Annotated in this window: 59 protein-coding genes and 1 tRNA gene (1 of these 60 cut by a window edge); 33 read left to right on the plus strand and 27 right to left on the minus strand. The window is 64.0% G+C overall.

Translation table 11 applies throughout. From position 1 onward, the window contains the following. The 4 genes from EAE28_RS23875 to EAE28_RS20130 form a co-directional block, all read left to right on the plus strand. The coding region (locus tag EAE28_RS23875) for a hypothetical protein (RefSeq protein ID WP_220443972.1) at window positions 1-216 on the plus strand (216 nt) is incomplete at its 5' end. Window positions 217-266: 50 nt separating this feature from the next. Continuing rightward, window positions 267-701, plus strand: coding sequence for a hypothetical protein (locus EAE28_RS20120; protein WP_127109628.1), 435 nt, complete (start codon window positions 267-269; stop codon window positions 699-701). Between the two features lie 146 nt (window positions 702-847). Next, window positions 848-1,396 carry a VOC family protein gene (locus EAE28_RS20125; RefSeq protein WP_127109822.1) on the plus strand — a complete coding sequence of 183 codons (549 nt, stop codon included), beginning with the start codon at window positions 848-850 and terminating at the stop codon, window positions 1,394-1,396. Between the two features lie 150 nt (window positions 1,397-1,546). Beyond that, on the plus strand, window positions 1,547-1,981 hold the full coding sequence (locus EAE28_RS20130) for a VOC family protein (RefSeq protein ID WP_127109630.1): 435 nt from the start codon (window positions 1,547-1,549) through the stop codon (window positions 1,979-1,981). A 3-nt stretch (window positions 1,982-1,984) separates the two neighbouring features. On the opposite strand, the gene EAE28_RS20135 is transcribed toward EAE28_RS20130, so the two are convergent. Together EAE28_RS20135 and EAE28_RS20140 are read right to left on the minus strand one after the other, a co-directional pair. Beyond that, window positions 1,985-2,671 (minus strand): M48 family metallopeptidase, encoded by a 687-nt coding sequence (locus EAE28_RS20135; protein WP_127109632.1) that lies wholly within the window; start codon window positions 2,669-2,671, stop codon window positions 1,985-1,987. A 37-nt stretch (window positions 2,672-2,708) separates the two neighbouring features. Then, the gene (locus EAE28_RS20140) at window positions 2,709-3,683 is read right to left on the minus strand and encodes a glucokinase (protein WP_127109634.1); all 975 of its coding nucleotides are present in this window, start codon (window positions 3,681-3,683) and stop codon (window positions 2,709-2,711) included. Between the two features lie 142 nt (window positions 3,684-3,825). Here EAE28_RS20140 and EAE28_RS20145 point away from each other — a divergent pair, with 142 nt between their 5' ends. Then, window positions 3,826-4,848 (plus strand): SLAC1 family transporter, encoded by a 1,023-nt coding sequence (locus tag EAE28_RS20145; protein ID WP_246022499.1) that lies wholly within the window; start codon window positions 3,826-3,828, stop codon window positions 4,846-4,848. A 103-nt stretch (window positions 4,849-4,951) separates the two neighbouring features. Here EAE28_RS20145 and EAE28_RS20150 read toward each other — a convergent pair whose 3' ends face one another. The 8 genes from EAE28_RS20150 to EAE28_RS20185 form a co-directional block, all read right to left on the minus strand. Next, window positions 4,952-6,022, minus strand: a complete 1,071-nt coding sequence (locus EAE28_RS20150) for a 2'-deoxycytidine 5'-triphosphate deaminase (RefSeq protein ID WP_127109824.1) — start codon at window positions 6,020-6,022, stop codon at window positions 4,952-4,954. 69 nt (window positions 6,023-6,091) lie between these two features. After that, a tRNA-Pro gene (locus EAE28_RS20155) sits at window positions 6,092-6,169 on the minus strand. A gap of 85 nt (window positions 6,170-6,254) precedes the next feature. Next, window positions 6,255-7,121, minus strand: a complete 867-nt coding sequence (locus EAE28_RS20160) for a MerR family transcriptional regulator (protein ID WP_127109638.1) — start codon at window positions 7,119-7,121, stop codon at window positions 6,255-6,257. Between the two features lie 3 nt (window positions 7,122-7,124). Continuing rightward, a complete protein-coding gene (ihfA, locus tag EAE28_RS20165) occupies window positions 7,125-7,436 on the minus strand; it encodes an integration host factor subunit alpha (RefSeq protein ID WP_127109640.1) in 312 nt (103 codons plus the stop codon). 119 nt (window positions 7,437-7,555) lie between these two features. Beyond that, on the minus strand, window positions 7,556-8,542 hold the full coding sequence (locus EAE28_RS20170) for a beta-ketoacyl-ACP synthase III (RefSeq protein ID WP_127109642.1): 987 nt from the start codon (window positions 8,540-8,542) through the stop codon (window positions 7,556-7,558). Beyond that, window positions 8,539-9,654: a phosphate acyltransferase PlsX gene (gene plsX / locus EAE28_RS20175; RefSeq protein ID WP_127109826.1), complete on the minus strand. Its 1,116-nt coding sequence runs from the start codon at window positions 9,652-9,654 to the stop codon at window positions 8,539-8,541. The genes EAE28_RS20170 and plsX overlap by 4 nt, the downstream gene beginning before the upstream one ends. 23 nt (window positions 9,655-9,677) lie before the next feature. Beyond that, entirely contained in the window at window positions 9,678-9,881 is a 204-nt protein-coding gene (gene rpmF / locus EAE28_RS20180; protein ID WP_127109644.1) for a 50S ribosomal protein L32, read from the minus strand. A 162-nt stretch (window positions 9,882-10,043) separates the two neighbouring features. Further along, window positions 10,044-10,610 carry a YceD family protein gene (locus EAE28_RS20185; RefSeq protein ID WP_246022502.1) on the minus strand — a complete coding sequence of 189 codons (567 nt, stop codon included), beginning with the start codon at window positions 10,608-10,610 and terminating at the stop codon, window positions 10,044-10,046. Window positions 10,611-10,822: 212 nt separating this feature from the next. Here EAE28_RS20185 and EAE28_RS20190 point away from each other — a divergent pair, with 212 nt between their 5' ends. Continuing rightward, entirely contained in the window at window positions 10,823-11,290 is a 468-nt protein-coding gene (locus EAE28_RS20190; RefSeq protein WP_164736716.1) for an outer membrane protein assembly factor BamE, read from the plus strand. A 2-nt stretch (window positions 11,291-11,292) separates the two neighbouring features. Here the strand turns inward: EAE28_RS20190 and msrB are convergent, their stop codons facing one another. Beyond that, the gene (msrB, locus tag EAE28_RS20195) at window positions 11,293-11,688 is read right to left on the minus strand and encodes a peptide-methionine (R)-S-oxide reductase MsrB (RefSeq protein WP_127109647.1); all 396 of its coding nucleotides are present in this window, start codon (window positions 11,686-11,688) and stop codon (window positions 11,293-11,295) included. A 45-nt stretch (window positions 11,689-11,733) separates the two neighbouring features. On the opposite strand from msrB, the gene EAE28_RS20200 reads away from it, so the two are divergent. From EAE28_RS20200 to EAE28_RS20215, 4 genes are all read left to right on the plus strand, one after another. Continuing rightward, the gene (locus EAE28_RS20200) at window positions 11,734-12,504 is read left to right on the plus strand and encodes a GNAT family N-acetyltransferase (RefSeq protein ID WP_127109649.1); all 771 of its coding nucleotides are present in this window, start codon (window positions 11,734-11,736) and stop codon (window positions 12,502-12,504) included. Between the two features lie 159 nt (window positions 12,505-12,663). After that, entirely contained in the window at window positions 12,664-13,431 is a 768-nt protein-coding gene (gene rpsB, locus EAE28_RS20205; RefSeq protein WP_127109651.1) for a 30S ribosomal protein S2, read from the plus strand. Between the two features lie 91 nt (window positions 13,432-13,522). After that, complete coding sequence (gene tsf, locus EAE28_RS20210) at window positions 13,523-14,431, plus strand: translation elongation factor Ts (protein ID WP_127109653.1); 909 nt, start codon at window positions 13,523-13,525, stop codon at window positions 14,429-14,431. Between the two features lie 359 nt (window positions 14,432-14,790). After that, window positions 14,791-15,663 carry a helix-turn-helix transcriptional regulator gene (locus EAE28_RS20215; protein ID WP_127109655.1) on the plus strand — a complete coding sequence of 291 codons (873 nt, stop codon included), beginning with the start codon at window positions 14,791-14,793 and terminating at the stop codon, window positions 15,661-15,663. Window positions 15,664-15,943: 280 nt separating this feature from the next. Here EAE28_RS20215 and rpe read toward each other — a convergent pair whose 3' ends face one another. Next, a complete protein-coding gene (gene rpe, locus EAE28_RS20220; RefSeq protein WP_127109657.1) occupies window positions 15,944-16,645 on the minus strand; it encodes a ribulose-phosphate 3-epimerase in 702 nt (233 codons plus the stop codon). A gap of 88 nt (window positions 16,646-16,733) precedes the next feature. Between rpe and EAE28_RS20225 the strand changes: the two genes are divergently transcribed. Further along, entirely contained in the window at window positions 16,734-19,319 is a 2,586-nt protein-coding gene (locus tag EAE28_RS20225) for a DUF2339 domain-containing protein (RefSeq protein ID WP_127109659.1), read from the plus strand. Between the two features lie 282 nt (window positions 19,320-19,601). Further along, complete coding sequence (locus tag EAE28_RS20230; RefSeq protein WP_127109661.1) at window positions 19,602-19,988, plus strand: hypothetical protein; 387 nt, start codon at window positions 19,602-19,604, stop codon at window positions 19,986-19,988. A 1-nt stretch (window position 19,989) separates the two neighbouring features. Here the strand turns inward: EAE28_RS20230 and betC are convergent, their stop codons facing one another. Beyond that, on the minus strand, window positions 19,990-21,495 hold the full coding sequence (gene betC, locus EAE28_RS20235; RefSeq protein WP_127109663.1) for a choline-sulfatase: 1,506 nt from the start codon (window positions 21,493-21,495) through the stop codon (window positions 19,990-19,992). 155 nt (window positions 21,496-21,650) lie between these two features. Here betC and EAE28_RS20240 point away from each other — a divergent pair, with 155 nt between their 5' ends. Continuing rightward, a complete protein-coding gene (locus EAE28_RS20240; RefSeq protein WP_127109665.1) occupies window positions 21,651-22,487 on the plus strand; it encodes an alkaline phosphatase family protein in 837 nt (278 codons plus the stop codon). A 125-nt stretch (window positions 22,488-22,612) separates the two neighbouring features. Here EAE28_RS20240 and pgi read toward each other — a convergent pair whose 3' ends face one another. Further along, window positions 22,613-24,238, minus strand: coding sequence for a glucose-6-phosphate isomerase (gene pgi, locus EAE28_RS20245; protein WP_425466782.1), 1,626 nt, complete (start codon window positions 24,236-24,238; stop codon window positions 22,613-22,615). Between the two features lie 166 nt (window positions 24,239-24,404). Here pgi and EAE28_RS20250 point away from each other — a divergent pair, with 166 nt between their 5' ends. The 5 genes from EAE28_RS20250 (at window position 24,405) to pgl (ending at window position 28,661) form a co-directional block, all read left to right on the plus strand. After that, a complete protein-coding gene (locus EAE28_RS20250) occupies window positions 24,405-25,034 on the plus strand; it encodes a DNA-3-methyladenine glycosylase family protein (protein ID WP_127109669.1) in 630 nt (209 codons plus the stop codon). 11 nt (window positions 25,035-25,045) lie between these two features. Continuing rightward, window positions 25,046-25,711 (plus strand): alpha/beta hydrolase, encoded by a 666-nt coding sequence (locus tag EAE28_RS20255; RefSeq protein ID WP_127109671.1) that lies wholly within the window; start codon window positions 25,046-25,048, stop codon window positions 25,709-25,711. Between the two features lie 148 nt (window positions 25,712-25,859). Then, window positions 25,860-26,444: an HNH endonuclease gene (locus EAE28_RS20260; RefSeq protein WP_127109673.1), complete on the plus strand. Its 585-nt coding sequence runs from the start codon at window positions 25,860-25,862 to the stop codon at window positions 26,442-26,444. Window positions 26,445-26,541: 97 nt separating this feature from the next. Beyond that, window positions 26,542-27,990: a glucose-6-phosphate dehydrogenase gene (zwf, locus tag EAE28_RS20265; protein WP_127109675.1), complete on the plus strand. Its 1,449-nt coding sequence runs from the start codon at window positions 26,542-26,544 to the stop codon at window positions 27,988-27,990. Continuing rightward, window positions 27,990-28,661 carry a 6-phosphogluconolactonase gene (pgl, locus tag EAE28_RS20270; protein ID WP_127109677.1) on the plus strand — a complete coding sequence of 224 codons (672 nt, stop codon included), beginning with the start codon at window positions 27,990-27,992 and terminating at the stop codon, window positions 28,659-28,661. The genes zwf and pgl overlap by 1 nt, the downstream gene beginning before the upstream one ends. Window positions 28,662-28,679: 18 nt before the next feature. Here pgl and olsA read toward each other — a convergent pair whose 3' ends face one another. From olsA to EAE28_RS20285, 3 genes are all read right to left on the minus strand, one after another. Continuing rightward, window positions 28,680-29,558, minus strand: coding sequence for a lyso-ornithine lipid O-acyltransferase (olsA, locus tag EAE28_RS20275; protein WP_484237549.1), 879 nt, complete (start codon window positions 29,556-29,558; stop codon window positions 28,680-28,682). Next, a complete protein-coding gene (gene olsB / locus EAE28_RS20280; protein ID WP_127109679.1) occupies window positions 29,524-30,333 on the minus strand; it encodes an L-ornithine N(alpha)-acyltransferase in 810 nt (269 codons plus the stop codon). The genes olsA and olsB overlap by 35 nt, the downstream gene beginning before the upstream one ends. 91 nt (window positions 30,334-30,424) lie before the next feature. After that, window positions 30,425-30,598, minus strand: coding sequence for a DUF3553 domain-containing protein (locus EAE28_RS20285; protein ID WP_127109681.1), 174 nt, complete (start codon window positions 30,596-30,598; stop codon window positions 30,425-30,427). A 31-nt stretch (window positions 30,599-30,629) separates the two neighbouring features. Between EAE28_RS20285 and EAE28_RS20290 the strand changes: the two genes are divergently transcribed. Beyond that, the gene (locus EAE28_RS20290) at window positions 30,630-31,196 is read left to right on the plus strand and encodes a histidine phosphotransferase family protein (protein ID WP_127109683.1); all 567 of its coding nucleotides are present in this window, start codon (window positions 30,630-30,632) and stop codon (window positions 31,194-31,196) included. Here the strand turns inward: EAE28_RS20290 and EAE28_RS20295 are convergent, their stop codons facing one another. The 7 genes from EAE28_RS20295 to EAE28_RS20325 all read right to left on the minus strand — a co-directional run bounded on the left by EAE28_RS20295 (window position 31,197) and on the right by EAE28_RS20325 (window position 37,915). Continuing rightward, window positions 31,197-32,453, minus strand: a complete 1,257-nt coding sequence (locus EAE28_RS20295) for a glutamate-5-semialdehyde dehydrogenase (RefSeq protein ID WP_425466783.1) — start codon at window positions 32,451-32,453, stop codon at window positions 31,197-31,199. Between the two features lie 111 nt (window positions 32,454-32,564). Further along, entirely contained in the window at window positions 32,565-33,689 is a 1,125-nt protein-coding gene (gene proB, locus EAE28_RS20300; RefSeq protein ID WP_127109685.1) for a glutamate 5-kinase, read from the minus strand. Beyond that, the gene (obgE, locus tag EAE28_RS20305; RefSeq protein ID WP_127109687.1) at window positions 33,677-34,714 is read right to left on the minus strand and encodes a GTPase ObgE; all 1,038 of its coding nucleotides are present in this window, start codon (window positions 34,712-34,714) and stop codon (window positions 33,677-33,679) included. Before obgE ends, proB begins: the two co-directional genes overlap by 13 nt. Window positions 34,715-34,820: 106 nt before the next feature. Continuing rightward, window positions 34,821-35,378 carry a GNAT family N-acetyltransferase gene (locus tag EAE28_RS20310; RefSeq protein WP_127109689.1) on the minus strand — a complete coding sequence of 186 codons (558 nt, stop codon included), beginning with the start codon at window positions 35,376-35,378 and terminating at the stop codon, window positions 34,821-34,823. A 107-nt stretch (window positions 35,379-35,485) separates the two neighbouring features. After that, the gene (gene rpmA, locus EAE28_RS20315; protein ID WP_127109691.1) at window positions 35,486-35,758 is read right to left on the minus strand and encodes a 50S ribosomal protein L27; all 273 of its coding nucleotides are present in this window, start codon (window positions 35,756-35,758) and stop codon (window positions 35,486-35,488) included. Between the two features lie 5 nt (window positions 35,759-35,763). Next, entirely contained in the window at window positions 35,764-36,423 is a 660-nt protein-coding gene (locus EAE28_RS20320; protein WP_127109693.1) for a 50S ribosomal protein L21, read from the minus strand. 235 nt (window positions 36,424-36,658) lie between these two features. Continuing rightward, complete coding sequence (locus tag EAE28_RS20325; protein ID WP_127109695.1) at window positions 36,659-37,915, minus strand: trypsin-like serine peptidase; 1,257 nt, start codon at window positions 37,913-37,915, stop codon at window positions 36,659-36,661. A 216-nt stretch (window positions 37,916-38,131) separates the two neighbouring features. Here EAE28_RS20325 and EAE28_RS20330 point away from each other — a divergent pair, with 216 nt between their 5' ends. The 9 genes from EAE28_RS20330 to EAE28_RS20370 all read left to right on the plus strand — a co-directional run bounded on the left by EAE28_RS20330 (window position 38,132) and on the right by EAE28_RS20370 (window position 47,398). Next, entirely contained in the window at window positions 38,132-39,661 is a 1,530-nt protein-coding gene (locus EAE28_RS20330; protein WP_127109697.1) for a glycosyltransferase family 2 protein, read from the plus strand. Between the two features lie 9 nt (window positions 39,662-39,670). Continuing rightward, window positions 39,671-40,441 (plus strand): hypothetical protein, encoded by a 771-nt coding sequence (locus EAE28_RS20335; RefSeq protein WP_127109699.1) that lies wholly within the window; start codon window positions 39,671-39,673, stop codon window positions 40,439-40,441. Then, complete coding sequence (locus EAE28_RS20340; RefSeq protein ID WP_127109701.1) at window positions 40,438-41,226, plus strand: sulfotransferase family protein; 789 nt, start codon at window positions 40,438-40,440, stop codon at window positions 41,224-41,226. Before EAE28_RS20335 ends, EAE28_RS20340 begins: the two co-directional genes overlap by 4 nt. Continuing rightward, complete coding sequence (locus tag EAE28_RS20345; protein WP_127109703.1) at window positions 41,223-42,002, plus strand: sulfotransferase family protein; 780 nt, start codon at window positions 41,223-41,225, stop codon at window positions 42,000-42,002. The genes EAE28_RS20340 and EAE28_RS20345 overlap by 4 nt, the downstream gene beginning before the upstream one ends. 2 nt (window positions 42,003-42,004) lie before the next feature. After that, window positions 42,005-44,074: a glycosyltransferase gene (locus EAE28_RS20350; protein ID WP_127109705.1), complete on the plus strand. Its 2,070-nt coding sequence runs from the start codon at window positions 42,005-42,007 to the stop codon at window positions 44,072-44,074. Window positions 44,075-44,077: 3 nt separating this feature from the next. Beyond that, window positions 44,078-44,743 (plus strand): class I SAM-dependent DNA methyltransferase, encoded by a 666-nt coding sequence (locus tag EAE28_RS20355; protein ID WP_246022510.1) that lies wholly within the window; start codon window positions 44,078-44,080, stop codon window positions 44,741-44,743. Further along, window positions 44,740-45,636: a PfkB family carbohydrate kinase gene (locus EAE28_RS20360; RefSeq protein WP_127109707.1), complete on the plus strand. Its 897-nt coding sequence runs from the start codon at window positions 44,740-44,742 to the stop codon at window positions 45,634-45,636. The genes EAE28_RS20355 and EAE28_RS20360 overlap by 4 nt, the downstream gene beginning before the upstream one ends. Next, the gene (locus tag EAE28_RS20365; protein ID WP_127109709.1) at window positions 45,633-46,538 is read left to right on the plus strand and encodes a pseudouridine-5'-phosphate glycosidase; all 906 of its coding nucleotides are present in this window, start codon (window positions 45,633-45,635) and stop codon (window positions 46,536-46,538) included. Before EAE28_RS20360 ends, EAE28_RS20365 begins: the two co-directional genes overlap by 4 nt. Window positions 46,539-46,672: 134 nt before the next feature. Beyond that, complete coding sequence (locus EAE28_RS20370; RefSeq protein WP_127109711.1) at window positions 46,673-47,398, plus strand: DUF502 domain-containing protein; 726 nt, start codon at window positions 46,673-46,675, stop codon at window positions 47,396-47,398. On the opposite strand, the gene EAE28_RS20375 is transcribed toward EAE28_RS20370, so the two are convergent. Continuing rightward, window positions 47,395-48,420, minus strand: a complete 1,026-nt coding sequence (locus EAE28_RS20375; protein WP_127109713.1) for a patatin-like phospholipase family protein — start codon at window positions 48,418-48,420, stop codon at window positions 47,395-47,397. The genes EAE28_RS20370 and EAE28_RS20375 overlap by 4 nt on opposite strands. A 334-nt stretch (window positions 48,421-48,754) precedes the next feature. Between EAE28_RS20375 and EAE28_RS20380 the strand changes: the two genes are divergently transcribed. Beyond that, on the plus strand, window positions 48,755-50,590 hold the full coding sequence (locus EAE28_RS20380) for an extracellular solute-binding protein (RefSeq protein ID WP_246022511.1): 1,836 nt from the start codon (window positions 48,755-48,757) through the stop codon (window positions 50,588-50,590). Then, a complete protein-coding gene (locus tag EAE28_RS24260; RefSeq protein ID WP_127109715.1) occupies window positions 50,587-50,709 on the plus strand; it encodes an entericidin in 123 nt (40 codons plus the stop codon). The genes EAE28_RS20380 and EAE28_RS24260 overlap by 4 nt, the downstream gene beginning before the upstream one ends. 18 nt (window positions 50,710-50,727) lie before the next feature. On the opposite strand, the gene EAE28_RS20390 is transcribed toward EAE28_RS24260, so the two are convergent. Continuing rightward, window positions 50,728-51,351, minus strand: a complete 624-nt coding sequence (locus tag EAE28_RS20390; RefSeq protein WP_127109717.1) for a helix-turn-helix domain-containing protein — start codon at window positions 51,349-51,351, stop codon at window positions 50,728-50,730. 116 nt (window positions 51,352-51,467) lie between these two features. Here EAE28_RS20390 and EAE28_RS20395 point away from each other — a divergent pair, with 116 nt between their 5' ends. The 3 genes from EAE28_RS20395 to EAE28_RS20405 are packed head-to-tail and all read left to right on the plus strand — an operon-like array spanning window position 51,468 to window position 54,813. After that, window positions 51,468-52,982 (plus strand): class I adenylate-forming enzyme family protein, encoded by a 1,515-nt coding sequence (locus EAE28_RS20395; RefSeq protein ID WP_127109719.1) that lies wholly within the window; start codon window positions 51,468-51,470, stop codon window positions 52,980-52,982. After that, complete coding sequence (locus EAE28_RS20400) at window positions 52,979-53,611, plus strand: DsbA family oxidoreductase (RefSeq protein ID WP_127109721.1); 633 nt, start codon at window positions 52,979-52,981, stop codon at window positions 53,609-53,611. The genes EAE28_RS20395 and EAE28_RS20400 overlap by 4 nt, the downstream gene beginning before the upstream one ends. Next, complete coding sequence (locus EAE28_RS20405; protein WP_127109723.1) at window positions 53,608-54,813, plus strand: multidrug effflux MFS transporter; 1,206 nt, start codon at window positions 53,608-53,610, stop codon at window positions 54,811-54,813. The genes EAE28_RS20400 and EAE28_RS20405 overlap by 4 nt, the downstream gene beginning before the upstream one ends. On the opposite strand, the gene EAE28_RS20410 is transcribed toward EAE28_RS20405, so the two are convergent. Continuing rightward, a protein-coding gene (locus EAE28_RS20410; RefSeq protein WP_127109725.1) for an NUDIX domain-containing protein crosses the window boundary here: on the minus strand, window positions 54,810-55,171 show its 3' end. The gene runs 778 nt beyond the window's last position; the window shows 362 of its 1,140 coding nt (coding positions 779-1,140); its start codon lies beyond the right edge, outside the window — the gene reads right to left on this strand; the stop codon is at window positions 54,810-54,812. The genes EAE28_RS20405 and EAE28_RS20410 overlap by 4 nt on opposite strands.

Consider the following 55,171-nt stretch of genomic DNA (forward strand, 5'->3'; position numbering starts at 1 on the left):
CATGTCACCCAGCACGGCGTCAACAACGCCGCTGGCATCGCGCAAGGGTCCACCGATCAGGCGATCATCCATCAGGAGGGCTCGGGCCACACCGGCACGATCTCGCAACAGGGCGGCAACAACGCCTATGGCCTCTTCCAGTTCGGCCAAAACACCAACGCCGCCATCGCCCAAAACGGCGGACAAACCGGCCTGACGCTGCAATTCGGCTGGTAAGACGCCAAACATCAGACGATTTATTTTCAACCCTTGAAAGGACTTATCTCATGCCCCGCATTTCTTCGCTCTCGACCCTCGCCCTGATCGCGGTGACCCTGACCGGCTCCATGGCCAGTGCCACCACGATCATCACCACCTCGAATACCACCCCGCTTGCCATGACCGCGATGGAAAGTGACGGGCTGGGCAGTGCCCGCGCCACGATGCGCCATACCCTGCGCCATCGCTCGGCCACTGGCGGCAACGTGACGATCATCAGCAGCACCGAGCCCGTCATCGTGACGCGAAGCGAGGGTCTGTTCTCGGGCTTCTTTGCGTTCTTCAGCCCGTGGTTCGGGGGCTATCACCGCGATGCGCCGACGCGTCATACCGATGTTGAGCCCCTTGTGGCGCATCGTGGTTCGGCCCTGATGCAAGCGGATACGCACGACGATCGCGCCAACAGCCTGATGAGTACGCTCACGCGGCGTCTGTCGCGCTGACCGCAGACTGAGTTGAAAGCGGGGCCCTTCGGGGCCTCACTTTCATTGCAAGAGCAATGATATTGACAGGCGCGCCCGATTCGTGATTGATGCCCTTACCGTTGCATATGCAATGATATGGAGGAACCCTGATGAATGCGCCCGTCCTGAAGATCGACCAGATGCACCACGTCGCCTATCGCTGCCGCGATGCGAAAGAGACGGTGACCTGGTACACCAAGATGCTGAACATGGATTTCGTGCTGGCGATTGCCGAGGATCAGGTGCCCTCAACCCACGAACCTGACCCTTACATGCACATCTTCCTCGATGCCGGGATGGGCAATATTCTCGCCTTCTTCGAATTGCCGACCAAGCCCGAGATGGGCCGTGATCCCAACACGCCCGCCTGGGTTCAGCACATCGCCTTCAAGGTCAAGGACCGCGCGACGCTGGTCGCGTTCAAGGAGCATCTTGAAGGGCAGGGCGTTGCGGTGCTGGGTGTGACCGACCACGCCATTTTCCATTCGATCTATTTCTTCGACCCCAACGGCCACCGGGTCGAGCTTGCTTGCCCCGATCCTGAGGAAGAGGCGATGCTGGCGCGGCTGGATGCGGTCAAATGGGACATGCTGGAGGAATGGTCACGCACCAAACGCGCGCCGCAGCACGCGGCCTGGATGCACGCCAAGGAATTGGGAAAAGAATCGGTCTGACGTCACGCGGTTGTCGCACAGGGCGTGCAGTCTTCAGGTGATTTCAGTACCTAATTGTCTCGGCTCAAAAGGGGAGTAAGCCATGCGCTTGCTCCCCTTCTTTTCTGTGCGCGGCGGTTGTAGCAAGGTCATCGCGTTAGGGGGCAGAGCATGAGACTTTCGCACATCAGTCTGACAGCGCGCGATGCAGGCGGCCTTGCCGCATTTTATCGACGGGTGTTCGGCTGCACCGAGCTGCGGGCGCGGCGGCGTCTGACAGGTGCGGCGGTCTGGTGCGGGAACGGGTTGCCGGGAGTCGCCATCGACTCGCGATGGCTGGGTCTCCCGGGGGCGGAGGGGGTGTTTCTGGAGATTCTGGAATACAGTGAGTCGCCGCTCCGCGACAGGCCTGCTATCAATGCGCCCGGCTATGGCCATCTGTCCTTTGTGGTAGACGATCTTGCGGCGACCATAGCGGCTATGCTTGAGGCGGGCGGGCAGGCGCAGGGCGAGATCGCCGATTTCGGCAGCGCTGAGGCCCCGTTCCTTATCATTTACATGCGCGACCCCGAGGGCAATGTGATCGAGTTGGAACAGCCCGGCTGACCCCTAGTCAGCCACGCGCCACCGCTCTTCCAACACCTCGATCGCCCGCACCCGATCCGCCGTCTTCGGGTGCGAGGCCAGCCAGACCGGAGGCGCGCCGCGCATGCCCGCCAGGCCCTCAAGCCGCGACAGCAGTGCTTTTTGCGGTTCGGTGCCGATGCCTGCCTTGGTTAACAGGGCGGCGGCGTATTCGTCGGCTTCGTATTCATCCTTGCGGCTGAGCCCGGCAGCCAGCATCGACACCAGCGCGTTGGCGATCCAGATGCCGATCCCCGGCAACAGCCGCCCCAGCACAGCCGCCAGCGCCACGCGCACCGCATTCTGGCCCGAGAAGTCGATCATCCGCCGCCGCGTATGCCCCAGCGCGACATGGCCCAACTCATGCGCGATGACCGAGGCCAGTTCTTCGGCGCTGACCTCTCCGGCCCGGTAACGATCCAGAAAACCGCGGGTCAGAAAGATCCGGCCATCAGGGGCGGCAAGGCCGTTAATTGTTGGAATTTCATAGACATGCACGCTGATCTTTTGCAGCCCCAAGGCCCGCGCCATGCGGTCGGTCAGCGTTTTCAGTCCCGCATCGGCCAGCGGGGTCGACTTGCTGTCCAGTTCACGCGCCGTCCGCCAGGCCGAGAAATGCCAGTAGACCAGACCGTAAGCGAGGGCGAGCAAAAGGGGGGCGAGGCGCAGCATCCCTTCGATATGGACGCCCGCGCCGCGCGTGACAAGGTCAAGCAGTCAGCGCCGCCAGATGCGAGGCACAACCGAGCAGCGCGGCATAGTCATCTTCGACCATCGCGACGGGGAAGGATTTCACCAGCGTGGAAAAGCGCCCCATCTCGGTATAGGCAGCGCCCATGCCCAGATCGGCTAGATGCGGCGACATGGCGCGCGCCACGCTGCCGATCAGGAAGATACCGCCGAACGGCAGATGCACCAGCGCCAGTGTCGCCAGCGTCCGGCCCATGATCGACGCATAAAGCGCGCCGGTCTCACGCGCCTGCGGATCTCCGGCAGCGATCGCCGCCGTCAGTTTGTCGCCCGGCACATCCTGTCCGCTGACCCAGCGGTGCAGTGCTTCCAGCCCGCGGCCGCAGAGCACTTCTTCGACCGTGGCGATACCGTGCAGCGCGGCCAGATGCCGCGCCAGCGCCTCTTCGCGCTCGCCGTGGCGGGGCAGGTGGATATGCCCGCATTCCGAGGCCGCCACCTGCGTGCCGCTGCTGAAATGGTAAACCGGTGCCGCGTTGAACCCGGTGCCGGCGCCGACCACCAGTTGCGTGGCCCCGGCAATGGCCGGGCCGGTCGGCAAGAGCTGCCGCACATGGCGCGGGTCCAGCGATCTGAGCGCATGGCCCTGCGCCTGCAGATCGTTCAGAATCGCCACCCGTCGGGTGCCGCCGACCTCGGCCAGATCCTCGGCGGTGATCGTCCAGTCCAGATTGGTCATCTGCGCCACACCGTCGCGCACCGGCCCGGCGACAGCAACGCAGACCCCCGCACAATCGGTGGTCGCCGTCTCACGCAGGTATTGCTGCAAGATCTCGGTCAGTGAGGCCCGCCCCTTGTTGGGAAACTTGCGGATCGAGCCCTGCCGGGGCACCCCGCTATCGGCGAGCGCGACGCGGGTATTGGTGCCGCCGATATCGGCCACCAGATCGGGGGCAGGGGTATAGGGCCAGGATTTAAGCGGTCTGTCGGGCATAGGGCTCTCGTGCTTACCTGACCTTCATAGCGACAAGTGCGGCGCGGCTCCACGCCCTTTCAACACCGCAGCGCGACTCCCTGTCCTCTTGCGCCGGCATGACAGCGGGCGTTCAGTGGATCACCGCCGCAGGAGGCCCATGATGTCCGACGAACCGCGCCCGATCCCGCAGATCAAACCGCGCCACTTTCCGCCGCCACCGCCGTTGGTGCAAAAGGCCCCCGGGCTTTGGCGTCGCACGCCGCCAGCGATTTTCCCGCCGCTGATGGGGCTTCTCGGGCTGGGTCTGGCCTGGCGGGTGATTGCGCTGCAGCCCGGGCTGATGCCGCTGCAGCCGGTGGGCGAGGCTGTCTTGGGCGCGGTGCTGCTGCTGACGCTGTTTTCGCTGGTGGCGTGGCTCTCCAAACCGCTACGCCGCCCGGGCGTGGTGATCGACGAGATCGCCGTCCTGCCGGGCCGCGCCGGGCTCGTCGCCTTGGTGCTGTCGGTGGTTCTGGCGGCCTCGGCGCTTCGGCCCTACGCCCCTGGACTGGCGCTGGGGCTGGCTCTGGGCGGGCTTGTCGCGCTCGCGGCCCTTGGCGCGCTGATCGGCTACAGGCTGCTCACCGGGCCGCAAGAGGGCCGCTCCGTGACCCCAGTCTTCCATCTGACCTATGTCGGCTACATCCTTGCGCCGCAAACGCTGATCCCGCTGGGCTACACCGGGCTTTCCAACGCGATACTCTGGGTCACGATGGTGATCGCGCTGGTGATCTGGCTTGCCAGCCTGCGCCAGTTCCTAACCCGCATTCCGCCCGCGCCGCTACGCCCGCTGATGGCGATCCATGTCTCGCCCGCCGCACTGCTTGCATCGGTCAGTGTCCTGCTTGGCTACCCGCTGCTCGGTGCCGCTTTCGCGCTGCTCGCGCTGGCGCTGCTGGCCAGCCTGGCCGCCTCTGCCCGCTGGGTGCTGGCCTCGGGCTTCTCGCCGATGTGGGGTGCGCTGACCTTCCCGCTGGCCGCCTCCTCGACGGCTGTGATCCTCGCTCTGGGTACGCCCGGCCTGTGGATCGGCGCAGTGCTCCTTCTTGCCGCCACCGCCCTCAACCCCTGGGTTGCCTTCCGCATCTTCAAAAGCTGGGCCAAAGGCGACCTCGCCGCGAAAACCAACGCAGCCACGGCCTGAGGATCATCTGTCTTTAAATATCCACGGGGGGTGTCCAGAGGGGGGAGCGTGCTCCCCCCTCTGGCGAGGGAGCGCGAGGGGCGAGCAGCCCCTCGCACCCCGCTCACCGAAAGTGCTTGGCCAGCTTCAGCCCTTGCCCTTGATAATTCGACGCAATCCCCGCGCCATAGAGCAGGTCAGGCACCTCGGCCATCCGCTCGTAAACCAGCCGTCCGACGATCTGCCCGTGCTCCAGCACGAAAGGCGCTTCGTGGCAGCGCACCTCCAGCACCCCGCGCGCGCCGACACCATTGGCCGAGGCATGGCCGAAGCCGGGATCAAAGAACCCGGCGTAATGCACGCGGAACTCGCCGACCATCGCCAGATAGGGCGCCATTTCAGCGGCATAGCCGGGAGGGATGCAGACCGCCTCGCGGCTCACGAGAATATAGAACGCGCCGGGGTCCAGAATCAGCTGGCCGTTGCCGGCGTGCAGCTCTTCCCAGAAATCCGCCGGGTCATAGGCACCGATCCGGTCCAGATCGATCACCCCGGCATGCGGCTTGGCGCGGTAGCCCAGCAGATCGCCCGAAGCAGGCCGCAGATCGACCGAGAAGCCGAGGCCTTGCGAGATCACCGCCGTGCCCGAGACCAGCGGCACCTCGGCGTTCAGCGCGATCAGTTCGGCGTCAGACAGCACCGCCTGACCCTGCCGCAGGCGCAGCTGGTTGAGCCGCATGCCGGGCCGCACCAGCACCGAGAACGAGCGTGGGCAGATCTCGGCATAGAGCTTGCCGGTATAGCCCTGCGGCACACGGTCGAATTCCACGCCCTCATCGGTGATCACCCGCACCAGCAGGTCCAGCCGTCCGGTCGAGCTTTTGGCGTTGGTGACGGCGCTCAGGCCCGCAGGCAGGGCCAGTTGCTCCATCAGCTCGACGACATAGACGCAGCCCTTTTCCAGCACCATGCCGGTGCCAAGGTCGAATCGGTGCATCTCGAATTCTGCCAGCCGTTCCGCGACCTTGCGGCCCTTACCGGGCAGGAACGAGGCGCGCAGCCGCACGGCCGTTGCCCCCAGACGCAGGTCCAGACTGGCGGGCTGCACCTGTTCGGGCAGCACGGCGGGCGTGGCGTGAATGACGCCTTGCTCGATCAGGGAACGCAATGTCTGTGAGGGGATCACGCCGGGCAGATCGGTCATCTCGCCTCCTGAGTTAAGCAAACGGCCCGCAGCCAAAAAGACTGCGGGCCGTGCATGAAGTGGTCGGGCTGGCGAGATTCGAACTCACGACCTTCCGTCCCCCAGACGGACGCGCTAACCAAGCTGCGCCACAGCCCGACGAGGTGCCTTCTACCGCTTTTCACGCCGGGGGCAAGCGCCAAAATGCGCCATCCGGTGCGAAAGTCGGCCAAGGCGTTCCGACTCACCAGCGACCGGCGCCCGAGGCTTCGGACATACGCTCAAGCAGGCCGTCGATCCGACGGGCGAGCAATTCGGCATGGTCGCGGTTCGGGCCCAGACCATTGCGCGCCAGCGACCGCAGACGACGCGCGATAAGCGCGCGCTCGGACGGCTCCATGATCTCGGCAAGCTCGGCAACCGAGCCTGTGTCGTCGGGCGCGTCAGAGGCCTGCGCACGCGCCGCTACGGGTTCAGGGTGACGATCGTCTACGCCGGGAGCTTCCTCTTCAGGCTGGGCGCCTGCGGGTGCAGCAGTTTCGGCAATTTCCGGCTCATCGCGCGCCACTTCGGGGATCACGCGGTCTGTGTCTTCGATTTGTGCGGGCTCGACCGGGGTTGCGGCGGCGATAAAGGGCAAGACAACGGAAGGTTCAGGATCAAGGTTTGCGGGTGGGTCGAGCGCCGGTTCGGGCTCGGGCCAGCTGCCTGCCGACTCGGCACCCGTATCGGCTTCCTCACCCGGCAGAGTGCCGACAGTGGCGCCGTCCATCTCGCTCGCGGTGTCTTCGAGCGACTCGTCGTAAGAATCGTCTTCCGGGGCCGAGGCAAGACTCGGCAGGGGCATGCCCAGCCCGGCGACATGCTTGACGCCTTGCTCTTGTAGCACGCGCTGTACGCCCCGAATGGTCATGCCCTGATCTTGCAACAGCACCTTGATACCGTTGATCAGCGCAACATCATCGGGCCGGTAGTACCGGCGCCCACCGGCGCGTTTGACCGGTCTGATCTGATAGAATTTGCTTTCCCAGAACCGCAGCACATGGGCCGGGGTTTCAAGGATTTCAGCCACTTCGCTAATGGTGCGAAAGGCCTCGGGCGCCTTTTTCATGCGTTACGCCTTGTTGCGCAGATTCCCGCGCGACACGCGTTCCTTCATCAGATGCGACGGACGGAACGACAGGACACGACGCGGGCTGATGGGCACCTCTTCGCCGGTCTTGGGATTGCGGCCCAGTCGCTCGGACTTGGCGCGCACGCTGAAGGTTCCGAAAGAGGAAATCTTGACCTGTTCGCCCTCAACCAGGGCGTCGGACATGTATTGAATCACGGATTCGACAAGCGCCGCAGATTCGTTCCGCGAGAGACCAACCTCCCGGAAAACGGCTTCGCTCAGATCCATCCGCGTCAGAGTCTTCTCGCTCATGTCAAACTCCCACTGTTCACACGCCGTGTGTCAGAAGATGCGGCAAGGAAATTCTGCTGTCAACACCGGGGTTTGCGCTGCGTTGTTTGCATGGGCTGCGAAGGTCAGCCCATAGGCGCTTACCAGCGCAAAACAACCGAGCCCCACGCCAGCCCGCCGCCAATGGCTTCGGTCACGATCAGGTCGCCCTGTTTGAGCTTGCCCTGATCTGCGCCGACTGACAGCGCCAGCGGGATCGAGGCCGCCGATGTATTGCCGTGGTCCTGAACGGTGACGATGACATTGTCCATCGACAGGCCCATCTTCTTGGCTGTGCCCTGAATGATGCGGATATTGGCCTGATGCGGCACGATCCAGTCCACCTGAGCCGAGGTGAGACCAGCGCGTTCCAGCGCGGTTTCCGCCGTCGAGGTCAGTTTCTCAACCGCTTGACGGAACAGCGGGTTGCCCTGCATGCGCAGCTTGCCCGAGGTGCCAGTCGAGGACACGCCACCATCGACATAGAGCATGTCGCGGAAGCGACCGTCCGAGTTCAGATCCGCCGACAGGATGCCGCGATCCGAGGTCTCGCCGGTGCCCGGCTGCCCCTCAAGGATCAGCGCACCGGCGCCGTCACCGAACAGCACGCAGGTTGAGCGGTCGGTCCAGTCCATGATCCGGCTGAAGGTTTCTGCGCCGATCACCATGATCCGTTTGGCCTGACCGGCGACGATCAGCGCGTTGGCATTGGCCAGCGCAAAGACGAAGCCAGCGCACACCGCCTGCACGTCAAAGCCGAACGCCCGGTTCGCGCCGATTTCGGCCTGAACCATCGTGGCGACAGAGGGGAAGGTCAGGTCGGGCGTCGAGGTCGCGACCAGAATCGCGTCCAGATCGTCAGCCTCGATCCCGGCATTGGCCAGTGCGGACCGGGCGGCGTTGATCGCCAGATGCGAGGTGAACTCGCCCTCAGCCGCGAAATGACGCCGCTCGATGCCAGACCGGCTGACGATCCAGTCATCCGAGGTATCCAGCGTCGCCGCAAATTCTGCATTCGGCACCACGCGTTCGGGCAGGTAGTGACCATAGCCGATCACCACGGCGCGCGTGACGGTCTTCTGTGTCATGCCGTGTCTCCGTTGGGCTCTGCAGCTTGGGACGATTGCGCCGCAATCACAAGCCGTTCGGCCATCCGACCCCGATAGCCGGACTGTGCCAGCTTGGCAGCCAGTCCGATCGCGGCAGCGATGCCGGTGGCATCCGCCGAGCCGTGCGATTTGACCACGGTGCCGTTCAGACCCAGAAACACACCACCATTGACCCGGCGCGGATCAATGCGGGCGCTTAGCCGTTTGAGCGCTCCACGGGCGAGCAGGGCCCCCAGCATCGCCAGCGGGCCGGATTTGAACGATTCGCGCAGGAAGTCGCCGACCAGCTTGGCCGTGCCTTCACCGGTTTTCAGCGCGATATTGCCGGTGAAGCCGTCGGTGACGATCACGTCGACACGGTCCGAGGGAATATCCGATCCCTCGACGAATCCAACGTATTCATAGCGCCCGGTTTCCTGATGCCGTCCGATTAGCTCGTGCGCGACCTTGATCTCGGCGCGGCCCTTGTGTTCTTCGGTGCCCACATTGAGCAGGCCGACCCGCGGGCGCGGTTCGCCGAAACCATTGCGGAAATAGGTCACGCCCATGATCGCATAGGCAAGAAGGTCCACGGCCTCGGCCTTAATGTCCGCGCCGACATCGAGCATGGTGTTGAACCCATGCCGGCCCCGCGCAGGCCAGAGACACGCGATAGCCGGGCGGTTGACCCCCTCCATCCGGCGCAGCTGCAACATTGAGACAGCCATCAGCGCGCCGGTATTGCCGCAGCTGACTGCCGCCGAGGCCTCGCCTGATTTCAGCGCGGTGATGGCGGACCACATCGAGGTGTCCTTGCCATGACGCATGACATGGCTGGGCTTGTCGTCCATGGTCACGGCGCGGTCGGCATGAACAACGGACAAGCGGCCCGCGAGCGCGGGCTCGCGAGCTACGAGCGGCTCAAGAGCCGCCTTGTCACCATGCAGAATGATATCGACACGCGGGTCCGCCTGCACCGAAAGGGCGCAACCGGAAACCACCGCCGCAGGACCCCGATCACCGCCCATGGCGTCAACCGATATGACCAGACGGTCCGTGGAGGACGTTGCCGAGCTTTGCCCGGCGTGCAGATGTTCCTGCTCGGAAGCCATCATTGCGCCGCCGGACTTATCAATCAGGCCGCGTCGTCGTCCAGGTCGACCTCGGCGCGCGCGATAACCTCGCGGCTGTCGTAGTGGCCGCAGGACGGGCACACATGGTGCGGGCGCTTCAGCTCACCGCAGCTCGGGCATTCATTCGGGTTCCCGGCAACCAGAGCATCGTGCGAACGACGCATGTTACGACGGGAACGGGTCACGCGGTTCTGTTGAACGGCCATGTCAACCTCTGATATTTCGGCGGGAACGACAAAGCGGCCCGTTTAGGTGGAAACTTCTGTGCGATGCGCCTTTACACCGCCTGAGCGGCAGGGGAAAGACCCACCCTGCATGAAGCGCGGAACATAGAAGGTTTTTGCCAGCGCGCAAGGGGGGGATTTGGCTTATTCGGGATCCCGTTTTAGCGCAGCCAGTGCGGCAAAGGGATTAGGACGGATGTCTTCCATTTCAGCAACAGCCGAGTCGGGGACTTCAGCACCGTCCGCGCGCGGATAGTCCGGCAGCGCCAGGGCCAGCGCCTCAACCATGATGGCGCCCGGGTCGATCACCGGTCCCAGCGGTTCGAGCGAGTCGTCCTCGGGGATTTCGTATTCCGCGCCGGTCGGTTCGGGCATGTCGCGCACGAAGTGGCGCGTGACCGCGGTGTCGATCCGCGTCGAGACCGGCTCGGCCGAGACGACACAGGCCTGCAGGACCGTGGCGCCCAGCGTGCCCTCAAGCCGCCAGTCATTGCGGCCATCTGCGCGCAAACTGCCCTGAAAGCTCAGCTTGCGGATCTTGAGGATGCCCAGTTCCTCGGCCAGAGCTGCGCGGGCCTCGGGCGTCGGGGTCAGGCGAAAGCTCAGGCCGCCGCGGGCCGAGAGATCGCTCACCCGCAAAGGCATTGCCGCCGCGTCGGTTTCGCGGATCGGGCCTTGCCCGGATGCGGTCTCGGGTGTGCTCTGTGTCATATTGTGGCCTCCTGCCTGTCTGGCTGCCTGTCTGGCCGCGCGCGCCGCACAATCGTGCGAGCATGGCGGGGTCGGATGTTCCTTCCTTGAACACCGCCCGTGCTTTTAGTAATCCAAAGGCGGTGCAGGGTTCCAGACCTTGTCGTGATGCCGCCCAGCCGATTGGCGGCGCGAACAGGCAAATCAGCCACAATGCAAGCCAGGAGACGGGCATGATGGATCGCGCGAACCAAACGGGCAAGAGCCTTGGACGATGGGCTTTGGTGCCCGTGATGGCTGTGTTCGTCTCCGCGTGCTCGCCGATGATGGAATATCATGGCTACGCACCGACCGACACCGATCTGGCCGAAGTCACCATTGGTCAGGACACCCGCGAAACCGTTGCGCAAAAGGTCGGTCAGCCCGGCATGGGCGGCGTGATGGAAGGGTCGGGCTGGTTCTATGTGCAGTCCGACTGGCGTCGTCGCGGCTGGCGTGCGCCCGAGGAAACTGACCGCCAGGTCGTGGCGATCAGCTTCGATTCGCGTGATCGGGTCAGCAATATCGAGCGTTTCGGTCTGGAAGACGGCGAAGTCATCAGCCTTTCGCGTCGCGTCACCGATTCCGGCCCGCGGCCCGGCGTTCTCAGCCAGGTGTTCCGCGTGCTCGGTCAGTTCTCGGCCGCCTCGCTCGGCGGCTGAGGTCATTCTTCCGGTTTGAAGTCGAGCGCCACGCCGTTGATGCAATAGCGCAGGCCGGTGGGTTGCGGGCCATCGGGGAACACATGCCCCAGATGCGCCTCGCAGCGTGCGCAATGCACCTCGGTGCGGCGCATGAAGAAGCTGCGGTCTTCGTGCGTTTCGACCTCGGCATCGTCTGCCGGCGCCCAGAAGCTTGGCCACCCCGAACCCGAATCAAATTTCTTCGCGGTGTCGAACAACGGTGCCCCGCAGCACACACAGGTGAACAGCCCCGGTTCCTTGGGAAAGTCCTCGTGCGTGAAGGCGCGCTCGGTCCCGTGCTTGCGCGTGACCTTGTAGGCCAGGGGCGAAAGCTGGGCCTGCCATTCGGCGTCTGATTTGGTTACCTTGTCGGTCATCGTGTACCTCTGCTGATCGTCTCAAAGTTAGGAGCTTGCCGCCCCATGTCCAGCCCCCAGCACCGCCCTGAACACTCGATGGTGTTCGGGGCACCGATCTCGGCGGGCGCTTTGCAGGTTCGGCTGGCGGACGCGCAGGACATGCCGGCGCTGCTGGACCTGCGCGCACGGGCGTTCCGGGGTGGGGCGCAGGACGTCGACAGCTATGACGCGGACAGCCTGCATCTATGGGTCGGCGTGCCCGGCGGCCCGCCGCGCGCGACGTTGCGCCTGCGTCGGCATGGGGACGCAGCAGCGCTTCTGGGCGGGTATGTCGCGCAACACTATGACCTGCACGCATTGGCGGCCAAGGGCGGCGAATCGCTGGAGCTGGGGCGGCTTTGCACCGAACCGGGGGCAGGGGACGCCGATCTGCTGCGCCTGCTCTGGGCCGGGGTGGCGCGACTGGCGTTGCAGACGGGGGCAGCACGGCTGGTCGGTTGCACGTCGTTTCATACCACCGAGGCAGCGACGCTGGATCCGGCTTGGGCGTTGCTGAAATCGCGCAATCTTGGGCCTGAAGACACGCGCCCGGGCCGAATCGCACCGGAATTGCGCGGCTTTGAAGCGGCAACGACCCAACCCGAGGCGGGCGCGGCGGCCCTGTTGCCCCCGTTGCTGCGCGCGTATCTGGCTTTGGGCGGCTGGGTGTCGGATCACGCGGTCATCGACCGGGATCTGGGAACCTGCCACGTCTTTACCTGCGTCGAGATCGACCGCCTTCCCGAAGGCCGCAAGCGGGCGCTGGCCCAGATGGCAGGAACCGCGTTACCCTGACGTCTCATTCCTCTTGCGCCATGCACCGGGACGCGGTAATGGGCGCGCACTTCACAGGTGGGGCAGGGCCTTTGCGGGGAGACATCCCGTGACGGTCCACCGGTTGGGCGCATGCCCTGAATGTCCCACCCTAGGCGCAAACCGGAAAAGGAAAACGATATGGCGCTTCCCGATTTCTCCATGCGTCAGCTGCTTGAAGCTGGCGTTCACTATGGTCACCAAACCCAGCGCTGGAATCCGCGCATGGGGCCGTACATCTACGGCGACCGTAACGGCATTCACATCGTCGATCTGACGCAAACCGTCCCGATGCTGGACCAGGCGCTCAAGGTCATCCGCGAGACCGTCGCCAAGGGCGGCCGCGTGCTGTTCGTCGGCACCAAGCGTCAGGCCTCCAAGCAGGTCGCTGAAGCTGCTGAAAAATGCGCTCAGTACTACATGAACCACCGCTGGCTGGGTGGCACGCTGACCAACTGGAAAACCGTTTCCCAGTCGATCCAGCGCCTCAAGCAGATCGATGAAGTCATGGAGCGCGGCGCTGCCGGCCTGACCAAAAAAGAGCGCCTGCAGATGGAGCGCGAGCAGACCAAACTGCAAGCCTCGCTCGGCGGGATCCGCGAAATGGGCGGTCTGCCGGACCTGCTGTTCGTGATCGACGTGAACAAGGAAGACCTGGCCATCCTGGAAGCCCGCAAACTGGGTATCCCGGTTGTCGCCGTGGTCGACACCAACTGCTCGCCCGATGGCGTTGATTACGTCATCCCCGGCAACGATGACGCAGCGCGCGCCATCGCGCTCTACTGCGATCTGGTCGCCCGTGCGGCTCTCGACGGCATGTCGGCGCAACTGGGTGCCGCTGGTGTCGACCTTGGCGAGCTGGAAGAAGCTCCTGCCGAGGAAACGATCGCCGAGAACGCCGAGGCCTGATCCAGCGCTGCCCTTTTAGGGGCGCGACTGACACAGGTTTGACATCGGGCAGGGGCAACCCTGCCCGCATCCCAATCAAGGAGTTTGACCCATGGCGATTACCGCTGCGATGGTGAAGGAACTGCGCGAGACGACTGGCGCCGGCATGATGGACGCCAAGAAGGCTCTGGTCGAGAACGACGGCAACATGGAAGCCTCGATCGACTGGCTGCGCACCAAAGGCCTGGCCAAGGCCGCCAAGAAATCTGACCGCGTTGCCGCTGAAGGCCTGATCGGCGTCGCCGTCGACGGTGGCCGCGGCGTGGCGATCGAGATCAACTCGGAAACCGACTTCGTTGCCAAAAACGAAGACTTCCAGCAGCTGGTCCGCGACGTTGCCCGCATCGCCCTGCAAACCGGCGAGTCGGTCGAGGTGGTCAAGGCTGCCGATCTGAACGGCGATACCGTCGAGAACGTCATCAACGGTACCATCGCGCGTATTGGCGAGAACATGACTTTCCGCCGCATGCACCTGCTCGAAGGCACGACCGTTGTGTCCTACGTGCACAACTCGGCGGCCGAGGGCATGGGCAAAATCGGTGTGCTGGTCGCGCTGAACGGCCCGGCTGACAAAGCTCAGGAAATCGGCAAGCAGTTCGCGATGCACATTGCTGCAACCGCACCGCTGTCGCTGTCCGAAGCCACCATGGACGCCACCGTCGTCGAGCGCGAGCTGCAGGTGCAGACCGCCAAGGCGCTGGAAGAAAACGCAACGGCCGCCAAGCCGAAGCCCGAGCAGGTGATTCACAACAACATCATCCCGGGCCGCATGAAGAAATTCCTGGCGGAAAACACGCTGCTGGGTCAGGCCTTCGTGATCAATCCCGACCTGACGGTCGAGCAGGCCGCAAAAGAGGCCGGCGTCGAGATCACCGGCTTTGCGCGCGTCGCCGTTGGCGAAGGCGTCGAGAAGAAGGAAGAGGATTTCGCCGCCGAGGTTGCCAAGACCCTCGCTGGCTGATCCGGCACTCAGCTTCAAATCCAAGGGGGCGGCGCTTCAAGCGCCGCCCCTTTTTCATTGCTCTGGTCCCGGCGGTCTTCCCTCGCGCGTTCGCGATTCGCGACAGGGCAGGGTGCGGCGGTATCGCTAACGGCGAAAAGATGCCACACGCCAAAGGAGAGTTCCGACAGATGTGGCCTGAGAAACGTCCGGCAAGAGCCTGTTTCAGCTCCATAAAATCAGAGTTCGCGATTCTCGGTCCTTCATCGCTCGGCGCGTAAAGCCGCTATATTGTGCGCATATATCCTGCGACGCTCGACATTCCCTAAAATTTCAGACAGCAATTCTCATATGGAAGTAAAGTGAAGCGGACGAGTGGCATGGAGCACCAAGCGATCAGTCAAACGTCGGGCAAGGAGCCTCTCTCGGACAGTGGTACCCGGCCACGCGCCTTGCCGGGAATTGCAACGTTCCTCACGGCGGTCCTGACCGCAACAGACCGCGAGACCCTCTGGTCACTTCTCTGCCGCTTCTTTGCCGATCTCGGGTTCGATCACGTGCTCTACGGCTTTTCACCGGATTCGCGCGGACCTGTCATGTCGTCGCCCGACGATTACGTCGTTTTGTCGACGCTGCCCGATGACGTTATTACCACAATGCTTGAAAAGCAGTATTACCGCATGAATGTCAGCTTTAGCTGGGCGTTGGAGAATGCGGGAATTGCCAGTTGGTCGATGACTGAACCAGAATCGGGAATCTCTTTTGAACATGAAATAACCGATGACGCGCTCAGTTTTTTCGAGCGCAACAATTTGAGTGCCGGTTGTACCATCGGTTTTCCTCAGGAACGCACGCGCGGGCGGGCGGTGATGGGATTGGCTGCTCGGCGGGGGGTCAGTCAGGGCAAGGTCGATGCGCAGCTCGAGGTGCATCGTGACGTGATCTTCACGGTGGCTGCGGTGGCGCATCTGTGTCTTGCCAGCCTGCCATATCATATCCCGGGACGCCGTCTTACGGTCCGACAACGTGAGGTTCTGGAATGGGTTGGCAACGGGAAGACAACCGCAGACATCGCGCAGATCATGGGCATCACGCCGCCGACTGTCGAGAAGCACCTACGGCTGGCGCGCGAGACCTTGGGCGTGGAAACCACGGCACATGCGTTGATAAAAGCCGCGTTTCTGAATCAGGTCTTCCTGCCAGTCCGCCTGCCGCCTGACAGGAATGGAACTGTTACGCCGCTGCCCCGGTGATGTGCGGCGAAGCGAGGGCTTGTGTCGAGAGTGCGTAAAATTGCGTGGCCGCAAGGTATGGTTTAACATACTGCCACAATATTTAAATCAAACGTATAAATATGTTATTAACGAGTGTTCGAACCGCAAGCTCCTGATCCATCCAACCGGGATTGGGGGCCTATCCCTGCGCGTTCGAAAGGCGTGTTTCTTGCCGTATCTCTACCCAACCCGATGCAGCAAGGATTTCCGGTGCGGTCGCTGCCGCACCGGATTTCTGGGCTCGTCGGGGCGTTGGGGCTCAGGCCAGTTGCGCGCCTGTTGCCCGTTCGGCGGCCTCGCGAATGGCGCGGATATTGGCACCGTACGGGGCAGGGTTCGCCACCGATCCACCCTTAAACACCGCCGAACCCGCGACCAGAACATCGGCACCGGCAGCGGCGACCAGCGGCGCGGTTTGCGGCGTTACGCCACCGTCGATCTCGATATGAATGGGCCGGTCGCCGATCATCGACCGCAAGGCGCGGACCTTTGCGGTCATGTCGATGAAGCTCTGCCCGCCAAAACCGGGATTAACCGTCATCACGCAAACCAGATCCGTCAGATCCAGCAGATGCGCCACCGAGTCTGCCGGTGTGCCGGGGTTGAGCGCCACACCAGCCTTTTTCCCCGTGGCGCGAATGGCTTGCAGGGTGCGGTGAATGTGCGGCCCGGCTTCGACATGCGCGGTGATGATATCCGCCCCTGCGCTCGCGAAGGCCTCGATATAGGGATCAACCGGCGCGATCATCAGATGCACGTCCATCACGGTTTTCACATGCTTGCGAAAGGCAGCGACGGCGGGCGGACCAAAAGTCAGGTTGGGCACAAAATGCCCGTCCATCACGTCGACATGCACCCAGTCAGCGCCTTGCGCTTCGATGGCTTGAATCTCGCGGCCGAAATCCGCGAAGTCGGCGCTGAGAATCGAAGGAGCGATCTTGATCTGATGAGAAAAAGTCATGTCGCGCGGGGTCCGTCTATGGCAGGGTTTTCGCCTCTGGGCCTAAGCCATCGCTCGGCTTGCGTCCACCAATATTGGAGATCTCGGCGTGTTTGAGTCGCTCACCCTTGTCATCGCCCTCTGTGCCGCAGGGCTGGTGTGGCTGGCGCTGCAGCGCCTGCGCAACCTGAGTGATCGCGTCGCGCAGCTGGAGGCGCAGCTGGCGGCGCAACCGGGGCAGGGTGACGGGCAGCAAGCTACGCAACCGGCCTCCAGGGCACCCTGGCGACCTGTTCCGGCGGCGAAGGCACAGACACCGACGGTAGACACTGTGCCGAAACGGGATTTTACCGCGCCTCTGCGGTCACTGGTCGCGTGGATGCGCGCCAACTGGATCTATCCCGTGGCCGGACTCGCGCTGGTGATGGCCGGGATCTATCTGGTGCAATATTCCATCGACAAAGGTCTGTTGTCACCCAAGGCCCGCATTGGTTTGGCACTGGCGTCGGGGGCAGGGCTGATACTTGCCGCAGAGGGCCTGCGCCGCCGCTGGGGTGCCAGTGCGCGTCAGGTTCCCGCGACGCTGGCAGGGGGCGGTATCGCCGCGCTGCTGGCGGGCGTGCTGGCCGCGCATCATCTGTATGATCTGCTCGGCCCTGAGGCGACGCTGATCGCGCTGTGCCTGATCTCGGCGCTCTCGATTGCGCTGGGATGGATGCATGGTCCGATACTGGCCGCCATGGGCGTTCTGGCCGGGGCGGCGGCTCCGTTCCTGCTGGGCGAAGGGGGCGCGCCGCGTCCGATCCTGTATGGCTATTTCGCGGTCATCGCCGCCATGGGGCTGGCCATCGACGGGCTGCGGCGCTGGGGGTGGATCTCGGCACTGGCCGTGGTTGCGCCGCTGGCCGGAGGCGTGCTTATTCATGCGGCAAACGCCCCGGCGGACGGGTTGGCGCTGCTCACGCTCTTTGTGGTGTTTCTGGCGCTGGCGCTGCCCGGCGGCGCGCTGATCCCGCGCGCAACGGGCCCGATGGTGCAGCAGTGGCGCAAAGCGCGCCCCAAGCCCGAGGTTCTGGTCGCGGCGCTGGCCGTCGTAGTCGGGGCAGGGATCATCGTGACCCGGATCAAGGCGCCTGAGGGCATCCTCGCCGCCGGTGCGCTGGCGCTGCTGGTGCCGCTGTGGACGCGGCGCGCCCCGGCGCTCGACAGCTTGTCGCTGGTCGCCGCGCTCGCTCTGCCGTTGGCAGTGGCCAGCAGTCTGACAACGACACCGTTGCTGCTGGCTTTCGTGCTCAACGCCTACGGATGGCTGCCGCAAACCGCTGTTGCCTTCGCCGCTCTGGCCGGGCTGGCCATGGTCGCACGCAGCGACGCAGCCGAAGCGCCGCGCCGGACACTGTGGGCGCTGCTGGCCGTTGCAACCCCCGGCGCGACGGCCATTGCGGTCGAACTGTTCTGGCAGCCGCAAACCTTGCTGGGCTTTGGCTGGCCCGCGACAATCATGGCTCTGGCTGCGGGATTGACGGCGCTGACACTGTGGTTCGCGCGCCGCGATAACGGGCAGGGTGGCCGTCTGGGCGTTGCCGGGGCCGCCGCGATCACGATGATCGCGCTGGCGCTGATGCTGGTGCTGAGCGCCGCTGCGCTGACTGTCGCTCTGGCGGTTCTGATGGTCGCCAGCGCCGCGATGGACCGTCGCTTCGGGATCCCGAGTCTGGGTTGGGTGTTGGGTCTGGGTGCAATGACGATGGGCTGGCGGTTGGTCGTCGATCCGGGGCTGCAGCCGTTGATGACGGGCAGCTACGGCGCCGTCGACACTGGCCTTACGCTGCTGGCGGTTCTGGCGGGGCCTTTGGTATCTGTGGCGCTGATCCGCGCGATGCCGGCGCACGCCGCTCGCGATTGGGGCCGGATCATCTGCGAAACGGCACTGTCGGGGATCGTTCCGATCGTCGTGACCGTGCTGCTGGCGCGGATGTTTTCCGACATCACCGACCACGCGACGCTTGGCATTCAAGCCGCGACCTTGATTGCGCTGAGCCGGGTGCAGCTCCTACGGGCACAGCGCTTGCAGGGTAGTGTGGCGATGACCCGTGTGCGCAAGCTCCTGGCGCTGTTGCTGGCCTTGGCTGCGGCTTTGTGGATTGTCGTGCTCTGTACGCTGGTATCGCCTTTGCTTGGCGGTGGCTTGTTCGGCAGCGATCTTGTGGTCGGCTGGCCGATCCTGAATGACCTCGCGCTGGCCTATGGTCTGCCGGCGCTGATGGTTTGGATCGCGGCACGGGATGGAACCGGGCGGCTGGCAAAGGCGGGGCGTGTCGTTGCGGTCCTTCTGGGCGCTGTCTGGTGCGGCCATATGATCCGCCATCTGTGGCAAGGCGCCAGCGGCATGCAACTGCGGCACGGCTTTGCCCAAGGCGAGATTTATGCCTATACCGTCGCGCTGCTCGTTGCCGGTGCTGTCGTCATGGCAATGGCGCTGTACCATGGCCGCGTCCAGTATCGCCGGCTTGGACTTGTGCTGATCGCTCTCGCCGCGGCCAAAGCGTTCTTGATCGATGCGGCCGGTCTGAGTGAATTGATGCGCGCAGGGGCCTTTCTGGGGCTGGGCTTGTCACTGGCCGGTTTGGCGTGGCTCAACGCCTGGATCAGTGCTCGGATGGGTGAGCACGATGCGGCAGAGGGGGGCGATTGATCGGACCATACGTTAGTCCAATAATCGGTATTATGTAATATATTGATGTATGCGGGTTGTGCTTTGGGATGAGAAAATCACAGAGGAACAACACCCTACAGGCAAGCCTTAAGATCTGCTGAGAAAGCCACGACTGCGGCTGCCTTGGAAACAAAAGGACACGGTCAATCTTGATGGTTAAATTAGAGACGAAATCTTTATACCTCCGTAATCTGTTTGGACTGCAATCGCCCCACGCTGTATAACAGCGTTGAAGATATGCCCCGGCAGGAGTTGGTCGGCATGATACACAGCAAAGCCCCTGCGCCGGATAAAACTGCGCCGGTGGCGTCTTCCGGCGAGTTGGCCGATGCGCGGACGATCCTTGTGGTCGACGCGCAGCAAGCGATGAGTGTCCTCACACCAAACCCGCGACGGCAGAGCGTCGTTCTGACGCGCAAGTCGATGCTCGGCCACAAGATGCTTGCCTCGGTCCGCCCGGATGTCATCATCGGACCGCTGATGACCCAGGATTGGGACATCGTCGATCTGGCGCTGATGCTTGAAGCGCTTGGCTATCGTGGTGACCTCTTTGCGGTCACCAAACCGTTGCCCCGCGCGGAACTGGTGCTGCGCGAGGTCAGCGCGGTCTGCAAGCACCTGCGGGTGCGATTGCTGGAACTGCCCTGACTTAGGTGCCGCGCGGAAAGCGCTGACCATCTTCCAGCACATTTAGGTCCATGTGGTTGCGCATGTAGCGTTCGGCCGCATTGCGGTAAGGCTGGTAGTCCCAATCGGTGTACGTGCCTTGGCGCAGCGCCTCATACACCACCCAACGCCGTGCCTGACTGGCGCGAACTTCAGCATCGAAGTCTTTGAGATTCCAGCGCGTTTTAGCCATGGCGCGCAGTCTCTCCAGCACCGGAGCATAGGCCGGATCCGCGGCAAGATTGTCCCGTTCCCCCGGATCGCTGTCCAGATTGAACAAGAGCTCCGGGTCTGCCGCGCAGGCGATGTATTTCCAAGGCCCGTCCACCAGCGCGACCATCGGTGACACTGTGCCTTCAGCCGCATATTCCATCGGCACCGGCCCCCGTCCACCGGTGCCATTCATCAGCGGCAACAGGCTTTCACCATCCGTCCAGGGCGCGATCTTGGCCATGTCGATCCCGGCCAGATCACACAGCGTCGGCAGCATATCCAGCGTCGAGACCGGCTGATCCACGCGCCCTGCCCCCAGACCCGGCGCCGCGATATAGAACGGTACCCGGCCCGAGTTCTCATAGAAATTCATCTTGAACCACAGCCCCCGGTCGCCCAGCATCTCACCATGGTCGGACAGGAAGACGATCACGGCCTCCTGTTGCGTGCGTTCGAGCACATCAAGGATTTCGCCGATCTTTTCGTCAATGTAGGAAATATTCGCGAAATATCCGCGCCTTGCGCGGCGAACTTGATCTTCGCTGGCCTCGAAATTCTCGTAGTCGAAGCTTTCGAGCAGCCGTTTGCCATGGGCATCCTGCTCGTCCCATGCCAACCCCGCAGGCGGGTCCAGTTCGGCGCAGCCCTCATACAGATCCCAGTACTTCCGCCGCGCCACAAACGGGTCATGCGGGTGCGTGAAACTGGCCGTCAGGCACCACGGCCGCGCATCATGGCCCCGCGCCAGATCGAACAACTTCTGACAGGTCAGATGGGCCACGTCATCGTCGTATTCCATCTGGTTGGTGATCTCGGCAACCCCCGCGCCGGTGACCGAGCCAAGGTTGTGATACCACCAGTCGATCCGCTCACCGGGCTTGCGGTAGTCAGGCGTCCAGCCAAAATCGGCGGGGTAGATATCGGTCGTCAGACGCTCCTCAAACCCGTGCAGCTGATCGGGCCCGACGAAATGCATCTTGCCCGACAGCGTGGTCTGATACCCGGCGGTGCGCAGATGATGGGTGAAGCACGGAATGTCCGAGGCAAAGGGGGCCGCGTTGTCATAAACACCTGTCCGGCGGGGCAATTGCCCGGCCAGGACACTGGCGCGCGCTGGCGAGCACAGCGGGCTGGGGCAATAAGCCCGGGTAAAGCGCTGCGATCGCGCTGCCAGCCGCTTGAGGTTCGGTGCGTGCAAGAACGCCGCAGGGCCATCCGCCATCAGCGTACCGGTCAACTGGTCGACCATCAGGATCAGGATGTTGGGAGTACTCATCACGGGCCTTTATTCAAGAGGTTGCGCGGCGATGTTGACCCATGTCAGCGCTATCTTCCAGCACAATAGCGACCATACCCCACCCGCTTTGCGACGGCTGGCGTCTGTGGACGTGCTGTCATAGTCTGCGCGCAGTTTCAGACAAAAGGTGCCCCATGGACCGCAAACTGCTGCTCATTATCCTCGACGGCGTGCCCTATGCCAACTGGCGACGCTACTTTGGCTGCCTTGAAGGCTGGGTCGCCAATGGCGACGCGCGCGTCTGGCGTATCCGCGCGATGCTGCCGTCGATGTCGGGGCCGTGTTATGCGTCGATCCATTCCGGGGTGGCACCTCAGGTCCATGGCGTCTTGTCAAACGGGCATATCCAGCGCGTCGACATGCCCGATGTGTTCAGCGAAACCCGCAAGGCAGGCGGCGTCACCGGGGCCGTGACGCACAGCTGGTGGAGCGAGTTCTTCAACCGCCACCCCTTTGATTACATTCGCGATATCGAGTATGACGAGCCCGAAAGCCCGACCATCAACCATGGGCGCTTTCACACCATGACCGGCTATGATCATATCAACCAGGCGACGCCGTCGGATGTCGATCTCTTCGCCACCCTGACCTCGCTCTGTCAGCGCTTTTCGCTGAACTACGGTATCCTGCACACCTGCACGCTCGACAGCATGGGCCACCGGTTTGGCCATGATTGCACTGAAATGGACCATGGATGCGCGTTGCTCGATGCGATGCTGGCCAAGTTTCTGCCGGGCTGGCTGGCGATGGGCTATGAGGTGATCGTTACCGCCGACCACGGCCAGTCACAACGCGGGCACCATGGCGGCACCGGCGCAGACCAGCAGGACGCCGCGCTATATTATTTCGGCCCCGCAGACGGACCGGCGCCCGACACGCTGATTGACCAGCGCCAGCTTGCGCCGACCATCCTCAGCCGACTGGGGGCCGCCATCCCCGAGACGATGAAACACCCTTCGTTCCTCAGCTGAAATGACAAAGCGCGGTTAACACCCTGTTAACCGCGCCCCATTTTCTGTCTGAAAATATCCCGGGGGGTGAATGCGCGGCACGCGCAGAGGGGGGCTGGCCCCCCTGCCCGCACGCCAGCGGCGCTTCAGATGCCCAGCTCGCGCAGCGCCGCAACCAGCGCCGCGGTCGAGCCATCGCGCCCTTCGGTTGACGCGGTCCCGTCGATCATCGGCAACAGCTGCACCGCCAGTTCCTTGCCCAGTTCAACACCCCATTGATCAAACGAGTTGATGCCCAGCACCACCCCTTCGACAAACACCCGGTGCTCATACAAGGCAACGATCGCGCCCAGCATCGCCGGGGTCAGCCGCGGGTAAACCAGCAGGGTTGACGGGCGGTTGCCCGGGAAGACCCGGTGCAGCGCCTGACGCTCCAGCTCTTTGCCCTTCAGCCCTTTGGCTTTCATCAGGGCCCGCGCTTCGTCCAGCGAGCGGCCGCGCATCAGAGCCTCGGCCTGGGCCAGGCAATTGGCCGCCAGCAGGCGGTGCTGGTGGGCCATGGCCGGTTCCTGTCCCTGACCCGCCAGCAGGAATTCGCACGGCACAACGTCGGTGCCTTGGTGGATCAACTGATAGAACGCGTGCTGGCCATTGGTGCCCGGTTCGCCAAAAACGATGGGTCCGGCGGGCACGGTCAGCGCGCTGCCATCCATCGCCACGCTCTTGCCGTTCGATTCCATCTCGAGCTGTTGCAGGTACGCCGGCAGCCGCGCAAGGCGCTGATCATAAGGCAGCACGGCGCGCGCGCCATAGCCGCAGATCTGACGGTGCCAGACGCCGACCATGGCCAACATCACCGGCATATTGTCGACCAGCGGCGCGTCGCGGAAATGCTGGTCCATGGCCGCCGCCCCGGCCAGAAAGGCGCGGAAATCCTCGGGGCCGATGGCGATCATCAGGCTCAGACCAATCGGCCCCCACATCGAATAGCGCCCGCCGACCCAATCGGCGAAGCCAAAGACGCGGGCCGGGTCAATGCCAAAGGCCGAGGTCTTGTCCAGCGCCGTCGACAGTGCGACAAACTGCCGGGTCGGTTCGGCGACAGCGCGCGACATCCAGGCCTTGGCGGTCTGCGCGTTGGTCATCGTCTCGATGGTGGTAAAGGTCTTCGAGGCAACGATCACCAGCGTCGTCTCGGGATTCAGCGCTTCCAGCGTGTCATGGATATGCGCGCCATCGACATTGGACACGTAATGACAGCGCGGCCCGTCGGCATAGGTCGCCAGCGCCCGCGCCGCCATTGCCGGACCCAGATCCGAACCGCCGATGCCGATATTCACCACATCCGTAATGCGCCCGCCGACGCCGCGAATACGCCCGTCGCGCAGATCGCGCGCGAAAGTTTCCATGCGGGCCAGCGTCGCGCGCACCTCAGGCATGACATCTACGCCATCGACGGTGACACTACCCTCAAGGTTGCGCAGTGCTGTGTGCAGCACCGCACGATCTTCGGTCTCATTGATCTTTTCGCCCGCGAACATGGCATCGCGACGCCCTTCGACATCGCAGCTGCGGGCCAGATCCAGCAGCAGATCCCGGGTTTCGGTGTCGATATTAGTCTTTGAATAATCAAACAGAATTGGACCCGTCGCAGGGGTCTCCAAAGTCACGGAAAACGCCTTGGCGCGGGTTTCCGCGTCAAAAAGCGCGGTGATCGGTCGTTGTGCAACGTCGCGCTGGCGATCGCTCAGTGCGGCCCAATAGTTCATCAATACACTTCCAGAGATGTTTCCCTTGCCCTTTCATGCCAAGAACGGAATGCCTTGCCCAGAGCAAAAGCGTTCTGGTTGAGCGTGGCGCCGTTTTCGACTCGGGTGTGACGTGATCATGCAACAGGCGGGGCTTGCCGCGCGGGTTCTGGCGTGCAGTATACGCCGCATGACACCGCGTATCCTGTTCAGCGACGCCTGTATGGCCGAGGGGGCCGACTGGCTCGCCGCGGCAGAGCCGCGCTTTGCCGCGGTGCTTGACCTGTGCGGCCCGCCGCCGCTGCGCCGGCGCGGCGACGGGTTCGAGGCACTGGTCAGCGCCATTGTCAGCCAGCAGGTTTCGGTCGCTTCGGCCCGTGCGATCATGGGCAAACTGGAGGCCGCGGCGCTGGTGAGCGCCGAGCAATTCGCCGCTGCCAGCGATGAGACCCTGCGCGCCAATGGCTTGTCGCGGCAAAAGGCGCGCTATATCAAGGCGCTGGCTGACGCCCGCATTGATTTCGACGCGCTGCGCGATGCGCCTGAGGTCCATATCGTCGAGACCCTGACCGCCGTGCCGGGCATTGGTCGCTGGACTGCCGAGATCTACGTGATGTTCAGCCTTGGCCGCGCCGATACTTTCGCGCCCAACGATCTGGCGCTGCAAGAGGCCGCGCGGCTGTTGTTCGATCTGGATGAGCGTCCGCGCGAAAAGCCGATGCGCGCGATGTCCGAGGCCTGGACGCCCTGGCGCACGGTTGCGGCGGGGATGCTGTGGCACTACTACCATCACGCGAAAAGCCGTGAAGGCGTTATCTGAAAGGAGCTGCCATGCCCCCTCGTCCGTTGACCTCTGCCCGCAAGGGCGCGCCCAAGGGCACGGCGACCTCGGTCGTGATCTTCGTGCATGGCTACGGCGCGAATGGTGCCGACCTGCTGGGTCTGGCCGATCCGCTGGCCCCGCATCTGCGCAAGACCGCCTTCTACGCCCCTGATGCGCCTGAGAATTGTCAGGGAAACCCGTTCGGCTTTCAGTGGTTCCCGATCCCGTGGCTTGATGGCTCCGAAGAGAGCAAGGCACTGGAGGGACAACAGCAGGCAGCTGAGGATCTCAACGCTTTCATTGATAAAGTGTTGGCCGATGAGGGGCTGGAACCCTCGGCACTGGCGCTTGTGGGCTTCTCGCAGGGCACGATGATGAGCCTGCACATTGCTCCCCGCCGCCCTGCCCCGCTGGCGGCACTGGTCGGTTTCTCGGGCCGGTTGCTGCAACCGGAAACACTGGCAGCCGAGACGGTCAGCAAACTGCCGATCCTGCTGATCCATGGTGATGCCGACCCGATGGTGCCGGTGCAAAGCTTGCCCGAGGCCGCCGATGCGCTGGTCGCCGCCGGGTTCGAAACCTTCGCCCATGTGTGCAAGGGGCTGGGCCATTCCATCGACAATGAAGGCCTGTCGCTGGCGTTGGGATTCCTGCGCGAAAAGCTGCCGCAATAGGCAGTGCGCGGCCCCGCGTCGCACAGCTGTCACGCAATCACGTCATCCTGTCCCCGTCCCCCATTTCGCGGGGTTGTCAGGGGTAAAACACCGGATATAGTCGGGGCATCGGCAGCCTCGACGGGTCCCGGACGGGAGAGACGTAAAGATGGACGGCGATTTCAGACAAGCGTTTGTGCATGAGCCAGCGGCACTCAAGCAGTTCCCGGCTTTGGTGCTGAATGCGGACTATAGACCCCTTTCCTACTACCCCCTGTCGCTGTGGCCGTGGCAAGAGGCGGTAAAGGCGGTCTGGATGGACCGCGTGACCATCGCCGCCGAGTATGAGCAGACCGTGCATTCGCAGCGCATGGAGATGCGAATACCCTCGGTCGTGGTGCTGAAAGATTACGTCAAACCCCGAAAGCGCGTGGCCTTCACGCGCTTTAATCTTTTCTTGCGCGATGAATTCGTCTGTCAGTATTGCGGCTCGCGCCACGATCTGACCTTTGATCACGTCGTCCCCCGTGCTCATGGTGGCATCACCAGCTGGGAAAACGTCGTCGCCGCCTGCGCGCCGTGCAACCTGAGCAAAGGCTCCAAGACGCTGCGCAATTCGGGCCTCAAGCTGCAGCGCACGCCGCGGCGCCCCATGGCGTCAGAGCTGATCGAACGCGGCCGCCGCTTTCCGCCCAATCACCTGCATGAAAGCTGGGCGGATTATCTCTATTGGGACACCGAGCTTGACGCCTGAGACCCGCTGCGCTTGACTCGCGGGCAAGAGGCTGGACTTTGCCGCCAGAGACCTCTATCTGCACCCGTAGTTAACGCTAACATCCGCAGGAGCCGACATGGTCGCCCGCGTCATACCCGTCGAGCCTTTCGATCTGGTCATTTTCGGTGCCACCGGCGATCTCGCCCGGCGCAAGATTCTGCCTGCCCTCTGCCGTCGCTATGCCGAGGGGCAAATGCCCCCCGAAGGCCGCATCATTGGTGCAGCCCGTACCGAGCTGACGCGCGAAGAATTCCACACCATGGTGTCGGAAGCCTTTGACGAGTTCCTCGGCGCGTCGGCCCCCGATGCCGCCTTGCGCGCCGAATTCTTCGAGCGGCTCGATTACATCACCATCGACGCGCTGGGGGATGACGGCTGGAACGATCTGTCAGGCCGTTTGCGCGATGACGTGGTGCGTGCCTTCTATTTCTCGGTTGGCCCGTCGCTGTTTGGCCCGCTGGCCACCGGCCTTGGCCGCTTTGGTCTGGTGACGCCGGAAACCCGGATCGTGGTCGAAAAGCCCTTCGGCAACGATCTGGAAACCGCGCGCGCGCTGAACCAGACACTGGCGGCGCATTTCAACGAAACGCAGATCTACCGCATCGACCACTATCTCGGCAAAGAGACCGTGCAGAACCTGATGGCGGTGCGCTTCGCCAACATCCTGTTCGAACCGCTGTGGAACGCCCGCTTCGTTGACCACGTGCAGATCACGGTGGCCGAAACCGTCGGCGTCGGCGGTCGTGGGGCCTATTACGACAAATCGGGCGCGATGCGCGATATGGTGCAGAACCATATGATGCAGCTTCTTTGCCTGATCGCGATGGAGCCGCCCTATAGCTTCGAGCCGGATGCCGTGCGCGACGAAAAGCTCAAGGTTATCCATGCTTTGGACCCGGTTGAGCCGCGTCAGGTCGTGCGCGGTCAGTATGGCGGCGGCGCGGATACGGCATCTTATGCGGATGAGGTCGAGACCCCGGATTCCAATACTGAAAGCTACATCGCGCTCAAGGTCGGGATTTCCAACTGGCGCTGGAAGGGCACGCCCTTTTATCTGCGCACGGGCAAACGCCTGCGCGCCCGCACGTCCGAGATCGCCGTCACCTTCCGCGACCCGCCGCATTCGATCTTTGGCGAGGATGCGCCGTGGAAGGCCAATATTCTGGTCATCCGCCTGCAACCCGATGAAGGCATGACGCTGAAGGTGATGATCAAGGAACCCGGCCCCGGCGGCATGCGTCTGAAGGACGTGGCGCTGGACATGTCCTTTGCCGACGCTCTGGGCGAAGACATGCACATCCCCGACGCTTACGAGCGCCTGATCATGGATGTCATTCGCGGCAACCAGACGCTGTTCATGCGCGGTGACGAGGTTGAAGCGGCCTGGGCCTGGACCGATCCGATCATCGGCGCGTGGCAAAAATCGGCTGATACGCCAAAACCTTACGATCCGGGGTCGTCGGGACCGGATGAGGCGCTTAAGTTGATCCATCTGGATGGTAGAAGCTGGCGCGAGATCCGTTGATGGACTTTATTGAATATTCCGACAGCGACATGATGATGTTGTCGCTGGCCCGACAATTATCGCGCGACCTGCGCGAGGCTTTGGCACGACGCGACCGCGCCCTGTTTGCAGTGCCCGGCGGCAACACGCCGGGACCGGTGTTCGACATGCTGGCCGCCGTTGATCTTGACTGGGACCGGGTCGACATCGTGCCCGGCGACGAGCGCTGGCTCCCCGAGGATCACCCCCGCTCGAACGCCGGCCAGATCCGCGCACGGCTGATGCGCGGCAAGGCCTCGGCGGCACGGCTGATTTCGCTCTGGCGCGATGTACCCACCCCCGAAGAAGGCGCGGCCGAGATCGCCGACACGCTCGATGCCCTGCTGCCGGTCGATGTGGCGCTGGTGGGCATGGGCGCGGACATGCACACGGCCTCGCTGTTTCCGGGGGCGAACAACCTTGAGGCGGCGCTGGCTGCGCACGCGCCCTCGGTCCTGCCGATCACCGCACCGGGCGCGCCCGAGCCGCGTGTCACGCTCAGCGCGCGGGTGTTGAAAGACGCCTTTGCGCTGCATGTGCTGATTACCGGGGCTGAGAAGCGCACCGCGCTGGAACAGGCGCAGAAGCTGTCACCGATGGAAGCCCCGATCGCTGCCCTGCTGCACAACGCCACGGTTCACTGGGCGCCGTAACCCGCGGGCCGAAAACGTTTAATCGCGCATCACCCCGTCCGGCAAACGCTGGACCAGCGCCGATTTGACCGCTGCCTCGCAATGCCTTGCCAGTTCCTTGCGACCGGGGAAGTCCGAAACCTTGACCGGCGGATGGAACACAACCTCGACCCGCCCCTGGCGAGGCTGCGCGGCGACGCGCAGCAGATGCCCGAAAAACGACAGATCGCCCCACCAGCCATAAAATCGCGGATCGCGGTTGCTGGGGCCGATATAGACCAGCGAAACGGGCTGAACCGACAGAATATCAACCAGCTCATCCGAGAAGAACGCGGCAAAGAGCGTTGGTTTGAAAGGCAAAACCCGCGCACCATCGGAACTTGTCCCCTCGGGGAAGAAACACAGATGGTGCCCGGCTCGCAGCCGCGCCTCGAACACCATTTTCTGCAAGCGGGCGTCCCGTGCATCGCGGCGGATGAACACCGTCCCTGTTGCCCGCGCCAGCCAGCCGATGGCGGGCCAGCGCGCGACCTCTTCCTTGGCGACAAAATAGATCCGCTGTGGGGCGTTGAGCGTGAAAATATCCAGCCATCCCGCATGGTTGGCGACCACTGCGCCGCGCCCCTGCATCCGCTCGCCCGACACCTGCAGCCCGATCCCCAGCACCAGCAGCGCCGCCTTGCACACCCCTTGCGTGACGTAAGGCGTCACCGGGCGGCGCAGGCCAAAGAGTGGCCGCTCGAAGAGCCGCAAAAGCAGATGCACGGCCAGCCCGCCGAACACCACCACCACCAGCAGCGGCACCCGCCACGCCAGCATCAGCCAGCCCAGAGGGCCGATGCGAACCGCAGGCGGCTCGCCTTCGGGCGAGACCCAGGTCAGCTCAGCGGCGGGGCGTTTTGCGGGCGTAGAAGTCAACGGCTCTCTCGGACATGCGGGACGTGTCCATGATCAGACAGACGTCGGTGGTGTTGAAGTCGGTGTCGATATAGGCACCCTCGCCGACGAAACCACCCAGCCGCAGATAGGCGCGGATCAGCGGTGGAATTGCCGCCGTCGCGCGCGCGCGGTCCAGTGTGTCCGGCTTCAGCAGATCCATCCGCTGCGCCTGCGGGCCGGGACGCACAGCGACGCGCAAGGCATCCGGTGCCAGATGGTGGGTGTGCAGATAGCTCAGCGCCTCGGCATGCACGGCGGGGTCTGTCCCGTGGAACGAGGCCACGCCGAACAGGATTTCGATCCCCCGTTCCAGCACATATTCCGCCACGCCGTTCCAAAGCAGCAGCATGACCGGCCCGCGCCGATGCGCCGGGTGGACGCAGCTGCGGCCCAGTTCGACCAGTTTGCGCCCCGAGCCGCGCAGCGGGGCCAGATCATATTCGGCATCCGAATAGAAGCGCCCCAGCTCTTGCGCCCGCTCTTGCGGCATCAGCCGGTAGACACCCACCACATGCGCCAGCGTCGCCGGATCGACCGCGCGGTCCACCAGCAGCAGATGGTCGAAATAGGGATCCAGCGCATCGCGTTCCAGACGCCGCACGTGATCAGCGCCCTCGCAAACCGCGCCCAGCTCTTCGACGAACACGTCATAGCGCAGACGTTGAGCGCCCAGCAGATCGGCCTCATCACGGGCCAGCCGCACTTCATAGCCTTGATCTTTGTGCGCCGCAGAGGGGGTGCGTGCGTCGTTCATCGCAGTCTCGCTTTAGCAAAGAGGCGGGCAATTGACACAGCCGCAAGCTGCGCCTTACCCTTTTGGCAGGGTTGGCCTGCCCGGTGCGGGATCACTGGCCCGGCATCCATTCAAGGTCGATTACCCGTGTATCCACCACCACCTTGCCCGCTTCTTCAAAATTTACCGTCACGCGCGGGCCAACGACGGACTGTACCTGCCCCAGTCCCCAGTCCGGCTGGGTGGGATGGCGGACGAACATACCGGGTTCAAGCAACTGAGACATCGGGTCCTACCTTTCTTCCGGGGGCACAGTGATGCCCGAGGTGCGCGATCTTGCAGCCTTGGTCAGCTCGCGGCTTTGCCATGATCTCGTAAGCCCTCTCGGCGCGATCGGCAACGGGGTCGAGCTGATGCGGATGATGCAACTCGACTCGCCCGAGCTGGATCTGATCGAACAGGCCGCCAAGGCGGCGCAGGCGCGGGTGCACTTGTTTCGCCTCGCCTTCGGTGTTGCGCAAGACGGGCAAGAGGTTCGCGCTGCCGAACTGGCACAGGCGCTGGACGGCATAGCGATACAGGGCCGCGTCACGCTGCGCAGCGCCTGCACAGCACCGGTGCCGCGCCCGCTGGCCAAGCGCCTGACCTTGGCTGCCCTGTGTGCTGACAGCGCCCTGCCCTACGGTGGTGAGATCGCGGTCGAGCCGGGCGGCGTTATCGCCACCTCCCCGCGCCTGACCCTCGATGCCGATTTATGGGATCCGCTCAGCCAGGGAGAGATCCCGCCCGAGCTTTCGGCAAAATCGGTGCACTTCGGTCTGCTGGCGTCGCTGGGTCCCGTCCAGATCGAACGGGACGAGACCCAGGTGACGCTTCGGCTGTAGTCAGGGCCGGATCGTACCGTCGCCGGTGACCAGATACTTGAAGCTGGTCAGCTGCTCGGCCCCGACCGGCCCCCGCGCGTGCATCTTGCCGGTGGCGATGCCGATCTCGGCCCCCATGCCGAACTCACCGCCATCGGCGAACTGGGTCGAGGCATTCTGCATCAGGATCGCGCTGTCCAGCCGGGCGAAGAAGCGGTCTGCCGTGGCCTGGTTTTCGGTCAGGATCGATTCCGTGTGCTGGCTGCCATATTTGCGGATATGCGCAATCGCCCCGTCCACGCCATCGACCAGTTTGGCGGCGATGATCATGTCTAGAAACTCGCGGCCGAAATCCTCGGGCGTGGCTTTCACCGTGCCTTTGACGGTCAACAGCTCACCCTCAGTACGCACCTCGACCCCGGCCTTGAGCAGATCCTCGATCAGCACCGCGCCATGGCGGGCGTAGAAGCTGCGGTCAATCAGCAGCGTCTCGGCCGAGCCGCAGATCCCCGTGCGTCGGGTCTTGGCGTTCAGAACCACCCGGCGCGCCTTGGCCAGATCGGCGTCGCCATCAGCATAGACGTGGCAGATGCCCTCAAGATGCGCGAAGACCGGCACGCGCGCTTCGGCCTGCACCAGCCCGACCAGCCCCTTGCCCCCGCGCGGCACGATCACGTCGATGTACTTGACCATGCGCAGCATCTCGGCCACGGCCTCGCGGTCGCGGGTCGGCACCATCTGGATCGCGGCCTCGGGCAGCCCGGCGGTCTTGAGCCCTTCGACCATGCACCCCAGCAGCGCCATCGAGGAATGATAGCTCTCAGACCCGCCGCGCAGGATCACGGCATTGCCCGACTTCAGGCACAGCGCAGCGGCATCGGCGGTGACATTCGGGCGGCTCTCATAGATCACGCCGATGACACCCAAAGGCGTGCGCAGCCGGCGGATATGCAGGCCCGAGGGCATGTCCCATTCCGCCAGCACCGCCCCGATCGGATCGTCCTGCGCAGCCACCGCCTGCAATCCCGCCACGATCGACGCGATCCGCGCCTCGTCGAGTTCCAGCCGATCCAGCATCGCTGCGCTCAGGCCTTTGTCGCGACCGAACGCCATGTCCTTGGCATTCGCCGCCAGAATCGCCGGGACGCTATCGGCTACAGCGTCAGCCGCCGCCAGCAAGGCCGTCTTCTTGGCCTCGGCACTGGCAAAGCCCAATTCGGCCGAGGCGTCGCGCGCCTGTCTGCCGATCTCTTCCATCATCGCCGCGATATCGCTCATCCGTTTCACCCTCATCTGTCCCCAAATATCCACGGGGGGTGTCCAGAGGGGGGAGCGTGCTCCCCCCTCGGCGAGGGGGTCCGGGGGGCGAGCAGCCCCCCGGCTTTCCTCTCACAACACCATATCATCGCGATGGATCAGCGCAGCCCGGCCCGAATAGCCCAACACCTGCGCAATCGCATCCGACCGCTTGCCTTTGATCTTGCGGGCCTCATCCGCCGTATAACGGACCAGACCCAGCCCCAGAGCACCCGCAGGCCCCTGAATCGCCACTGGTTCACCGCGGCCAAATTGGCCAACCACCTCCGTGACTCCCGCGGGCAGCAGGGATTTCCCCTGTCCCAGCGCCTGAGCGGCACCTGCGTCGATCATCAGCACGCCGCGCGGTTTCATCGCGGCGATCCAGCGTTTACGGGCGGCTTGCGGATCACCCAGCGCGGCGAACCACGTGCAATTCGCGCCGTTCTCAATGGCACTGAGCGGCCGCAACGGGCTGCCCGCCGCGATCACCATAGCGCAGCCGCCATGCGTCGCGGTGCGCGCGGCCATGACCTTGGTTTTCATCCCGCCTTTGGACAGGCCGGACACGGGATCGCCCGCCATTGCCTCGATCTCGGGGGTGATGTCGTCGACGAATTCCAGCCGGCGCGCGGTCGGATCGGTGTGCGGGTTGCCGGTGTAGAGGCCATCAACATCCGACAGCAGCGCCAGCTGATCCGCGCCAATCGTGATGGCGATCTGCGCGGCCAGACGGTCGTTGTCGCCGTAGCGGATCTCATCCGTCGCGACAGTGTCATTCTCGTTGACGATGGGCACCACGCCCAAGGACAGCAGCGTTTCCATCGTCGCGCGGGTGTTCAGGTAACGGCGGCGGTCTTCGGTATCCTCCAGCGTCACCAGCACCTGCGCGGTGGTGATGCCGTGGGGCTGCAAGACCTCCTCATAGGCGCGCGCCAGACGGATCTGGCCAACCGCTGCCGCCGCTTGCGACTGCTCCAGCGGCAATTCCCCGGTGGGCAACCCCAGAACTCGTCGCCCCAGTGCAATCGAGCCCGACGAGACCAGCACGACATCGGCCCCGCGCGCCTTGGCAGCGGCCACGTCCAGCGCCAAAGCCGCCAGCCAGTCCGATTTCAACTGTCCCGAACCCGCATCGACCAGAAGCGCCGAGCCGATCTTGATGACCAGCCGCCGTGCCTGTGTCAGCGAGAGCCGCGTGTCGGTCAGGGTTGCCACGGCGCGTCATCCTCGTCTTCGCGCGCGGCCTCCGCCCGTTGCGCGGTGATCTCGGTCCACAGTGCGCGCAGCACTTCGGTCGTGCCCTTACCGGTTGCCGCCGACAGCACATAGACCCGCCCGCCGCTGGCCACTTCCAGCGCCGCGCGTTTCTCGGCGATCTCTTCGTCGGTCAGCGCGTCGGACTTGTTCAACCCGACGATGCGGGCCTTCTGGTGGACGATCTCGCTGTAATTCTCAAGCTCGTGGTCGATGATGCGGAAATCCTCGGCCACGTCTTCCGCCGTGCCATCGACAAGTTGCAGCAGCACCGCGCACCGCTCGATATGGCCCAGAAACTGGTCGCCCAGTCCCCTGCCCTCGCTTGCGCCTTCGATCAGGCCGGGGATGTCGGCCAGCACGAATTCGCGCTGGTCGATGCCGACGACGCCCAGATTGGGGTGCAGTGTGGTAAAGGGATAATCGGCGATCTTGGGCCGCGCGTTCGAGGTCGCGGCAAGGAAGGTGGACTTTCCGGCATTGGGCAGACCGGCCAGACCGGCGTCGGCGATCAGTTTCAGGCGCAGCCACAGGATACGCTCGACACCGTCCTGCCCCGGATTGCCCTTGCGCGGCGACTGGTTGGTCGAGGATTTGAAGCGCAGGTTGCCCCAGCCGCCATTGCCGCCCTTGGCCAGCATGATCCGCTGGCCGATGGTGGTCAGGTCGGCGACGACGGTCTCGCCGTCCTCTTCCAGAATCTCGGTCCCGGCAGGCACCTTGAGCACGATGTCATCGCCATCCTTGCCGGTGCGCTGCTTGCCCATGCCCGGGCGGCCGTTTTCGGCAAAGAAATGCTGCTGATAGCGAAAGTCGATCAGTGTGTTCAGCGCAGGCACGCATTCGACCCAGACATCGCCGCCGGTGCCGCCATCGCCGCCATCGGGCCCGCCGTATTCGATGAATTTCTCGCGCCGGAAGCTGACGCAACCGCCGCCGCCCGAACCCGAGCGAATGGTGACTTTGGCGAGATCGAGGAATTTCATGGCAGTGTCCCGGGGTGGCGCACTGTCAGGCGATAGCCGTTCGCACGCAGAGGATCAAGGCCCGCGCATGAGGCGCGGGCCGGAGGAAGGGTGCGACAGGGGCCGGTCAGGCCAGTTTGCGCAGATAGGTCCAGGTTGGCACGGTGGCGTGGCGCGCCAGCGAGTGCGCCTCGGCATCGCCGATATAGTCAAACCCGGCATTGGTCAGCACGCGGGCCGAAACAGGATTGTCCTGAAACACCTCGGCGAAGACCGTTTTGTTACGGTGCGGATTGGTGTCCAGCAGCGCCTTGACCGCCGCCGAGGCGATCCCGGCATGCCAGAAATCCGGCGCGACCCAATAGCCGATCTGGCTCTGGTTGCGATCCAGCGACTTGAGCGACACCACGCCCAGAAATGACGGCGCACCCTGCGGTCTGCCGTCGATCGCCCAGACATCCTCTTCCCGGTCCTCGGCCAGCGCTGCGTCGATATACGCCTGCGTTGCCGCCGCCGTCAGCGGATGCGGAATCGAGCGCGTCCCCTCGGCCACCCGTCGGTCGCTGGTATAGATGTGCAACAAAGCAGCATCCTGACGGCCCAGCGGACGCAGGATCAGATGATCTGCTTCGATGCTGGGTTGAGTCCGGCTGACAGCGGGGGTCTTGGTGAAGCGGATCGTCATGAGGATCGTCCTGGTCTTCTGCCACAAAAACGCATGACAGACAAAAGAATGGGGGCCGACAGCGTTCTGTCGGCCCCCGTGTAACGTGCAAATGTAAAGCCTTTGCGTTACTCGGCAGCCTCACTCACCACTGGTACGATCGACACAAAGCTGCGCCCCCGGAACCCTTTGGTGAAGGTGACGCGACCGTCGGTCGTGGCGAACAGGGTGTGATCGCGGCCCATGCCGACGCCGGTACCAGCAAAGTGCTTGGTGCCGCGCTGGCGCACGATGATGTTGCCGGCGATGCAGACTTGACCGCCGTAGATCTTAACACCAAGGCGGCGACCCGCAGAGTCGCGACCGTTGCGGGATGAACCGCCTGCTTTTTTGTGTGCCATGGGTGTTACTCCTTGTCAGCGGCCAGCGTGGCGGCCTGTTCGAGCCAGTTGTCACGGGCGATACGGCCCTTGAACGACAGCTGGTCATCCATGTACGCGATTTCCGCTTCCGACCAAGCCGAGATCTGGTCGAAGTGGAACACGCCGTTCTGGTGCAGCAGGCCTTCCAGCTTGGGGCCAACGCCCGAGATCTTTTTCAGATCATCGGCTTTGCCGCCACGGGCTTCGGTCAGCAGGTTCGCCGGGCGGGTGCCCGCGACTTCGCCTGCAACAGCCGGAGCCGCCGCTGCCATCGACGCGCCCGAAACCGAGCCCGAACCGATAGCCGCCTTGACGCCCGACGCATCAGCGCCCGAGGCCAGGATGTCCGTCACGCGGACCAGCGTCAGCTTCTGACGGTGGCCTTTGGTACGCTGCGAGCTGTGCTTGCGGCGACGCTTGACGAAGTGGATGACCTTGTCACCCTTGATCTGGTCGATGACTTCGGCCTGCACGGCAGCGCCCGCGACGAGCGGCGCACCGATGACCGGCGAGTCGCCGCCCAGCATCAGAATGTCATTGAACTGGATTTTCTCACCGGCATCCGCCGCGAGACGTTCGACGCGCAGCACGTCGCCCGCTTGGACGCGATACTGTTTACCGCCGGTCTTGAGGACTGCGAACATGTCCTGTCTTTCCTTATGCTTCCGCGTTCTGTGGCCGCCCTTGCGGGTGTTGCTGGCACGCGCCGCCTCGAACTGCGCCCCCGTTCGGGAGTATGAAAACGAACCGTGCCCCGGTTCGGCCTTTGGACCGATACGGGGCACGGGGTGGGCATTACCGCCTTAAGGGGCAGTAAGTCAAGCGCCAGAGGCCCAAACGCGCGCGGAAAAGCGCATCAAACCGTGGCGCAAGACAGGTTTACGTCGGCAGTTGCGTGCAGGTGTAAGAGCCATGGGTCCGCCGCGACAGGCGGCAGAACTGGTTGAAGAGCTCCAGGAAGTTATTGGCATTGTTCACGCCGCTCAGCGGCGAGGCACCCTGGATCTTGATATTCCCGCCGCTATAGCCCCACGAGGTCACAGCCATGACCACGTTGCGCGACGGCATTTGCGATGCCTGCTGTGCCGAGTCGCTGATATCGCCCATGTTCAGGATGTGGGGTCCACCGCTCGATCCACCTTCCATGCCCGACCCATGCACGTAATCCAGGCCGATCCGGTTCCACAGCGGAATGGTCTGTCCGGTGACCTCGAGGTGCTGGCCAACGGTCATTTCCTCACCGCTATAATAGTTGCCGGGATACCCCAGCTGCGTCAGGAAATTATAGTCCAGACGGCAGTTGAGGTAGCAAAATGGCAGATAGCCAAGCCGAAAGCCGGGCAGCGAATTATTGACATAGGACCACCGTGCGTCTGTCAGGCGCCCGCACAGCGCCATGCCAACGTCGTAACCGCCGTTCAGCCCCGCCGACTCGCTGGCGGCGTTGCGCCACTGGGTCGTGGTGCCCCAGCGCAGAACCTCGCAGGATCCGTACCGCTGGCTGGCCCCCATTTCACCCGAATAGCCCGGGTAGAAGACGCCTTGGGTGTTCCAGCCCTCCTCACCACCCCGGTCGGGGTTGTAGACACAATGGCCCGCGGTCAGCAGGATCGCCCGGTCGATCAGCGTTGCCGTGCACGAGAACCAGAAGCCGCCGTTCATGAAATACAGCTTTCCCACCGAACGCTGCGGGGCGAAATACGGCGACGGATGCTGCAACGCGTCTGAGTAGTGATAGATCGTGCCAAGATTGCCCGAGCCGTAATCCTGAGCGTCGGGCGCGGTGCTGTTCGTCGAAGGCGCGCCTTCGCTGAGTTCGCGGTACAGGCTTTCGTCAATCGTGGCCCGCACGGCGCGACCGGCGGTGCCGGGACGGATACGCGGCAGCCCCGCCCCCATGTCGGTGGCTGGCGGCACGGCCCGGGCCGTGGCCATGGGGCCACTGCCATCGAAGATCTGTTCCATCGGGGTCGCCGTCGCCATGATCTGGGCAAAATCGACGTCCCCCATGGTCGAGGGCCCCATCGGCGGCGACAGAACCTGTGCCAGTGCGGGCTGGGACATCAGCGCACACAGAGCGGCAACCGCCAGCGTGCTCCGGCTGAAAAAGGAATACGATGTATGTGCAGACGTCACTGAAATCTCCCTGAACCAAGCGCCCGAAGGCACCCAAAACCAACACAGCCGCACCCCAATTGCGCGACCCTAATCTCAGCAGCGTAAGGCGAATCGATCCGTGCGGCAACCGTCGGCATGTCATGTCTATTTCGGGATGGAACGCTCATCAGCCTTGGACTAGGGTGATCGCGCACCGCAGCCTCTCCCCGTACAGTCAAACGGTTTCAACACAGTATGTCCTCACGTTCTCTTCGCGTTGGTGTTGTGATCCGCACCAAGGATCGACCCGGGTTTGTCACGCGCGCCCTGCGCAGTGTGATGGATCAGACCTATCCCGGCTGGCGCGTCATGCTGGTCAACGACGGCGGCGATCAGATTGCGCTCGAGGCCGCGATTGCGGCGGACGGCCTGGCGCCCCTGTTCGCCAGCGACGCGATGCAGGCGTTGCACTTGCCGGTGTCGATCGGGCGGTCCGATGCCTTCAACCTTGGGGCGCAAACGCTGGACACCGAGTTTGTCTGCTGCCTGGACGACGACGACACCTGGGCACCGGGCTTTCTGGAGGCCTTGCTCGACCTGCATGACCGCACCCTACCGCTGGCCCCTGATCTGGGCGGCGTGGCGGCGCTGGTCACGGCGGTGCGCGAGGATCTGGTAACGCTCGACGGAACGGAAACCCTGATCACGCTGGGCGAGGATGATCTGTCGCACGCGTTCCGGCGCACGGATTTCTTTCTGAACCCCATCGCCTATGCCACCTATCGGCATGACCTGTACCCGGTGCAGTGGATGCTCAACCGCGAGGCTGTGCTGGCGGCGGGCGGGTTCCCTTCGGCGTTCAACGTGATGGAAGATCGCGCCTTCATGACGCTCTTTCTGCAACGCTGGCGGGTTGCGATCCTCGATCAGAAGCTGGCCTTTCACCACCGGCGCACCCGGCGCAAGGGCGACACGCAGCAAAGCATCGTGCTCAACACGCTGGACAACCCATCGTATGATTGGCGGCTGTTCTCGGATCTTGCCAAGATCCCGCTCAACTCCCTGCCTGATGACGCTGGCGACGGGGCGTCGAACAGCGAACGCGCCGGTGCCTTGTTGCGGGCCACGGCGGCCACGATCATCAAAGAGCTGAACGACGAGACCAGCGGGCTGTGGCACAAGATCAACGGCGAGACCGCGACGCTGAAGGCCCGCCTTGAAGCGCTCGATGCGCGGGTCGGTGGCGTTTCAGCGGTGCCCGAGGCCGAGACCCCGCCCGAGGCGCAGGTCTGGTCGCTTTGGACTGAACTGGGCGCGCAGGATGCGGGCTTCGGTCTGGGCGTGGATACACCGTTCCTGTCGCGTCTTTCGCTGTCGATGGCCGATGCGCAACCGGGGTTGATGATGCATGCCTCGCGGGCACAAAACCGCATGGTCGTTCAGATCCCCTGCACGCATGACTGGGCGGCGCTGGAGGTCTCGCTGGACGGGCTGGTCAAACCCGGCCACGGGCTGCGCTGCGAGCTGATCGTCAGCCATCCGACCGGCTATTTGTTCGAAACCGCGCTGTCAGTCACCCAGCGCGACCGTCGCGGGCGCGTGTCGCAGGCGCTCGAAGTCGGGTATGTCCACTCGTGCCCGCCCGGTGGGTCAGTCCGTGTGGTGCGCGACTTCCCCGTCGAGTCGTTCGAGCGCGACGCGCGGTGCAAATTCTCGGTTGCGCTGCCACGCCAAGCCAGTGATTTTCGGCTGATAGTGCACGATCTGGTGGTCAGTCTGCTGTGAAGCATCGGTATGCCCATGTTTGACGACGCCTTGCCCGACTTCGCCCTTCGCGGCGAGACAGGCATAGACCTGTTCGCGCGCAGTGACGACGACGCCCATCGCCGCGCGCGGTTCCGCTGCGTTGCCACGCTGGGCGATGACGGCACGCTCGTCGACCATATGCCCGATGCCAAACGCGATCAGAACGCGTTGCGGGCAACAGCCGAGGCGTTGGCCACGGATCCGCTGTTGACGCCTTTTGTGCTGGCCGACGTGACCAGCTGGCCCAAAGCCTCGGATCTGGGCAATCCGATCCGGTTGTTCCTGTATCTCGACTTTCTGCGCGCCTGGCAGGTTGCCGATATGGCTGCCGCCCGGTTCGAAGCCGGTTTGCGCCGCGACCCGGGCACCCTGCCCGGTGACGCGACCCGTTTGCCGGCCGTGATCCTGCCGATCCTCGATTTCAATCAGCTAAGCCGTGGCAGCCGTGTGGCCCGTGCGCTGCTGCCCTTGCTGAACGCACAGCTTGCAGATCCTGCGTTTCGTGAGCCCAAGAATGGCGGCACGGGCTATGCCCTGCGCATGCTGGGCGATCTTTGTCTGCGCGGCAAAGATGCCGCTCTGGCGCTGCAATGCTATGAAACCGCTGTCGCTTCGGGCGACAACCCGTTTCGCCGCCGCAAGGCGATCGAAGCAGCCCGCGCCGCGAAAAATGCCGAGGCGCTGGCCAGACATCGCGCGGCGTATGCCGAGCGCTGGCGGCTACCCGCCGATCTCGCTGAAGACAAGGATACAGAATGACCCGCACCAATGCCGTCGATATTCTTTGCATCGGGGCACAACGCGCGATGACCTCGTGGCTGCACCAAGCCGTTTCGGCCCATCCCGGAACCTGGGCTTTTCCCGCCTTTGACCCGCTCACCTCGACCAGCAAGGAAGCGCATTACTGGGACTGGAACCACAAGCGCGGTCAGGACTGGTACCGTGTGCTGACCCGGCCTCTGAACGATGCGCTGCTCAGTCTGGATTTCACGCCTGAATACGCCTTTCTCAACGAGGCGCAGCTGACCGAATGTAAGCACCTGAACCCCGAGGGAAAGGTGATCTACATTCTGCGCGATCCCCTCGCGCGGGCAATCTCGGCGCTGCGCATGCATACGGTCTGGGCAACCAAACACGCGGCAGCGGACGCCGCCAGCCTGACCTATGACAAGACCTTTCTCGAACGCTGCCGCAAGGCCCGGATCTGGGATCATGGCGCTTATGCCGCCAATCTCGCCCGGTGGCGCCGGTTTTACCCTGACATGCTGGTGCTGAACTTCGAAGCGCTCAGCGCCGACCCGCTTGCCGGTCTGCGTCAGGTCTATGACCACTGCGGGTTGGACTGGGACGGGCTGGACGACGAAACCCGCGCCGCGCTGACCGAACGCGCGCAACGCCACGTCTGGGCAACCCCACGCTATACGCTCGACGCCGACTGCGTTAACTTCCTTTACGGAACGCTCTGGACCGCACGCGAGGAAACCGAGGCCGAAACCGGTTTCGCCTTCACCGAGGCCAATGCTTATCTGGAGGCCGCACGATGAGCCGTGAGAACATCACCGATATTCTGTGCATCGGCTGTCAGAAAGGCTCGACCAGCTGGCTGCATTCGGTGCTCAACTCGCACCCCAAAACGCATTCCTTTCCCAGCAGCGGACCGCTGACCTCGACCGACAAAGAGGCGCATTTCTGGGACTGGAACCACAAGCGCGGCGTTGACTGGTATCGCACGCTGATGACGCCGCCGAACCCGGCGAAGCTGTCGATGGATTTCACGCCGGAATACGCCTTCCTGTCCGCCGAGCACATCGCCGAGTGCAAGGCGCTCAACCCGACGGCCAAGGTCATCTACATCCTGCGCGATCCGATGGCGCGGGCCGTCTCGGCGCTGCGCATGCACATGCTTTGGCGCTATGGCAAAGATCATGCCGAACCCCTGCACCGGGATGAAGAATTCCTCACGTTGGTGCGCAATTCACGGATAACCCTGCACGGCGCTTTCTTGCATAACCTCCGGGCGTGGCAAAAGCACTATCCCGACATGATGGTGCTGAATTATGAGGATTTCCATAACGACCGGGCCGCCAGCGTGGCGCGTATCTTCGCCGCGCTGGATCTGGATACCAATGAGATGAACGAGGGTTCGCAGCGCAGGGTCGAGCGTCTGGTTGACGGCGGGCGTGTCTGGGAGTCCGAGAAGTTTCCGATGGACCGTTCCGTGCTGATGTTTCTGCAGGGCCTGACCTGTCGCGTCCGGCAGGCCTGTGAGAGCGAGTTGAACATGCGCTTCGCCGAGGGCGAGCAACTGTTGAACGGCTGAGGATGGCCTCGCTTGCGCGTCAGCTCTGGACCGGGCCGCTTGACGATCCTGCCGCGCCCGGACAGGCGTTTGGCGCGCGGCTTGCAGGGCTGGATTACGGCCCGGCCCTGACCGAGCTGCGCATGTTGGCAGGCTTCGGTCTGCCCGTCGATCTGCGCGCAGCGCAGGCCCGTTGGCCATGGTCGATTGATCTGGGTCTGCTGATCGCCCAAGTTGAAGGCGACACCAGCCCGCTGTCTGCCGCTGTTCACGCTCAGAAGCGCCGGTTTGGCACCCTGGCCTGGACACTGTGGACACAAGCGCAGCCCGAAGCGGCGCTCGACGCGCTGCGCGAACTGGATCCGGCATCGGGCAGCTATGCCGATGACTGCACTCGCCGCACAGAGCTGCTCATCCTGTCGGATCTGCCCGCCGATCCCACGGTCGCCCCGATACCCGGCCCGCGCGGTACGCAGCTGTCCTTGTTGCAAACTTGGCGGCGTGAGGGGTCAGCGGCGCTTGTCCGCCGCGCCACGCTCGAAGACGCAGCCCTGCCCGCGCATCCGCCCTTGTGGGCGTGGCTGGTCGAAACCCTGACGCAAGAGCGCGATTTCGACGCTGCCCGCGCCGCGCTTGGCAGCTTTGCCCTGCGCTGCCCCGATCACCCCGAGCTGACCGCGCAACGCATCCGGCTGGCGCTGGAATCCGAGGCGACCGCGCAGGCGCGCACCCTGCTCGACGGCTTGCCCGATCCAGACGCTCCGTGGCGGTGGCCTGCCCGGCGGCATGTCCAGCACCTGCGCTGCCTTGCCGACGAGATCGCCGCCAGTCCGCTGCCCGATTACGCGCCATTGCGCTCAGGGGTCGAGGCTGCACTGCGCCTCTTTCCACGCAATACAATGCTGCAAACCCTGCACCTGATGGCCCGTGAGCTGACCGAGGACTGGGAAAGCTTCGCCCATGACCTTGCCACGCATCCCGACCCTCGCGCCGCCGCCAGCGCGTTCTTGCGGTTGGGCTTGCCCGAACAGGCTTTGACCGCGCTGGACCGCGCACCTGCGGCGCTGCCGGACGATGCGTTCCGCTTGCGCCTGCGTCGGGCCGAGGCGCTGATGCGTCTGGGCCAGCTCGACGCCGCCCGTACCGCGCTTGGCCCGGTGCCAATAGCCGCGCCCCTCGCTGCCGATCACGCCTATTGGGCCGCCGAAATCGGCAGCGCGGCCCGCGATTTCCCACGGGCTCAGGCAGCGCTCGCCCCGGCGATGGCCACTAGCCCCACCCGCATGGGCCTGCGTCTGACGGCTGCCCGTGTCGCGTTTCTGTCGGGTGATGCGGCGGCCGCGCAGGCCCATCTCGACAGGTTTCGTGCCCTGAAAACGGCGCAGCTTGGGCAAGCGCCCGCATTTGATCTGCGCGACCTTATCGTTGCCGACGCCGTGGCCGGGCAGCCCGGCCCCGCTCAGGCCGCCCGCGCTTTTGCGCAGGCAACGCCTGTGTTTGCGCCGGATACCGGCCCACCGATCCCGCAGACCATCGCGCATTACTGGGAGGGACCGCGCAGCCCGGCCCTTGAGCGCAGTCTGCGCGCGTGGCGCATGCAGTTTGCGCAGACCGTTTACGACGCCACAACCGCCCGGGCCTGGCTTGCTGACCACACCGATCTTGCCACCCTGTTCGACCGGCTGACCCAGCCCGCCACCCGCGCCGATCTGTTCCGTGTGGCGCTGATTGCGCAGGTGGGTGGGGTCTTCACCGATCTCGACGAATACCCGCGCGCGCCGGTCGCGCCATGGCTTGAGCGTGCCGCCGCTGTGCTGGTCATCGAAGAGGGCCACGGCACGCTGGCCAACAATTTTCTTGCCGCACGTCCCGGACTGGCCCTGTTCACGCGCCTGCAAACGCGGATCGCCCAGACTCTGCACCAAACTGACACGCCCTATGCGTGGTGGGACACCGGCCCTGCGCAACTGACTTACGTGGCCCATGAGACCCCCACCAAGGGCCTGCGCTTTCTGACGCAAGCCGATTACGACGCCCGTGTCTCCACCAACCTGCCCTTCCCCCATAAGCGCGGCCCCGGCCACTGGCGCTAAGGGGTGGACTCTTGGGCCCTGCCGTGGCCCAATCACGCCATGCAGCCCCCTGATCTTTCCAACGCCTACGCCCTCAACGGTGCCGAGGATTGCCAGCGGCTCTATGCCGACTGGGCGCAGAGCTATGACGCCGATTTCGCGGCGGGCATGGACTATCGCCTGCCAGCCGAAACCGCCGGTGCCTTCCTGCGCGCTGGCCCGCCTGCCGGGCCTGTGCTGGATGTGGGCGCGGGCACCGGGCTGCTGGCCGCCGCCCTTTGCGCGATGGGGCATGACCGTGCCATCGACGCGCTGGATCTCTCGGACGCGATGCTGGCGCAGGCCGGATCCAAGGGCCTGTACCGCAGGCTGATCAAGGCCGACGTGACCCAACCCCTGCCCGTGTGCGGTTACACCGGGATCGTCAGCTCGGGCACCTTCACCCACGGCCATGTCGGCCCCGAGGCGCTGCCCAACCTGATCGCCGCCGCCCTGCCCGGCGCCGTTTTTGCCCTGTCGATCAACGCTGCCGTCTGGGACGCTCTCGGCTTTGACCCCGCGTTCCGCGCGCTGGGCACCATCACCGACCTTGACCGCTCCGAGGTTGCGATCTACGGGCAGGCAGCACAGGCTCGCGACCCTGCGCATGCCACCGATACCGCCCTGATCGTCACTTTTCGGAAATCATGACCTCACCCGACATCCTCTGCATCGGCTCGGTCCTGTGGGACATCATCGGCCGCACCGACACATCCTTGCGCGCACGCGGCGATGTCGCCGGGCGCATCACCCGCATTCCGGGCGGCGTGGCGATGAACATCGCCATGACGCTGGCCCGCTTTGGCCTGCGCCCGGCGGTGCTGACCGCATTGGGCACCGATGGCGAGGGCGATGAGCTGATCGCCGCCGCGCAATCGCTGGGCGTTGCGACCGAGTTTGCCTTGCGCACCCCCGATCTGCCCACCGATTGCTACATGGCGATCGAGGACGCGACCGGGTTGATCGCCGCCATTGCCGACGCCCACTCGCTGGAAGCCGCCGGTGACGCGATCCTGCTGCCGCTGGCCGACGGTCGGCTGGCCACGCCTGCCGCCCCCTGGGCTGGTCCCATCGCGCTGGACGGCAACCTGACCGCCGAGCTGCTGGCCGAGATCGCCACCTCCCCCCTGTTCAACGCAGCCGATCTGCGCATTGCCCCCGCCAGCCCCGGCAAGGCCGAGCGCCTGATCCCCGTCATGCGCCACCCGCGCGCCACGCTTTACGTCAACCGGCAAGAGGCCGGGCTGATCACCGGCCACACCCACGCCAGCGCCGCCGAGGCTGCCGAGGCGCTGGTCGCCGCCGGGGCCGCGCGCGCGCTGGTCACCGATGGCGCGCATCCCGCTGCCGACGCGGCGCGCGCAACACCCGTCATTACCCATGCGGCCCGCCCGGTGCAGGCCCGCCGCATCACCGGCGCGGGTGACACGTTCATGGCCGCGCATCTCTTCGCTGAAACCCGCGGTGCCACGCGCTCCGAGGCGCTTGACCGCGCCCAGGCCGCAGCCGCCGCTTATGTCGCCTTCGAGGATTTCCAACCGTGACCCTGCCCCTGATCTATTCTGCTGAAGTTGCCGACGCGCGCGCCCAAGGCCGCCCCATTGTCGCACTGGAATCGACGATCATCACCCATGGCATGCCCTTCCCGCAGAACGTCGAAACCGCCCGTGCGGTCGAAGCGGAAATCCGCGCCGCCGGTGCTGTACCCGCGACCATCGCGGTGATGGACGGCCAGATCCTGATCGGACTGGAAGACGCGCAACTCGACCGGCTGGGTCAGGCCGAGCATGTGATGAAACTCTCGCGCGCCGACCTTGCGGTTTGCGTGGCCACCGGCGGGATTGGCGCCACGACCGTCGCCGCGACGATGATCTGCGCCCATCTGGCCGGGATCAGCGTCTTCGCCACCGGAGGCATCGGCGGCGTGCATCGCGGGGCCGAGCTGAGCTTTGACATCTCGGCCGACCTGCAGGAACTGGCGCAGACCCCGGTTACGGTGGTCGCGGCCGGGGCCAAGGCGATCCTTGATCTGCCAAAGACGCTGGAAGTGCTGGAAACACTGGGCGTGCCGGTGATCGCGGTGGGTCAGGACGACCTTCCCGCCTTCTGGTCGCGCGCCTCGGGGCTCAAAGCGCCCTTGCGGCTGGACAGCGCGGCGGAAATCGCCGCGGCGCACAAGATGCGCGGGACGCTGGGGCTCAAGGGCGGCCAACTGGTCACCAACCCGATCCCGGTCGACGCCGAAATCCCCCTTGCGGTGATGATGCCGGTGGTCGAGGCCGCGCTCTTGCAGGCCGAGGCCAAAGGCATCAGCGCGAAAGAGGTCACGCCCTTCCTGCTGTCCGCAATTTTTGACGCCACCGAAGGCCGCTCGCTGGATGCCAATATCGCGCTGGTGTTGAACAACGCGCGACTGGCGGCGAAAATCGCCGCCGAATTGGTCTGACATTAAAAGGGCAGTTCTGCCTGATTTCTGTCTGACATTCATTATCCCAGATCAGAGCCACCTGAGCGCCCCTTGCAAGCGCTCAGACCTCACCCTAAGTAAATCAGCAGTCAATCCAAGCAGGCAGTGCGCCCATGTCGCCGACCCCCCGACCGCATCGCCGCGGTTTCTTTGCCGGTCTGCGGGCTTCGTTCCTGACCGGGCTGGTGATCGTCGCTCCGGCGGTACTGACGATCTGGATGATCCGCGCGGTGGTCGATTTCGTCGATTCCAAGGTCATGCCGCTGATCCCGGCCGATCTTTTGCACGGCATCCTTCCCGACCGGCTCACACAGCTGAATTTGCCCAATATTCCTGGCCTTGGTCTGATCATCGCGCTGGTGTTCACGCTGGTCGTCGGCTGGTTGGCCAAGGGGTACATCGGTAAATCGCTGATCGGTTGGGGCGAGGATATCGTGGCGCGCATGCCGGTTGTGCGCTCGGTCTATAACGCGCTCAAGCAGATCGCCGAGACGGTCTTCTCGCAAAGTTCGACGTCGTTCAACCGCGCCTGTCTGGTCGAATATCCGCGCCCCGGCCTTTGGGCCGTGGCCTTTGTTTCGACCGAAACAAAAGGCGAGATTGCGCAGAAGCTGGGCGATGAGAAACTGATCTCGGTCTTCCTGCCGACCACCCCGAACCCGACCTCTGGCTTCCTGCTGTTCGTGCCCGAGAAAGACGTCAAGTACCTGGACATGACCATCGAGGAAGCCGCCAAGCTGATCATCTCGGCGGGTCTTGTCGCCCCCGACCCCGATCGTCCAGTGCAAAACGGCAACCGGCGGCGCAAGGATCTGCCCAAACCGCCGGTCGCGGGTTAACTGAACATCTCGACCAGATCGACCGAACCGCGCTCGCCGATACAGTCGCCGTGCATGTCCAGAAACGTGCCCGCCGCCACGCGGCCCGCGTCGAACAGCGTGTCCAGCAGCGTCGGTGTCGGCGCCATCTTGCTGCGCGCCGACAGGCTCTGCATGAGCGGTTCATCCCCGATCATATGCACCAGCACATCCTTCATCGCGCCCTTCTTGATCGACCCATCGGCCAGCAGGCGCTTGACGAACGCAATCGCCCGCAGGTCACGCAAAAGCGCGGCGTTGAAGCTTATCTCGTTGATCCGGTTCATGATTTCCTGAGCGGAATCCGGCACCTCGGGCCGATGCTGCGGGTTCAGGGACACGATGACGATGTCGTCGGGCAAATCCTGCGCATAGAGCGGGTGCAGCGCCGGGTTGGCCGAATAGCCGCCGTCCCAATAGGCCTGACCGTCGATCTCGACCGCCTGCGCCACCGTTGGCAGGCAGGCCGACGCCAGAATCGCCTCGCGCGTCACCTCGGCATCGCCAAACACCCGTACCTTGCCGTCATGCACGTTGGTCGCGGCTACGAAAAGCCGTGGCCCGGCAGCGGCTTGGACGTGGTCGATGTCCAGCGCCATAACCATCGGCTCCAGCGGATTGCGCCAGAACGGACCCCAATCATAAGGGCTGACCATCTGCGATGCGATCTCGGCCGGCGAGACTGGCATGAAGGCCTCGGTTAGCTTGGCGGCATAGTCGAAACCCGGCAGAAACGGCTTGAGCCAATCGCTGCCCGGCACACTGTCGAATCCGGTGACGCCTTCCCACAGGTTGCGCAGGGCGGCTCGGGCGCCTTCGCGGCCGCCCTCACCATAGCCAGACTTGAACGCGGCGCCGTTCAGCGCCCCTGCAGAGGTGCCGGATATCGCTGCGATCTCCAGCCATTCCTCATCGAGAAGGCGGTCCAGAACGCCCCAGGTGAACGCGCCATGCGCGCCGCCGCCCTGTAGGGCCAGATTGATCCGCCGGGTCTTTTGAGTCACGCGGGGGGTATCCTGTGTCAGAGAACCGCCAACTCAACGCGGGCGCGGATCACCCGGTCGTCGCTTGGCGCAAGATCAGCCCCAGTGTCGGCCAGGGCAGTGTGCAGCATCCGGAACATAGACTTCGACGATGCGATGGCCAGAACGAAAAAAAAAACGCCCGCGCAAGGCGGGCGTCAGTCGTTGAGGCAGGTTTCATACAGGCAAGAAACCTATCGAGCAGTGAGACACTTATAGCCCTTTGTTCAGATCTATCCAAGCTTAAAGTTTGCAGTGGCTTAGCGGGCGGTTTAGTCAGAAAGCGGGCCCAACAGCCGAAAGGATTGTTTCCGCCATGACCCTGATTCAGCGCTCGTATCGGTCGTTTTTCTCAATAGTCACTACTGTAACAGTGATCTGCCTACAGGCTACCGCCGGGGCGCAGACGCCGGTCACGCATGGTATCGCTATGTATGGCGAGCCTGCCCTACCACAAGATTTCGCGTCTCTGCCCTATGTGAACCCCGATGCGCCACAGGGCGGACGAATCGTTTTGGCCGAAGTCGGCGGCTTCGATTCGCTCAATCCGTTCATCTTGCGCGGCTCGGCCCCCTGGGGCGTCAACTTGCTGACGGTTCAGAGTCTTCTGGGCCGTAGCTATGACGAACCCTTCGCGCTTTATGGCGCGCTGGCCGAGACGGTCGAGACCGATTCGGCCCGGTCTTACGTCGAATTCACCCTGCGCGACGGCATCCGATTCTCGGATGGCAGCCCCGTCACGCTCGATGATGTGATGTGGTCCTTCGAGACCATGGGGCTTGAGGGACACCCGCGCTATCGCAACGCCTGGACCAAGGTCGCCACGATGGAGGCGACCGGTCCCCGAACCCTGCGCCTGACCTTCACCGAACCCGACCGCGAAATGCCGCTGATCCTGGGCCTGCGACCCATCGTGCAGCGGGCTCAATTTGATGTGACCGCCGGTGGGCGAAGCTTCGCCGACAGCTCGCTTCAGCCGGTGATCGGCACGGGGCCCTATGTCGTCTCGCGGGTCGATCCGGGGCGTTCGATTACCTTTGAGCGCGTTGCAGACTGGTGGGGCGATGACCTGCCGCTGTTTCGGGGCCAGTATAATCTGCAAGAGATCCGCTACGAGTATTACAGCGATCTCTCAGTTGCCTTCGAAGGGTTCAAGGCCGGGGTGATCTCGGTCTGGCGCGAGCCGAACGCGGCGCGCTGGCGCGACAGTTATGATTTTCCCGCCATGGCCGATGGCCGAATGCAAAAGATCGAGATCCCGCATGAGCGCCCCTCGGGAATGTCTGGCTTTTACTTCAACACCCGTCGCCCGCTCTTTGCCGACTGGCGCGTGCGTCAGGCGCTGATACTTGCCTTCGATTTCGAGCAGATCAACACCACGATCAACGACGGTGCCGAACCCCGCATCACATCGTATTTCGGCAACTCCTTTCTGGGCATGCAGCCCGGCCCGGCCGAGGGCCGTGTTGCCGCCCTGCTGGCCCCTTATGCCGACAGTCTGCCGCCCGATGCGATCGACGGCTATTCGCTGCCGGTCAGTGACGGGCGCTCGAACCGGCGCAACTTGCGGGCGGCAGCCCGGCTTCTCAACGATGCTGGCTGGCACGCGGATGCGCAGGGCGTGCTTCGCAATGAACAGGGACAGGCGTTCGACTTTGAGATCCTGCTGTTGCAGGGTCAGACCGAGATCCAGACCGCGGCGGCCAGTTTTATCGGCGCGCTGCGAAATCTGGGAATCAATGCCCGCGTGTCGCTGATCGATTCCGCCCAATACGTGCAGCGTACCAACGAATACAATTTCGACATGACCTACACCCAGCGACTGATGTCGCTGTCGCCGGGCAATGAACAGGTGTTGTACTGGGGCTCGCAGGGGGTGACACAGCCCGGCTCGCGCAATTGGGCAGGGGTGGATCTGCCCGCTGTAGATGCGCTGATCGAGACCATGTTGTCCTCGCAGACCACTGAAGACTTCACCGCTGCCGTGCGCGCGCTGGACCGCGTGCTGATGGCCGGTCGCTATGCGATTCCCTTCTGGTTTTCGCCGGTCAGCCGATTGGCGGCGTCACGAACCTTGCACTTTCCGCAACATTTGCCGATATACGGTGACTGGACCGGCTTCATGCCCGAGGTATGGTGGTATCAGGAATGACCAAGACACTAACACTGGTGCTCGCACTGCTCACGCTCACCGCCTGCAATACGGTTGAGGGTGTCGGTGCAGACATCTCTGGCGGTGCCAATATCGTGCGCGGCTGGATCGGGCGCTGAGCGCCTGATCTGCGCCGTTCAATCCAGCGATGTGACCCACAGGATCGTTGCATCCTCAGGGCTCAGGCTGACCACATTGTGCCCCATCGACGCGTCGTAATAAGCGCTGTCGCCGCGCTTCATGTCGATGGGCGCGTAGAATTCGGTGAACAGCCGGATCTGACCGGTCAGCACATAGAGAAACTCTTCGCCGTCATGACGCACCCAGCCGTTGAAATCCTCGAACGCGCGGGCATGCACGGTGGCGCGGTACGGCAGCATCGCCTTGCGCGTCAGCCCGCCCGAGAGCAGTTCGTGCTCATAGGTGGTGGTCACATGCGCTTCGCCCTCGCCGGCGCGGGTCATGGTCATACGCCCCCCGGGGGCGGCATGGCGCGGCGGGGTGAACAGCTGCGGGACGGTGATCCCCAGCCCTTCGGCCAGCTTCTTGAGCCCGTCATAGGTCGGCGACATCTGCCCGTTTTCGATCTTTGACAGGGTCGAGCGCGCCAGCCCGGCAGCCTGCGCCGCCTGCTCCAGCGTCCAGCCGCGGTCCTTGCGCAGATTGCGCACGCGCTCGGCCAGATCGATGGGCGAGGCCAGCGCCTCTTCGCCATCGGCGCGGGCGATACGGATGATCGAGGGGTTGGTCAGATCGCTCATGATGGCCTTACCGTTGCGGAGCCGCCTTCTGCGCCAAAATCATGGATTTGTCGAGCCATCGTGAACTGTGTACGCTGCCCCTTGCCCCCGGCTGTTTGCGAGGTTAGCTCGATTTCATGCACGCGTTAATTGATTCAGGTCCTTTCGACCCCTGCCCCGCGCCGTTCAATCTGGCGGCCTATGTGCTGGCCGCAGGGCAGCAGACGCCCGACAAGATCGCCTTGCAGATCGTTGGTCTGACCGGGGCCGAACGGTGGTCATATGACGCGTTGACCAAGGCCGTGCGCGGGATTGGCACAGGGCTGCTGGAAAGCGGATTGCAGCCCGGCGACCGGGTGCTTTTGCGGCTGGGCAACACGGTGGATTTCCCGCTGGCTTTCTTGGGCGCAATTGCCGTTGGTCTGGTGCCGGTGCCAACCTCGTCGCAGCTGACCGCCGCCGAGATTACGGTGATGGCCTGCCAGATCACCCCCGCCGCCATTATCGCCGCCCCCGACATCGCGCTGCCCGAGGGCGACGCGCTGGTGATCGCGTCCGAAACGCTGCACCACTGGCGGCGCAACGCGCCCTGCGACTGGGCGATGGGCGATCCTGACCGGCTGGCCTATCTGATCTTCACCTCTGGCACCTCGGGCAATCCCCGCGCCGTCATGCACGCCCACCGCGCCGTCTGGGCGCGGCGGATGATGTGGGCGGGGTGGTACGGACTAAAGCCGGATGACCGGCTGATGCACGCGGGCGCGTTCAACTGGACCTATACGCTGGGCACCGGGTTGATGGACCCTTGGGCAATCGGCGCGACGGCGCTGATCCCCAACAAACTGGTCCACGTCCCGCAACTGCCGCTGTTGCTCAAGCGCTTCGATGCCACGATCTTTGCAGCTGCTCCGGGTGTTTACCGGCAGATGCTGCGCGAGAAGATCCTGACGATGCCCAAGCTGCGCCACGGGTTGTCAGCGGGCGAGAAACTGCCCGAGCAGACCCGCCACAGCTGGACCGAGGCCACCGGCACGCCGATTTTCGAGGCACTGGGGATGTCCGAAGTCTCGACCTATATCTCGGCCTCGCCCGACCGCCCGGCGCTTGACGGCGCGTCGGGCTATCCGCAGCCGGGCCGCAAGGTGGCCGTGCTGGGCGAAGACGGCCAGCCTGTCGCGCGTGGTGAAGGCGGCGTGATGGCCGTGGGCCGCGACGATCCCGGCCTGTTTCTGGGCTACTGGGGGCAACCCGATGAAACCGCTGCCAAATTTAACGGTGAGTGGTTCGTAACCGGGGATACGGTAAGCATGGATAGTAACGGCGGGATCCATTATCTAGGCCGCGACGATGACATGATGAACGCGGGCGGCTTTCGTGTTTCACCGCTCGAGGTGGAAAAGGCGATGAACACCCATCCCGAGATCGTCGAATCCGCCGCGATCGAGGCACAGGTCAACGCGACCACGACGATCATCGCGCTTTATTTCGTCCCCACGACGCCCGATCCAGATTGGCAATCCATCACCCGTCACGCCTATAGAACCTTGGCGCGCTACAAGCAGCCCCACCAGTTTTTTACCATCGACGCCCTGCCCAAGGGTGCCAACAACAAGATCAATCGCCGCGCGCTGCGTGAAGGATACAAACCATGAGCACCAAACTCGATATCTTCTCTGATCCCGTCTGCCCGTGGTGCTATATCGGCAAAGCACGGCTTGAGCGCGCGCTGGAACAGCGCCCCGACCATCCGCTGATCATCGAATGGCACCCGTTCATGCTGAACCCGACCATGCCGCCCGAAGGCATGGACCGGCGCGAATACTTGCAGGCCAAGTTCGGCCCGCCCGATGAAGTGGTGCGCGTGCACCTTCCCATTGTGCAGGCCTGCGAAGAGCTGGGCCTGCCGCTGGAACTGGAAAAGATGGAGCGCAACCCGTCGACCCTGAACGCGCACCGGCTGATCCATTGGGCCGGGCTTGAGGGGCACCAGAACGCCGTGGTCAGCGCCCTCTTCCGCGCCAATTTTGCCGAAGGCCGCGACATTGGCGACCGTGATACCCTGCTCGACATTGCCGAGCGCACGGGCATGGACCGCGCCGTCACCGCGCGCCTGCTTGACAGCGACGCCGATGCCGATGACATCCGCGCCCGCGATGCTGACATCCGCGCGCGCGGGCTGCAGGGTGTCCCGGCCTTCATTCTGGGCCGCCAATACGTGCTGAACGGCGCGCAGCCGGTCGACACCTGGCTCAATATCCTTGACCAACTGGCGGCTGCATGACTCCTCCGACAAAGACGCTACCTTTCCCCGAGTTTATCGGCCTTCTTGCGCTGCTGATGGCCACCGTCGCCTATTCCGTCGACGCGATGCTCCCGCTGCTGACCCCGATCAGCGAGGATCTGGCCCAAGGCTCGATGGCACAGGCGCAACAGGTCATTACCGTTTTCATGATCGGTCTGGGCACAGGCACCTTTATCATGGGGCCGCTGTCTGATCGCCTGGGCCGCAAGACCGTCATCCTGTGCGGGATCGTCCTTTACATGATCGCGGCCGGTATCGCCGCGACCTCGCAGGACATTACCATGCTGCTGGTCGCGCGCTTCATGCAGGGCTTTGGCGCTGCGGCGCCACGTGTGGTCAGTCAGGCCTTGGTGCGCGATCTCTATTCGGGGCGGATGATGGCGCGGGTTGTGTCCTTCTCGATGACCGTCTTCACGCTGGTTCCCGCCATCGCTCCGTTCATGGGGGCCGAACTGGGTGCGCTGTTTGGCTGGCGCGCGATTTTCTGGAGCTTCATGGCGTTTGGCACGGTGTCCGGCCTCTGGCTTTTGCTGCGCCAGCCCGAGACGCTGAGTCCCGAAAACCGCCGCCCGCTGGCTGTCGCCCCGCTGTGGCTCGCGCTGAAGACCGTGCTGGGCCATTCGCTTGTGCGGCTGTACCTGCTGGCGCTGACTTTTGTGTTCACCACCATGCTGTGCTGGATCAGCGGCGTCGCGGCGATCTTTGAACAAAGCTTTGACCGCACCGCGCAATTCCCCGCCTGGTTCGCCTTTGTTGCGATCCTGTCCGCCCCGGCCAGCCTGATCAACGCGCGGCTGGTGGTGAAGGTCGGCATGCGGCGGATGGTGGCCATTGCGCTGACCTGGCAGATTGCCATCAGCCTGATCGCGCTGATCGGCTTTCAGTACCCGCTGGGTGACTGGGGGTTTGAGCTGTTCATCCTGTTCATGCTGATGCAGTTCTTCTCGATCGGTTTCCTGATCGGCAACCTGAACGCGCTGGTGCTTGAGCCGATGGGTCATGTCGCAGGCATGGCGGCGTCGGTCGTTGGCGGGTTCTCGACGGTGATCTCGGCCCTGCTGGCAGCGACGGCCGCGACCTTCATGAACGGCACGCCGGTCCCTCTGGCGGTCTCGTCCCTGCTCTGTCTTGTGCTGGCCTCGGCCTGCATGATCTGGGCGCGTCAGCTGCGCGAGGATTAAACCCCGCCGCGCAGCCGCTCTCGATTCAGCGCGAGCCATTGTGCCGTGATGATCAATGGCCCGTTCGACACCTCACCGCTGTCAATCAGCGCCATGAGCCGGTCGAACGGGATAACGTGCGAGCGAATATTCTCGTTCTCGCTGGCCAGCCCGTGAACGCCTTGCACGCTGTCAGGCAGGTCCGCGATGCCGATGTATGAGAACAGGTATTCGCTGACCGCGCCCGGGCTGACGTAATATTGCCCGACTTTGTGCATCGCGCGCATCTCCAGATGCGCCTCTTCGACGGACTCGCGGCGTGCGGCCTCTTCGGGCGCTTCGCCTGCGTCGATACGCCCGGCAATGGGTTCCAGCAGCC

The organism is Pararhodobacter zhoushanensis (assembly GCF_003990445.1).
GTDB lineage: Bacteria > Pseudomonadota > Alphaproteobacteria > Rhodobacterales > Rhodobacteraceae > Pararhodobacter > Pararhodobacter zhoushanensis.

Coding starts and splice junctions, on each gene's coding strand:
- EAE28_RS20120 (WP_127109628.1), top strand. CDS start 267: ATGCCCCGCATTTCTTCGCTCTCGACCCTCGCCCTGATCGCGGTGACC.
- EAE28_RS20130 (WP_127109630.1), top strand. CDS start 1,547: ATGAGACTTTCGCACATCAGTCTGACAGCGCGCGATGCAGGCGGCCTT.
- EAE28_RS20135 (WP_127109632.1), bottom strand. CDS start 2,671: ATGCTGCGCCTCGCCCCCCTTTTGCTCGCCCTCGCTTACGGTCTGGTC.
- EAE28_RS20140 (WP_127109634.1), bottom strand. CDS start 3,683: ATGCCCGACAGACCGCTTAAATCCTGGCCCTATACCCCTGCCCCCGAT.
- EAE28_RS20145 (WP_246022499.1), top strand. CDS start 3,826: ATGTCCGACGAACCGCGCCCGATCCCGCAGATCAAACCGCGCCACTTT.
- EAE28_RS20160 (WP_127109638.1), bottom strand. CDS start 7,121: ATGAAAAAGGCGCCCGAGGCCTTTCGCACCATTAGCGAAGTGGCTGAA.
- ihfA (WP_127109640.1), bottom strand. CDS start 7,436: ATGAGCGAGAAGACTCTGACGCGGATGGATCTGAGCGAAGCCGTTTTC.
- EAE28_RS20170 (WP_127109642.1), bottom strand. CDS start 8,542: ATGACACAGAAGACCGTCACGCGCGCCGTGGTGATCGGCTATGGTCAC.
- plsX (WP_127109826.1), bottom strand. CDS start 9,654: ATGGCTTCCGAGCAGGAACATCTGCACGCCGGGCAAAGCTCGGCAACG.
- rpmF (WP_127109644.1), bottom strand. CDS start 9,881: ATGGCCGTTCAACAGAACCGCGTGACCCGTTCCCGTCGTAACATGCGT.
- EAE28_RS20185 (WP_246022502.1), bottom strand. CDS start 10,610: ATGACACAGAGCACACCCGAGACCGCATCCGGGCAAGGCCCGATCCGC.
- EAE28_RS20190 (WP_164736716.1), top strand. CDS start 10,823: ATGATGGATCGCGCGAACCAAACGGGCAAGAGCCTTGGACGATGGGCT.
- msrB (WP_127109647.1), bottom strand. CDS start 11,688: ATGACCGACAAGGTAACCAAATCAGACGCCGAATGGCAGGCCCAGCTT.
- EAE28_RS20200 (WP_127109649.1), top strand. CDS start 11,734: ATGTCCAGCCCCCAGCACCGCCCTGAACACTCGATGGTGTTCGGGGCA.
- rpsB (WP_127109651.1), top strand. CDS start 12,664: ATGGCGCTTCCCGATTTCTCCATGCGTCAGCTGCTTGAAGCTGGCGTT.
- tsf (WP_127109653.1), top strand. CDS start 13,523: ATGGCGATTACCGCTGCGATGGTGAAGGAACTGCGCGAGACGACTGGC.
- EAE28_RS20215 (WP_127109655.1), top strand. CDS start 14,791: ATGGAGCACCAAGCGATCAGTCAAACGTCGGGCAAGGAGCCTCTCTCG.
- rpe (WP_127109657.1), bottom strand. CDS start 16,645: ATGACTTTTTCTCATCAGATCAAGATCGCTCCTTCGATTCTCAGCGCC.
- EAE28_RS20230 (WP_127109661.1), top strand. CDS start 19,602: ATGATACACAGCAAAGCCCCTGCGCCGGATAAAACTGCGCCGGTGGCG.
- betC (WP_127109663.1), bottom strand. CDS start 21,495: ATGAGTACTCCCAACATCCTGATCCTGATGGTCGACCAGTTGACCGGT.
- EAE28_RS20240 (WP_127109665.1), top strand. CDS start 21,651: ATGGACCGCAAACTGCTGCTCATTATCCTCGACGGCGTGCCCTATGCC.
- EAE28_RS20250 (WP_127109669.1), top strand. CDS start 24,405: ATGACACCGCGTATCCTGTTCAGCGACGCCTGTATGGCCGAGGGGGCC.
- EAE28_RS20255 (WP_127109671.1), top strand. CDS start 25,046: ATGCCCCCTCGTCCGTTGACCTCTGCCCGCAAGGGCGCGCCCAAGGGC.
- EAE28_RS20260 (WP_127109673.1), top strand. CDS start 25,860: ATGGACGGCGATTTCAGACAAGCGTTTGTGCATGAGCCAGCGGCACTC.
- zwf (WP_127109675.1), top strand. CDS start 26,542: ATGGTCGCCCGCGTCATACCCGTCGAGCCTTTCGATCTGGTCATTTTC.
- pgl (WP_127109677.1), top strand. CDS start 27,990: ATGGACTTTATTGAATATTCCGACAGCGACATGATGATGTTGTCGCTG.
- olsB (WP_127109679.1), bottom strand. CDS start 30,333: ATGAACGACGCACGCACCCCCTCTGCGGCGCACAAAGATCAAGGCTAT.
- EAE28_RS20285 (WP_127109681.1), bottom strand. CDS start 30,598: ATGTCTCAGTTGCTTGAACCCGGTATGTTCGTCCGCCATCCCACCCAG.
- EAE28_RS20290 (WP_127109683.1), top strand. CDS start 30,630: ATGCCCGAGGTGCGCGATCTTGCAGCCTTGGTCAGCTCGCGGCTTTGC.
- EAE28_RS20295 (WP_425466783.1), bottom strand. CDS start 32,453: ATGAGCGATATCGCGGCGATGATGGAAGAGATCGGCAGACAGGCGCGC.
- obgE (WP_127109687.1), bottom strand. CDS start 34,714: ATGAAATTCCTCGATCTCGCCAAAGTCACCATTCGCTCGGGTTCGGGC.
- EAE28_RS20310 (WP_127109689.1), bottom strand. CDS start 35,378: ATGACGATCCGCTTCACCAAGACCCCCGCTGTCAGCCGGACTCAACCC.
- rpmA (WP_127109691.1), bottom strand. CDS start 35,758: ATGGCACACAAAAAAGCAGGCGGTTCATCCCGCAACGGTCGCGACTCT.
- EAE28_RS20320 (WP_127109693.1), bottom strand. CDS start 36,423: ATGTTCGCAGTCCTCAAGACCGGCGGTAAACAGTATCGCGTCCAAGCG.
- EAE28_RS20330 (WP_127109697.1), top strand. CDS start 38,132: ATGTCCTCACGTTCTCTTCGCGTTGGTGTTGTGATCCGCACCAAGGAT.
- EAE28_RS20335 (WP_127109699.1), top strand. CDS start 39,671: ATGCCCATGTTTGACGACGCCTTGCCCGACTTCGCCCTTCGCGGCGAG.
- EAE28_RS20340 (WP_127109701.1), top strand. CDS start 40,438: ATGACCCGCACCAATGCCGTCGATATTCTTTGCATCGGGGCACAACGC.
- EAE28_RS20345 (WP_127109703.1), top strand. CDS start 41,223: ATGAGCCGTGAGAACATCACCGATATTCTGTGCATCGGCTGTCAGAAA.
- EAE28_RS20350 (WP_127109705.1), top strand. CDS start 42,005: ATGGCCTCGCTTGCGCGTCAGCTCTGGACCGGGCCGCTTGACGATCCT.
- EAE28_RS20360 (WP_127109707.1), top strand. CDS start 44,740: ATGACCTCACCCGACATCCTCTGCATCGGCTCGGTCCTGTGGGACATC.
- EAE28_RS20370 (WP_127109711.1), top strand. CDS start 46,673: ATGTCGCCGACCCCCCGACCGCATCGCCGCGGTTTCTTTGCCGGTCTG.
- EAE28_RS20380 (WP_246022511.1), top strand. CDS start 48,755: ATGACCCTGATTCAGCGCTCGTATCGGTCGTTTTTCTCAATAGTCACT.
- EAE28_RS24260 (WP_127109715.1), top strand. CDS start 50,587: ATGACCAAGACACTAACACTGGTGCTCGCACTGCTCACGCTCACCGCC.
- EAE28_RS20390 (WP_127109717.1), bottom strand. CDS start 51,351: ATGAGCGATCTGACCAACCCCTCGATCATCCGTATCGCCCGCGCCGAT.
- EAE28_RS20395 (WP_127109719.1), top strand. CDS start 51,468: ATGCACGCGTTAATTGATTCAGGTCCTTTCGACCCCTGCCCCGCGCCG.
- EAE28_RS20400 (WP_127109721.1), top strand. CDS start 52,979: ATGAGCACCAAACTCGATATCTTCTCTGATCCCGTCTGCCCGTGGTGC.
- EAE28_RS20405 (WP_127109723.1), top strand. CDS start 53,608: ATGACTCCTCCGACAAAGACGCTACCTTTCCCCGAGTTTATCGGCCTT.